The following is a 56,557-nucleotide window of genomic DNA, read 5'->3' as shown; positions in this document are numbered from 1 at the left end:
CATCCCCGATGACCGACAGGACCGAGACCCCGGCCGCGACGGCCGAGCAGAGCAACACCACGGCAGCGCCCGAGGAGACCCAGATGACCGACGACAAGACCGGCGCTGCCGACACGCAGACCCGCGCCGCCGAGACCAAGTCCAAGGCGATGAAGCCCGCGCCCGACCCGGCGCCGGAGGACCGCAACCGCAGCGTCGACACCGACGCGCTGGTCAGCGAGGCCCGCGCGCAGGAGCGCGAGCGCGTCTCTACGATCCACGGGCTGGCCGACAAGCTGCAGCTCGAGCGCGGCTTCGCCGACGACCTGATCAAGCGCGGCGTCTCCATCGACGAGGCGCGCCGGCTGATCCTCGACCAGGTCGCGGCGAAGGCGGACGAGACCCGGACCTTCCCCCATGTCTCGATCCCGCTCGGCGGGCGCGACGCCACGGTCACGCGGCGCGAGGCCATTTCCAGCGCGCTCCTGCATCGCTACAGCCCGACGCTCTTCCCGCTGGAAGACGCGGCCCGCGAATATCGCGGCATGACGCTGATGGAACTCGCCCGCGAAAGCCTCGAGACGGCGGGCGCCAGCACTCGCGGCCTCTCGCGCGACGAGGTGGCGACGCGGGCACTCCACTCGACCTCGGACTTCCCCGAGATCCTGGCTGCCGTCACCAACAAGACGCTGCGCCAGGCCTACGAGGCCTATCCGCGGACCTTCCCGCTCTTCTGCCGGCAGGTGCTGGCGACCGACTTCAAGGCGATGCATCGGGTCCAGCTGGGCGAGGCGCCGCAGCTCCTGAAGGTGGGCGAAAGCGGCGAGTTCAAGCGCGGCACCCTCGGCGAGAGCAAGGAGAGTTACCGCATCGAGACCTACGGCCGCGTCGTCGCCATCACCCGGCAGGTGCTGATCAACGACGATCTCGACGCCTTCACGCGCATCCCGGCGATGTACGGCAACTCGATCGCGCAGCTGGAGTCGGACGTGGTCTGGGACATCGTGACGTCGAACCCGGCGATGGCGGACGGCACGGCGCTGTTCCATTCGACCCACAAGAACCTCGCCGGCAGCGGCGCGGCGCTCGGGGTGGACAGCGTGGGCCTCGCGCGGGCGGCGATGCGCAAGCAGACCGGCCTCGACAAGAAGACGGTGCTGAACATCCGCCCCGCCTTCCTGATCGTGCCGGCGGCGCTGGAGCTGAAGGCCGAGCAGCTGGTCGCCCAGAACCTCGTGCCCGCCCAGAGCGGCAACGTGGTGCCGCAGTCGATCCGCACGCTCTCGCCCATCGCCGAGCCCCGGCTCGACGCGGCCAGCGAGACCGCCTGGTACCTGGCGGCGAGCCCGAACCAGATCGACACCATCGAGTACGCCTATCTCGAGAGCCAGCAGGGCGCCTACATCGAGACGCGCAACGGCTTCGACGTCGACGGCGTCGAGATCAAGTGCCGCCTCGACTTCGGTGCCAAGGCCATCGACTGGCGCGGCCTCTACAAGAACCCCGGCGCGTGAGCCGGGCCATCCCCTGAACCCTGATCCCTGACGCACGGGCGGCCCTCGCGCCGCCCGTCGTCGTTCCGCGAAAGGAATGCGCGATGAAGAACTACGTCCAGCCCGGCAACACCCTTTCTCTGACCGCGCCATACGCCGTGACCTCCGGCGACGGCCTTCTCGTCGGCGCCATCTTCGGCGTGGCGGCCGGCGATGCCGCGAGCGGCGCGACCATCGAGGCCGCGCTCACAGGCGTCTTCGACCTCACCAAGGTCGGCTCGCAGGCCTGGACCGTCGGCGCCAAGGTGTACTGGGACGACACCAACAAACGCTGCACCACGGTCGCCACCGACAACACCCTCATCGGCGTCGCCGTCGAGGCGGTGGCCGGCGGCGCCGGCGACACCATCGGCAGGGTGCGCCTGAACGGCAGCTTCTGATGACCGCCTTCGCCGCCGCCCTCGACGCGCTCTTCGCGGACGCGCACCTCGCGCGCGACGTCGTCTACACCGCCGAGGGCGGCGCGCCCGCGCTGGTCCGCGCGATCCTCAGGAGGCCGGACGACATCACCGGCTTCGGCGAGGCACGCATCTGGTCGGAAACCACTCGGCTGGATCTGCGCCTCGTCGAGGTCGCCAACCCGCATCCCGGCGACCGGATCGAGATCGACGGCGAGGCCTTCCTCATCCAGGGCGAGCCGGTTCGCGACCGCGAGCGGCTCGTCTGGACCGTGGATCTGAGGCCCGCGTGAAGCTGAAGCTCGACATCACGCCCGATCTCGTCGCCGCCATGGCGGCCGAGGTGAAGGCCGGGGAGAAGGCCGTCACCGCCGCCATGCGCGAGGCTGGGACCGGGCTCAAGACCGCATGGCGCGGGCAGATCACCGGCGCGGGCCTCGGGCGGCGGCTGGCGAACTCGATCCGGAGCCAGACCTATCCCAAGGCCGGCGAGAGCCCGAATGCCGCGGCGCTGGTCTGGTCCAAGGCCCCGGTCATCGTCGGCGCCCACGACACCGGCCCGTTGATCCGCTCGAAAGACGGGTTCTGGCTGGCGATCCCGACCGAGGCCGCTGGCCGAGGCCTCCGCGGCGGCAAGCTCACCCCCGGGGAATGGGAACGCCGCCGCGGGCTGCGCCTGCGCTTCGTCTACCGCCGGCGTGGGCCGAGCCTGCTGGTCGCCGACCGCGCCCGGATCAACACCCGCGGTCAGGCGGTGGCGTCGCGCGCGAAGACCGGCCGCAACCAGGTCACCGCACCGATCTTCCTGCTGGTCCCACAGGTCAAGCTGCCAAAGCGGCTGGAACTCGCGCGGGATGCAGACCGGGCGTTGGACAGTGTGCCGGGGCTGATTGTGGCGAACTGGGTGGAAGGGCATATCAACTGAAGAAGTGGCGCGCCACCGCGCTAGCTGAGGATCCTCAGTGTTTCTTTGACCGTCAGCAAAAGTCGCTTCTGGAATTCGGCGATGAAACTGGGCAAGCGCATGTTGATCTTATCTTCATTGCCGTAAAAGAGGTTTCTGTTGCCATATGATGTGAGGCGTCCGTTCTCACGGTCGGGCATGAGAATAAACCGCTCTTGCACGACTCCATTCGCCCTAACTTCATAGACCTTGGGTTGTTCGTCAAAAAATCCGTCGTGGATGATCAGGTTTCGGAGGGCCTCCGTTTCCGTGACCAGATCGCAGGGCTCAAATAGCGTCCCGGTTTTATTGTTGAGTGAAATGCGACGCCGGTCGCCGAAGAGCTTGTTTTTCGACGCCAAACGAGGGTAGCGACTGAAATCTGTTCTTATATGCTCGGCTTCAAAGACAAGTTTCGTGGCGTAGTCCAGAAGGCTGTGCAGACGAATGTAGATCACGTTAATGAGGGCGATCAACTTTGCGGTTACTGGTGAACCGATGTGCCGAATTCCATCCGGGCTGACGCCGGGGGGATAGAAGAGTTCTTCCAAGTTGAGCGTTTTGTAGAATTCGCCCTGAAGTTGGACGACCTCGATCAGTGCCTCCTGAATGCCAGAAACCAGCCTGCGGCAGTCATGCAAGTATAGGAGTTTGTGAGTCGTCGGGTCGCTGTTTGCGCCAACGAGTTTTTCGAAGAGTTCACGGGAGATTGGCGCTTCTGAGTTTAGTCCGGCAGTCACGACCCACTCTTGCACTTTCGGAAGTATCGCGTGGTATTGTCCAATCCCATCAAATATTTGTGCTGCAAGGGCATCGTGAATTCGAACACAAATATTCTCGATCTCATGGGAAAAATCACCAGTGCTGGCACGCCAGACTCCCTGGGGATCAAACGAAAAGTAGACCACACCGCTGCGCGGGACGTCCGAAAGGGGAACGCCGTGCAGAGTAAGGTAGGTCGGTTGCCGATCCGAAGCGCTCATTTCTGTCGACTGACTGAACATGCGTTCGAAGCTACACGCACCAAATTTTCTTTGCCAGACAGTACTGTTAGCCGCCACAGCAACGCTCATCCAATAATGGCTGGCCGCCAATGCCCACCTATCGCGAAACCATCCTCGCCGCGCTGCATGCGCGGCTTACGGCGCTGCCCGCCACCGCCCTGCGCGGCGAGGTACTGCCCGAGCGCGTGCCGGCCGATGGCCTGCTGATCCTCCGCGATGGCGAGCCGGGGGAGCCAGACGTCACGCTGTCGCCCCTGCGCTACCACTACCAGCATCGCGCCGAGATCGAGGCGGTCGTGCAGGGCGCGGCGCGTGACGTCGCATTCGACACGCTGACCACCAGCATCGGCATGGCGCTCGCCGCCGACCGCACGCTGGGCGGGCTCTGCGACTGGGTCGAGGCCGAAGCGCCGCGGTCTGTCGATCTGCCGGTCGAGGGCGCGGCCAGCTTTAAGGCGGCCGTGATCCCGGTGGTGCTGCACTATTCCACGGCTGACCCACTCAGCTGATCCCGACAATCCGAGGAGAAAACCATGGCACGAGCCCAAGGGGCGCGGGCGCTGATGGCGCTTGCGTTCGAGACGACCTATGGCACGCCGCCCGCGAGCGGCTTCACCCGCATGCCCTTCGCCAGCACCTCGCTGGGGGCGGAGCAGCCGCTGCTGAACTCGGAGCTTCTCGGCTACGGCCGCGATCCGCTGGCGCCGATCAAGGATGCCGTGACGGCCGATGGCGATGTCGTCGTGCCCCTCGACGCCGAGGCGTTCGGCTTCTGGCTGAAGGCGGCGTTCGGCGCACCCACGACCACGGGTGTGGAAGCGCCGTACACCCACGAGTTCCAGTCAGGGTCCTGGACGCTGCCCAGCATGTCGATCGAGACTGGCATGCCAGAGGTGCCCCGATACGCGATGTACTCGGGCTGCGTGCTCGACCAGATCACCTGGCAGATGCAGCGCTCCGGCTTGCTGACGGCAACGGCGCGGCTGGTGGCACAGGGCGAGACGGTCGGCACAACCACCAGCGCCGGAACGCCGACTGCGCTGGAGCTGAAGCGGTTCGGCCATTTCAACGGGGCGATCACGCGGAACGGGACCGCGCTCGGCAACGTCGTCTCGGCCGAGATCACCTATGCCAACAACCTCGACCGGATCGAGACGATCCGCTCGGACGGCCGGATCGACGGGGCGGACCCGTCCATCGCCGCGCTGACCGGCCGGATCGAGGTGCGCTTCGCCGACCAGACTCTGGTGACGCAGGCGATCAATGGCGAGGCCTGCGAGATGGAATTCGCCTACGTCCTGCCTTCGGGCGAGAGCTTCACCTTCACCGTGCACGCCGTCTACCTGCCGCGCCCGCGCATCGAGATTTCCGGGCCGCAGGGCGTGCAGGCCACCTTCGACTGGCAGGCCGCCCGCGACAGCGTCGTCGGCCGGATGTGCACCGCCACCCTCGTGAACGATGTGGAGACCTACTGATGCTCACGCTCGACCTGACCAACGCGCCGCGCTGGCATGACCTCTCGCCCGGCGTCCGGGTGCAGCTGCGCCCGCTGACCACCGCGCTGATGGTGGCGACCCGCAGCGACCCGGCCGTCGAGGCGGTGCCCGAGGACGCCTCCGACGAGGAGCGCGCCGTCGCCTTCGCCAAGGCGCTGGCGCGACGGGCCGTGCTCGCCTGGGAGGGCATCGGCGACGCCCACGGCAAGCCCATCGACCCGAGCCCCGAGGCCATCGACGCGCTGCTCGATGTCTGGCCGATCTTCGAAGCCTTCCAGCTGACCTACGTCTCGAAGGGTCTGCTGCTGGAACAGGAAAAAAACGCCTCCGCGCTCTCGCCGAATGGTCCTTCGGCGGGGGCGACCGATACTGCGACGCCTGCACGCAAGCGTGCGAAGACTGCCCGGCGCGGCTGAACCGCCCCTGGACGGATGAGGGCTGGCAGGTCTGGGATCTCGTCGGCCGGCTCGGCGGCCAGCTGCGCGTCCTGCCCGGCGCGGTGATCGGCTGGGACATGTCGGCAGCACTCGCGCTCGGTGACGCCCTCGGCGTGCCGCCGCTCGCCACGGCCGAACTGCTGCCCGTCATCGAAGCGGTGATGGTCACCAAGCTCAACGAACAGATGGAAGTCTCGCATGGCCGAGAAACGCGTTAGCGTCCGCCTCGCCGCGGTCGGCGGGCGACAGGTGCGCGCCGAGCTCGAAGGTGTCGGCGAGGCTGGGGCGCGCGGCTTCGGACGGCTGAGCCGGGAGATGGAGGCGGCTAATGCCCGGCTCGCCGGCTTCGCGCGCCGTCTGCGCGTGACGGCTGCAGCTGCGGTCGCTGCCGCCACAGCTGCCGGCGTTGCCATGGTCCGCTCCGGCCTGCAGACGGTGGATGCACAGGCGAAGCTGGCGCAGTCGCTCGGCACCACCGTCGCCTCGATCCAGACGCTGGAGCGCGCGGGCGAGCTGGCGGGCGTCTCGATGTCCGGGATCGAACAGGCCACCAAGGACCTGACGCGTCGTCTCAGCCAGGCGGCCGCCGGGGCCGGTCCCGCCATCGACGCGCTGGACCGGCTCGGGCTCTCGGCCAACGAACTGATCGCGCTGCCGCTGGACCAGCGCGTCGGCGCGATCAACGCCGCCATCGAGAACTTCGTGCCCACCGCCGAACGCGCGGCGGTCGCGGGTCAGCTCTTCGGCGAGGAAGGCTCCATCGCCATGAGCCGGATCGACACCGCGACGCTGCGCCAGGCGACGGAGGACGTGCTCGCCTTCGGCGTCGTCGTCTCCGAGCAGGACGCCGACCAGATCGAGCGGACGAACGACGCGATCTCCCGGCTCGGGCTGATCTGGCGCGGGCTGTCGAACCAGCTGGCGGTCGCCGCGGCACCTGCGCTGGAAGCCGTCGCGAACGCCATGGCGGCGGTCGCCAGTCGCACCGGGCCGCTCGGCATCGCGATCCGCGGTCTCTTCGACAACATCGGCCGCCTGACCACCTATGCCGCGACCTTCGCCGCCTTCCTCGCGGGACGCTGGGTCGCCGGCATGGCCGCTGCGGCGCTCTCGGTCCGGGGCCTCGCTACGGCGCTGGTCGTTCTGCGTGGGGCGCTGATCCGCACCGGTATCGGCGCGCTGATCGTCGGTGCGGGCGAGCTCCTCTACCAGTTCATGCGTCTCGTCGCCGGTGCGGGCGGCTTCGGCGAGGCGATGTCGCTGCTGAAAGACCTCGCCGTCGAGGTCTGGGAGCGGATCAGGATGGGCGCGGCTGCGGCGGGCGCGGCCGCGACGGCGATGTTTTTCGACCTGAAGGCGGACGCCGCATCGGGCATGCAGAGCGCCATCGAGAGCGTCGTCGGTTTCGGCAACACGGCGGCGAACACGTTCGAAGGCGCCTATGAGGCGATCAAGGCGATCTGGGGCCTGCTGCCCGCCGCCATCGGCGATCTGGCGTTCCAGGCGGCCAACAGCTTGGTCGACGGCGTCGAGGCGATGCTGAACGGCGTTGTCTCGCGCATCAACGGCTTCATCGCCGGCATCAACCAGGGGCTGGAAGCGCTCGGGTCCGAGCGCCGGATCTCGCTGGTGCCCGACCTCGACCTAGGCGAGATCGAGAACCGCTTCGAGGGCGCGGCCAGCGCTGCCACGACGGCGGCGCAGGCGGCGTTCGAGCGGGCCTTCGAGGACAACCCGCTCACCGCGCCCGATCTCGGCCTGACCGACGCGGCGAACCGCGCGCTCGAGTCGGCGAACCTCTATCGTGGGGCCGCACGCGATCTGGCCGAAGGGGCCCGCGCACCGCTGGAAAGCTGGCAGGCGCTGCGCGATGCAGTCCGAGGCACAGACGAGGACGGCGCCGACGCTTTGGCCGAGACGACCGCTGCGGCGGAGCGGCTGGAGACGGCGCTCGGCGATGCCGGACGCGCCGCGACGGATGCAGGCGCGGCGGCCGGAGCTGCCGCTGCTGCAGCGAAGCCCGCGACCGAGGCAGCCGTCACCGGCTGGCAGGCGGTCACGGCAGCGCTGTCGGACTATGCCAGCAAGGCCCGCGAGATCGGCGGAGACATCGGCCAGAGCCTCGTCGGCGCTTTCCAGTCGGCCGAGAACGCCGTGGGCCAGTTCGTGAAGACCGGCAAACTGAACTTCCGCGACCTCGTCACCTCGCTGTTGGCCGATCTCGCCCAGCTGGCGGCGCGGCGTTTCATCCTCGGGCCGATCGCCAACGCGCTCTCCGGCGTGTTCGGCGGCACGGGCGGGATCTTCGCCAACGTCCTGCACGCGGGCGGCATGGTTGGCTCCGCCGGGCCCTCGCGCATGGTCCCGGCCATGGCCTTCTTCGCCGCCGCGCCCCGGATGCATTCCGGCGGCATGGCCGGGCTTCGGCATGATGAGGTGCCCGCGATCCTGCAACGCGGCGAGCGAGTGCTGTCGCGGCGGGAGGCACAGAGTTACGGCGCGGGCGGCGGTGTCAACGTCACCATTATGGCGCGCGACGCGGAGAGCTTTCGGCAGTCCCGCACCCAGGTCGCGGCCGACATCGCCCGCGCCGTGTCGCTCGGGCGGAGGGGCATGTGATGGCGTTCCACGAGGTCCGGTTTCCCGACAACATCAGCCGGGGCGCGCGGGGCGGGCCGGAAAGGCGCACGCAGATCGTCGAACTCGCCTCGGGCGACGAGGAGCGCAACGCCAGCTGGGCCAATTCGCGGCGCCGCTACGACGTCGCCTATGGCATCCGCCGCGCGGACGATCTGGCTGCGGTCGTCGCCTTCTTCGAGGCGCGCAACGGCCGCTTGCATGGTTTCCGGTTCAAGGACTGGGGTGACCACAAGTCCTGCCCGCCATCGGGAACGCCATCGCCGACAGACCAAGCGATCGGCACTGGCGACGGCGCCACAACCGCCTTCCAACTGGTGAAGCGCTACGCCTCGGGCAGCCAGACCTGGACTCGCACGATCACAAAGCCGGTCGCCGACACGGTGCGCGTCGCGCTCGATGGAGCCGAACAGCCCAGCGGGTGGTCCGTCGACACGACCACCGGCGTGTTCACCTTCGACACTGCGCCCGCCGAGGGCGTCGCGATCACCGCGGGCTTCGAGTTCGACGTGCCGGTTCGCTTCGACACCGACGCGCTCGACGTGACGCTCGACCTCGAGCGGCTCGGCTCGATCACCTCCATCCCGCTTCTGGAGATCCGGCGATGAACGACACCGGCAGCTTCGTCGCAGCCGTGCTACGCGAGCTCGCGGCCTCGACCGCCGTGATCCTCGCCGCTTGGGGCGCGCTCGGCGGCGCGACCAACGCGCTGACCACGAAGATGCACCTGCGCGACGCGCTGCGGCACATCCTCCTCGGTGGTCTGATCGCCGCGGGCATGGGCAGCCTGTCGATGGCAGTCATAACGAGCTGGATGGGCCTGCCGACGGAGGCGATACCGGCGGGCGGCGCGGCAGGGTCCGCCGCCTATCTCGTCGGCGTCTTCGGGCCGGCCTTCATCGAGATGCTGCTCGCCCGCCTGCGCCGCGCCAAGCAGGGCGACGGCGATGAATGAGATCCTTCGCTTCGCGCGCGCCCTCCGCTGCGACCCGGCCGACCCTCGAGCGGCCTTTACCCACCGTCTGCGCATCGGCCTCGCCATCGCAGCACTGATCCTGATCCTCTCGCTTTTCCGGTAATCCCATGCACATGACCGACCGGGGTCTGCTGGCCCTCGTCCGGCACGAAGGACTCGTGCCCGGACCCTATCTCGATGTGAAACAGGTCTGGACCTTCGGCATCGGCCACACGGCCGCGGCCGGGCCACCCGATCCCGCCACCTTGCCGCGCGGTATGCCCGCCGAGTTCGACACCGGGATCCGCGAGGCGTTCCGGGTCTTCCGCGCCGACCTCGCGCGCTACGAGGCCGCCGTCCTCCGGGCCGTGAAGGTGCCATTGGCGCCGCATGAGTTCGATGCGCTGGTCAGCTTTCACTACAACACCGGCGGCATCGCAAAGGCCGCGCTGACCCGACATCTCAATGCCGGCAATCGCGTTGCAGCGGCCGACGCGTTTCTGAACTGGCGGAGACCGGCCTCGATCATTCCCCGCCGGGAGGCTGAGCGCGACCTGTTTCGCCATGGCCGCTATCCCGTCGGCACGATCCCGGTCTGGTCTGTGGACCGCGCGGGCCGCGTGGACTTCTCGCGTCCGATCCGCCGCCTGACCGAGGATGGGGCGCTGGCCTTGGCTCGCGGGCCGTGGCCGACGCCGACGCCGCCGGTGCTCGCCCCTTCACCCACCGCGCCGACCGGCTGGCTCGCCCGGCTGGCCGCCTTCTTCTCCACCCTGATCCGGAGGGCCTGACTCATGCGCTACGTCCGCCCCAACTCGCTCACCTGGTGGGCGGGACTTCTCGCCATGCTCACTGGCATCGCCTCTTTCGCGCTGCCCGCCACCGGGCCGCTGAGCGAGCTGTCTCGCCTCGTCGCGCAGCTCGCCGGCTCCGGTGATGCCTCGCCCGCAGGGCTGATGTTCCTCGGGCTCGGCCTGATCGGCCTGCGCGACCGGATCGAGCGCGGGTTCCGCGGCGATGCTTGAGTTCCTCGCCGGTCTGATCGTGGGCGGCTGCCTCGGCGTTTTAGTCGCTGCCCTCTGCGTCGCCGCTGCACGCGGGGAGCAGGACGATGGCTGATCTCCTGGTCTGGCTGGTCGCAGGGCTCGGCGCGGTCGGGGGTGTGGTCCTCGGCCGGCTCTGGGGCCGCGTCGACGGGAAGCGCGCTGGCAAACGGGAGGCGGAACGCGATGCAATGGAAGACAAGAGCGAGCGCGTCGAACGCGGGCGCGACGCCGTTCGCGATGGCCGCGTCACTGGCGATCCTGCTGACCGGCTGCGCCGCAACGATGGGCGGTGGTGATGCCGGTTGCGCCTCCTATGCCGAGGCGCGGCTCGCCCGGCCGCCTGCCGAAACCGTCACCGCCGTGCCGCCTGCATGGGCGGACTGGATTGCCGATCTCGACGACCGCATGACGGGAACTTGCCGATGAAATCCCTCTCGCCCGCCCTGCAGGCCCATCTCGACGAGGGCACGACCACGCTCGCCTGGTGCTGGCGGATAACGCGCGCCGATGGCGTCACCTTCGGCTTCACCGATCACGACCGGACGCTCGCCTTCGACGGCACCGACTTCGAGCCGGAGAGCGGTCTGACCGCGACCGAGGTGCGATCGGGTTCGGACCTTTCGGTCGATGCGCAGGACGCCGAGGGCGTGCTGACCTCTGACCGCATCACCGAGACCGACATTCTCGACGGCCGCTGGGACAATGCCGAGGTCGAAGTCTGGCGGGTGAACTGGGCCCATACGAGCCAGCGCGTGCTGATGCGCCGGGGCGCCATCGGTCAGATCCGGCGCGGACGTTTGGCCTTCGTCGCCGAGGTGCGTTCGCTCGCCCATGTGCTGGGCCAGACGGTCGGGCGGACCTTTCAGGCGACCTGCGATGCCGCGCTCGGTGACGCGCGCTGCAGCGTCGATCTCGAGGATCCCGCTTTCAAGGGTGCGGGCGCCGTGATCGACCTGCTGCGGGATCGGGCCTTCACCGCCTCGGGCCTCGGCGAGTTCGCCTCCGGCTGGTTCACCTTCGGCACCGTTGAATGGATTAGCGGCGTGAACGCCGGGCGGCGCACCGAAGTGCTGGGCCATGACGTGACGGAGGGCATCGCCGTGCTGACCCTGCTCGAGGCGCCGGTGCGGTCCATCGGCGAAGGCGACGCCTTCACCATCCGCGCCGGCTGCGACAAGCGCATCGAGACCTGTGGGGCGAAGTTCGCCAACACCGCCAACTTCCGCGGCTTCCCCCACATCCCAGGCCAGGACACCATCCTGCGCTACGCGACGAAGGACGGCGGCCACGAGGGAGGCGTGCTGTGACCAGCGTCGTTTCCAGCGGAAACGACGGGCGGCAGAGCATCGCATCGCGATGCACGAGAGCTGGCGCCGATCCGAATCGGGTCATCGCTGCGGCGCGATCCTGGCTCGGCACCCCCTACCACGACCAGGCGAGCCTCAAGGGCGTCGGCTGCGACTGCCTCGGGCTGGCCCGCGGCGTCTGGCGCGAGGTCGTCGGACCCGAACCATTCCCGATCCCGCCCTACAGTCGCGATTGGGGCGAGACCGGCCCACGTGAGGTGCTGGCAGAGGGCGCGCGACGCATGATGATCGAGGTGTCGCCCGCCGAGGCCGGTCCCGGCGCGCTGGTCCTCTTCCGCATGAGGCCGCGCGCCATCGCGAAACATGTCGGCATAATGATCGGGCCGGAAAGCTTCCTGCACGCCTACGAGCGGCTCGGCGTGATCGAGGAACCGCTCACCTCATCCTGGCGGCGGCGCATCGCCTCCGCTTTCCTGTTTCCGCAACGCTGAGACCCAGACATGGCAACGCTCGTCCTCGGTGCCGCTGGCGCCGCCATTGGCGGCAGCATCGGCGGCGCGATCCTCGGCGTGAGTGCCGCCACCATCGGTGGCTTCGTGGGCTCGACTATAGGCTCGGTCGTCGACAGCTGGATCGTGTCCTCGCTTGCGCCCACCCAGCGCATCGAGGGGCCGCGGCTCGATAGCCTTCGGATCACGTCCTCGACGGAAGGAGCCGTCATCCCCCGCGTCTACGGGCGGATGCGCATGGGCGGGAATGTGATCTGGGCGACCGATTTCCGCGAAGAGACCAAGACCACCACGCAGGGCGGCGGCAAGGGCGGCGGGGGCGGCGGCAAGGTCAAGACGACGGAGTATCTCTACTACGCGAGCTTCGCCATGGCGCTCTGCGAGGGACCGATCACCGGCATCGGGCGCATCTGGGCCGACGGCAAGTTGCTCGATACCGCCGGCATCACCTGGCGCTGGTATCCTGGCGACGAGAGCCAGACCGCCGATCCGTTCATTGCGGCGAAGATGGGCGCGGCGAACACCCCGGCCCATCGCGGCACGGCCTATGTGGTCTTCGAGGATCTGCCGCTCGGCAACTACGGCAACCGCCTGCCGCAGCTCTCCTTCGAGGTCTTCCGCCCTTTGGCCGACCCCGACACCGCCGAAGGGCTGACGCAGGCGGTCACGATGATCCCGGCCTCGGGCGAGTTCACCTACGCGACGCAGGGCATCCGCAAGGGCAGCGGCGGCGCGCAGATCCCCGAGAACCTGAACGCGCGGTCGGACACCGCCGACATGGTGGTGGCGCTCGACCGGCTGCAGGCGATGGCGCCGAAGGTGGAGAGCGTCAGCCTCGTCGTCGCCTGGTTCGGGAACGACCTGCGCGTCGGCGACTGCACGATCCGACCGGGCGTCGAGGTGTCGGAGAAGACGACGAGCCCGCAGACGTGGTCGGTGAACGGCGTTAGCCGGTCCGCGGCGCATCTCGTCAGTCGCGACGACCAGGACCGACCCGTCTATGGCGGCACGCCGGCAGACTTCGCGGTGGTGCAGGCGATCAAGGAGATGAAGGCCCGCGGGCTGCGCGTCACCTTCTATCCGTTCATCCTGATGGACGTACCGCCCGGCAACACGCTGCCGAACCCGTATTCCGACAACGCCGCCGAGACGGGGCAGCCGGCCTTTCCGTGGCGGGGCCGGATCTCCTGCTCGCCGGCCGCCGGCTACGCCGGGACCGTGGACAAGACCGGAGCGGCGGCGAGCCAGGTCGCGGCCTTCTTCGGCAGCGCCAGCCCATCGGACTATGCGGTCTCGGGCGAGACCGTCTCCTGGACCGGAGCGCCGGGCGACTGGGGTCTGCGCCGCATGGTGTTGCACTACGCACATCTCTGCGCGGCGGCCGGCGGGGTCGACGCCTTCCTGATCGGGACGGAGATGCGCGGGCTGACCACGATCCGCTCGGGGAGCAGCGCCTATCCGGCAGTGCAGGCCTTCCGCGGTCTGGCCGCCGACGTGCGCGCCATCCTCGGGGCGGGCACGGCGATCAGCTATGCGGCGGACTGGTCCGAGTATTTCGGCCACCAGCCGGGCGACGGCTCGGGTGACGTGTTCTTCCATCTCGACCCGCTCTGGGCCGATCCGGAGATCGATTTCGTCGCCATCGACAACTACATGCCGCTCTCCGACTGGCGCGACGGGTTCGAGCATGCCGACGCGCAGGAGGGCTGGCCCGCGATCTACTACCGCGCCTACCTGCAATCCAACATCGCGGGCGGCGAGGGCTTCGACTGGTTCTACGCCAGCCTGGCGGATCGGTCGGCGCAAATCCGAACGCCGATCACCGATGGTGCCGTCGGCAAGCCTTGGGTCTTCCGCTACAAGGACCTGCGCAGCTGGTGGTCGAACCTGCATTACGACCGACAGGGCGGGGTCGAGAGCGCGACGCCGACGGGGTGGGCGCCGCAGTCCAAGCCGATCTGGTTCACCGAGTTGGGCTGTCCGGCCATCGACCGGGGCACGAACCAACCGAACGTCTTCTTCGATCCGAAATCCTCCGAGAGCTTCGTGCCCTACTTCTCCCGCGGCTGGCGAGACGACGCGATCCAGCGCGCCCATCTCGAGGCCACGTATCTCTTCTGGGGCGAGGCCACGAACAACCCGATCTCGTCGGTCTATGGCGGCCGGATGGTGCATGTGCCCGAATGCGCCGCTTGGACCTGGGACGCGCGTCCGTATCCCTTCTTCCCGGCGTTGACCGACGTCTGGACGGACGGCGCGAACTGGCGGCTGGGGCATTGGCTGACCGGGCGGCTCGGGGCGGTGTCGCTTGCGGCGCTGGTCCGCCATCTCTGCCTGCGCGCCGGGCTCCCCGAAGATCGCATCGACGTGAACGGCCTCTGGGGGGCGGTCGAGGGCTATGCCATCGGCGCGCTGGAAAGCCCGCGCGCCTCGATCGCCACGCTGTCGCGGCATTTCGGCTTCGACGCCGTCGAGACCGAGGGCGTCATCCGCTTCGTCATGCGCGGCCGGGCCTCCGTCGCCACTCTCGCGTCCGACGATCTGGTCGCGGCCCGTGAGGGCGATGTGCTGGAGCTGACCCGCGGCCAGGAGACCGAACTCCCGCAGGCCCTGAAATGGCAGGTCGCCCGTGCCGACGAGGATTACGAGGCCGCGCAGGTCGAGGCTCGGCGCATCACCGTCGACACGACGCGAATCGCCTCGGAGAGCTTTCCGATGGCCGTGCCGCCCGAGGAGGCCGAGCGCCGCTGCCGCCGCGCGCTGATGGAAGCCTGGACCGGCCGCGAGAGCGCCGTCTTCCGCCTGCCGCCATCGCGGCTCGCGCTCGACCCAGCCGATGTCGTGTCTTTCGCCCATGACGGCCGGGCTGTCCCGCTGCGGCTTGTCTCCATCGCGGATGCGGATGCGCGCGGCATTGAGGCGGTCCGCCAGGACCGGGAAGCATACGACCTGGCGCCGGGAGCCTCGCGGCCCTCGGCACTGTCCCAAGCGGTCGTCTTCGGCCCGCCCGAGGCGGTGCTGCTCGAATTGCCGCAGCTGACCGAGGACCAGCCCGCGCACCGCCCCTTCGCCGTGGCGCATGCCGTGCCGTGGCCGGGCGAGATCGCGGTGTTCCGCAGCCCCTCGATGGACGGGTTCGAGCTGCTGACCAGCTTCGGCACGCGGGCCCGGATCGGCGCGCTGGTCGCAGACTTCTATTCCGGACCCACCTCGCGCTTCGACGTCGGCAATGTGCTGGTGGTCGATCTGCTCACCGGCACGCTGGAAAGCGTCACGGACCTGACCCTGTTCGGCGGGGCGAACGCGCTCGCGATCGAGACCGCGCCCGGCGTCTGGGAGATAGTGCAGGCGGGCGCGGCCGAGCTGCTCGCGCCCGGCCGGTATCGGCTCACCCGGCTTCTGCGCGGCCAGCGGGGGACAGAAGGCGCCATGGGCAACCCGGCGCCCGCTGGCGCAAGGGTCGTGGTAATCGACGACAGCCTCGCGTCGCTGCCGATCGCCGAGGCCGACCTCGGCATCCCGTGGAACTGGCGCGTCGGCCCGGCGAGCCGTCCGGTCAGCGACGAGACCTATGTGGCGCAAGCCTTCACGCCCGCAGGCGTCGGGCTTCGGCCGTTCTCCGTGGCCCAAGTGGAGCAGCCGTGGCGCACGCCGCGCACACCCGGCGATCTCTCCATCCGCTGGACACGCCGGTCCCGCGCGCTCGCCGCCGACAGCTGGGGCGCTGTCGAAGTGCCGATGGCGGAGGAACTGGAAGCCTACGAGGTCGAAATCCTCGACGGTGCAACGGTAAAGCGGCTGCTGAGCACCGCCACCGCCAGCGCCGTCTACACCGCCGCCCAGCAGACCGCCGACTGGGGCGCGCCGCTCGGGCCCGGCAACACGCTCGACGTCCGCATCTACCAGCTCTCCGCCCTCGTCGGGCGGGGCGCGCCCAAGACCGTCACGCTCACGCTCTGAAAGCCAACCCATGTCCGACGCCACGACCCATCTCCTGTTGCCCTACATCCTCGCGGCACAGGCCCAGAAGCATGTCACCCACAACGAGGCGCTGCGGATCCTCGACGGGCTCGTCCAGCTTTCCGTCCTCGACCGGAATCTGACAGCGCCGCCCGGCAGCCCTGCGGATGGCGACCGCTACATCGTCGGCTCGGGCGCGACGGGCGACTGGGCGGGGTGGGACCTGAATGTGGCGCTGTGGGCGGACGGCGCGTGGCTGCGTCTGCCACCGAGGACCGGCTGGCGGGCTTGGGTCGAGGATGAAGGACTGCTGCTGGTATACGATGGCGCGGGCTGGATCGGGACCACACCGGACGTGTTGCAGAACCTCGCGCTTCTTGGGATCGGCACGACGGCGGACGCCTCGAACCCGTTCTCGGCCAAGCTCAATGCAGCGCTCTGGACGGCGAAGACCGTGGCCGAGGGCGGCACTGGCGATCTGTTCTACATCATGAACAAGGAGGCCGCGGGCGACGATCTCGGGCTGACCCTGCAGACCGGCTTCGTCACCAAGGCGCTGGTCGGCCTCTTCGGCTCCGACCGCTTCCGGCTGGCGGTCTCGGCCGATGGCAGCACCTTCTTCGACGGGCTCAGCGTCGACAACGCCAACGGCATCGTCGACCAGCCCCGGCTGCCGCGCTTCAAGGCGTACACGAACTACGACAACTACGTGGGCGTCGGAACCTGGACGAAGATCGGCCTGAACAACACCGACTACAACGATCAGGGCGCCTTCGACGCCGCCAACAACCGGTTCGTGGCGCCGGTCGACGGCACCTACCTCTTCGGCGCGACGCTCATGTACAAGGTCAACGCCAGCACGACCGCGCGCATGCGGGGGCGGCTGGTGCTGAACGGAACCACGGAAATCCGGGGCTCCCTCGGCGAAATCTCTGCCACTCACGTCTCGCTCGCCACCGCGATCTGGCTGCAGACCATGGTCCCGCTAACCGCTGGCGATACCGTCGAGCTGCAGGGGTATTTCCGGGTCGCGGACGGCTACTTCGCCGCCGATCACACGTCCTTCTGGGGCTGCAAGATCGGCTAAATTCTCGCCACGCTGACGGTACCGTTCCCCGGGCAGTCGCACCTTCAGAATTGGCCTGACGCGTCGCCCGCCGCATCCTGGTTTGCCTCCCAATCCCCGTAATTGCGTCCGTCCGCGAGCTTCCAGAGGATCCGGCCATTGGCGCTCGCACCAATGACGGCCGCAGCCGCGGCAGAGGCAGACGTGAAGCTGTAGGCGCTTGTGAAGACAAGAAAATCGCCTTCCTCGCGGAGGACGCCCTTCTCCACAAGGGTGTTCCGGAGCGTGACCGTCCCTCTCGGTATCGTTCGCGTCGTCCGGACCCTTGCCCTCGAACCTGCCGTGACGACGAAATCCCCGGAGGGCCCGATCTCCATCTCTGCCGCGAAGCCGTCGCCCCGGAAGAAGAACCGAGGGCTTTCATGGAGTTCAGCCTTTGGCAGTTCTTGCTCCGCGATCTGCTCCGGCGCACGACCGCGGACTTCTCGGAAGAGATCCCAGCCAAGGGCTCCAACCAGTGTTTTCGTCTGATCCACGAACTCGTCCATGGCTGCGCGGTCAGGGAGCGGTAGCTTGCCCGCGTCGTCGGACGGCGTGCGCGTGTTGGGCAGGGTCCAACGGGGATTGCTGACGACCCCCCGGATCAGACAAGCTTCGACATAGCGCGCGTGGCTCTTCGTCAGGTTCTCGTCCTTGCTGATCAGCACGACCGTGTCGGTCCAGAAGCCTTTGGCATCGCGACCCGCCTCATTCGAGTTGTGATACGATAATCGCGCTCCGACACCTTCGGACTCGCCAATATATGCAAGCTGCCGGTCCTGCGCGTCTTCGTCGGCCCCGATCAGGATGTACACGCCTGGCCGTTCGATTTCGGGAAAAGCCTCCCGAACCCGACGAAGCTGGTTGCGCCGGAAGGCAATCGCCTGGATCGTCGACATCGAGATTTGCGCCACCCGGATACCATTCGGGTCGCCGTCGAGCAGGAAGATATTGATCGACCTCGGTTTCAGTACTGACGCTCCTAGAGTAGCACTCGATAATTTCGAGCATCAGCATCGGTCGATTTAATGATCTGATATTCCATGCCGCTGGCCACTGCTATTTGCTCTGCAAATTCCTTCTTGGCCTGAACCACCGCATTGTCGACCTGATGATCGCCTTTGACCTCTACCACGACGTACTTTTCACTGCCGTCCGGCTCCTCGCGGAGAAAAACAAAGTCGGGATAGTAGCTGCGAACCGTGTGTGAGTCAGGGTCGATATACTGAATGAAAAAGTCCGACTGACCGTGCGTAAGCATGCCAGTAAAATAGATCTTTTTCACTCGTTTCTCTCTTAGAAGATCCCAGAACAGCGTTCGCTCCGAATTGGAATCGAAGCAGTAGGTGTCGAGGTGGAAGCTCTTGTCGCGCTCATGATCCTTCACCACTGCGTCCGTGCTGCGGACAATCTTGTCCTTGGCAGCCGTGATCTCGTAATATCCGTTCGCCGGGAGCTTGATGAGTTCGACTTCGTGCTCTTCGGTTTTTTCCGACTCATCCAGCTCAAAGATCATCCGGAACAAGCGTGGAATAACCTCGTCGTAGAGCAGCTCGTTGAATTCGTTAGTGATTTCAACGAGCCTATTGACGCCTTCCGTTGTGGCATCCAGCAGCGACTCGATTTCCAATGGCGATTGGTTGAGATACCGAGCGACTTCTCCCACGAGGCTGAGGCGTGAGAACACCTGCTTCTCGCGGCGCTCGGTAAGGTCGAACGTCCTGCTGGATGACGCACGGGCGGCCTCACTTGGGGTGAGCCCTTCCTGCTGCGTCTCCACGAGCCGATATTTCTCGACAAGCTCGCTCCATTTGTCCCGAGCGGACAGCTCGGGGAAGAGCGTCTGTCCAGGCGTGACGGTTTTTTCGCACACATTGTATTCCTTGCGCACCCGCACCAGCTTGATCTTCACGGGGGGCTCGATGACCTTGACCTGGACGCGCTCCTTGTCGCTGGCGACGTTCTGCAGCTCGGCAGCGCTGATCCTGAAGTTCTGCTGCAGTTCGTCGTTCAGGATCTCCATGTTATCGTCGGAGAGAAACACATGCCCGGTGTGCTGGGCTTGGCCGATGGCGCGAAGGCAGCGCATGGTGGCCTGAAGCACGAAAACCTTGGATTTGGGCTCGCGGAAGAGGCCGACGCCAAATAGGGACCGGCAGTTCCAGCCCTCGCGCCCCTTGTTGACGAGCAGAATGAACTGCTTCTCCGAGTCTGGGGTGTCCAGACGGTTGAACTCTCGAATGTCGTCGTTCGAGGTCAACTTCTCGTCGCCGACGTTGACTAGGATGCGGGATGTCGGAACACCTCTTTTCGAAAGGGCCCGTTCAACCGCCGGGCGGAGCTCCTTCGTTAGTTCCTCGATCGTGGCTGCGAAGAATGCCAATTTGGGCAGCATGCCCTCAGGCTTCAGATCGCCAGTCTCATCGAGGAATTGCTCGACGGCTATGTCGACGAACTCGTCCGTCCGGGTGTTTCGGTATCCGTGAAGGACGACCTTCTTTAGGAAGCCCTTGTCGATGGCCTCCTTCAGCCCGTACGCGTAGACCACCTCGGGCAGCACTTCTTTGCCGACGTACGGTGTGCCGGTGTAGTTGTAGCAGGCGACGACGCGCGTCCCGGCGCGGTTCAGATTGGCGGCGAGCTGGTCGATGGTGGTGCGGAGGCTCGTGTCAGTCTCCTTGGCGCCGATCCCCATGTCCTTGGCGAGCGTCTTGCCAAAGGCGTGGTGCGCCTCATCAACGTAGATGCCCAGCTGCTCGAGACGGCACAGTTTTTCGAACCGCTGGTTAGTGGTCAGCTCGGCCTCTTCTTCGGGCTGATCCCAGGCATAGAGGTCGGCGGCCTCACCATAGACCCCGGGCGCTGTCACCGTGTCCGGGGTCGCGCCGAACAGCGCGTCCAACGGGGTCTTCTCCTTGTGGCGACGCTTCAGGATGATCTTCTGTGTGTTCGAGACCACGATGTTGAAGCGCGATCGGTCCAGCGTACTGAGCGAGGTGCCAGCCTCCTCGAGGTAGTGGAAGCGCAGGTGGGTGGTCAGGAAGTTCACGTATTCGGGGGGGACGACCAGCGCGAGGTCGAAGGACTCGATCTCCTTCAGCGACTGGAGCACGGTCTTGTCCGGGGCGAAGACCAGCGCGTTGTGGCAGTAGCGCTTGTCCTTCTCGAATTTGTTTCCCAACAGGAACTCGTAGAAGATGCACGTCGCCATGAGGATTGTCTTGCCGGTTCCCATGGTCAGGGCGAAGATGTAGTTGGGGTAGATGCGGGAGTTCTTCCGCATTGCCGCGAAGACAGCCTTGTACTGGTCCTGCGTCACCGCATCGAACATCGACCCCTGGCGCGCGTCGCCGCCGATGATTCCGCCTTCCTGGCGGCCGGCGAAGCGGCCGGTCTTCTCGAACCACGCCTTGAAGATCTCCTCGACCTTCGCGTTGTCCATGAATTCCTTCAGGAAGACATAGATCTCCAGTGCCTCGTACTGAGGCTGGCGCAGGAAGGCCTTGGGGTTCTTGTCCGGGTTGTTGAAGTCCAGAAACTTGCGGGTTAGCTCCTTGTAATGCGTGCGGATCGTGCCGCGGTTGCCGCGGTAGAATTCCCACAGGAACTGGAAGAAGGCGAAGTCCAGCGACGCGCTGATCGCCTTGGTGCGCCTAGCCATTGGTCACGCTCCCTTCCCAGGACTCGGAGAGGAGGTCGGTGATCTTCACGCGGATCGTCCCGGCGTCGGCCGGAACCTCGTATCGCCCGGCGACGAGGTCGGTCTTGCCGGGGATGTCGACCACGGCGGGCTGCAGCACAGCGCCGTCGTAGTTCCAGTCGATGAGGATGCTCTCGACCAGCTCGCGCCAGTCCTCGACCGTCTCCTTCTGCATCGACAGCTTCTGCAGCAGGTTCATGGGGTAGAAGCGCTCGACGAACAGCTCGCCATCCTTGATGACAACTTTTGCCTCGGAGTCGCGACGGAACTCGAGGTTGGCCTTGTCGCGCAGGATGTCGACCACCTCTACATCGATCTTGTAGGGTGCCGCGGCCAGCTTGAGCCGGGCGGCGAGGTCGGGCTCATGACCCATGCAGACGAGCGTGAGCTTCTCCACTGGCCGGTTCGGATGCTCGGCCTGGCGGCGCTCCCACGCCTTGTAGTCGAAGCCGGCGATCAGCTCGTTCAAGTCCGCGCGGGTGGCGATGCGGTTGACCGGCATGATCTTGACCATGCGGCCGTCCTTCTCTCCGTCGAAGACAGTACTGAGTTCAAGAGGCTGGACCTCTAAGGCTTCAATCAGAAGTTCTTTTGCCTGAACCGGATTGCGAAAAACATCGTATTGATTGACGTTGCAAACCTCGAAGCCGACAAATTTCGTAGCGCCTGATGGCTCAGCTTCGCTGCATATTTCCGAAGCAACTCGCGTAAGTCTTTTTGTAGTGATCTGAATTGCACCAAGATTTATGTCAGCACCAATGAATTTTCGGCCAAGCTTCATGGATACAGCTTGCGTCGTTCCGGCCCCCATAAAGCAGTCAAACACAATATCGCCAGGATTTGATGATGATTTTATAATTCGGGAAAGAAGCTCTTCAGGTTTTTGGGTGGGATAGTCCTCTGACTCTAGAGAGTTGCTCCCGAGCGCAACAAAGTCAGTCCAAATTGACTGAAGCTCAACGCCGGGCATATCGTCCGCGAATTGAATGGCATTCGGCCGTCCCATTCCGTCCTTGGCCCACCTGATGCGACCCTTGGCTTCCAGCTCGTCGAGAGCTTTAAGGGGACTTTTCTTTGCCTCGTCGGACAACATGTGCTCCAAGAAGCTCGGTACCGCCCAGTGCCGACCCTTTCCGATATTGCTTGGATTTAGCCCCTTCCAAGTTGCCCCTGACTCTCCACTCCGAAGCCCAGGCGCAGTAATTGGGCTTTCGCGAAATAGGCGACCATCCTCGTCTGGCTTGAAGTTGGACGCGAGGTACTCTTTGCTATAATCAGTGTACTGTTGATTCCAAACGTATTTAGGGCCCTTTGAGTAGAACAGGATCGTATCATGTATATGATTATATGCCCCACTCCCGGAACGAGCAGTGGTTCTTCTCCAGACTATTTCGTTCTGAAAACTGCTTGCGCCGAAAACCTCATCGAGAGCCAGCTTAAGGTAGTGAGACTTGCGATAGTCACAATGAACATAAATGGAGGCCTCAGGAGACATAAGCTCTCTAAGTAGTATGAATCTTTCAAACATGAATTGAAGATACTCATCATTTGTCCATATATCTCCATATTGCTTTTCTTCAAAAGCGACGTAGTCGGACGATGCAGATGAGCCCTTAACAGAGATCTTGCGTCGGTAGTCCGCTCCCGAGTCAAAGGGCGGATCAATATACACCAAATTTATCTTCCCACGAAAGTTCTTGAGCATATGGCTCATGACTTGGAGATTGTCTCCCCAAAAGATCTTGTTGCGCCATCCAGAGACCTCGGGGCCGTGAACTTCCTTAAGTTGCGCCGGAAAGAACTGCGTGGACGTGAACGGCCGCTTCCCGCGCCAGTTCAGCATCGGGTAGCCTTTGATCGGCGCGAACTGGAACTTCTCCACGCTCTCCAGGCTGGCGGCCTCGGCGCCAAGGTCCATCGCGGTCTGATCGGCTTTCACATCACTCATCGGTCATCTTCCCTGAAATTCCAGTTCTTCGCGTCGCAATAGGCGCGCATGTCACAGTTCTCGCACAGCCGGTCGGGCCGCGCGGCGATCCGGTAGTCCGCACTTTCGATGCGGTGGACGATCTCATCGAAGCGGGCGACCGTCTTGCCGATCGCCCGGTCGTCCTTGGCGAAGCTGACATACGGATTCCCGTCCTGTTCGCCGGTGTAATAGAGGTGCATCCGGCTGACCTTCTGTCCGGTCCGCTCCTCGATGAGGTGGGCGTAGACCTCGAGCTGGCTCTGGTACTGGCGCAGGCGCTCGCGGTCCTTCTCCATGTCGGGCTTCTTCTCGGACTTGAAGTCCACCACCTCGACAGTGCCGCCTTCGCCCCGGATCAAGTCGACATTGCCCTTGAGGATGTAGTCGTCCTTGACCAGCGAGATCTCGACTTCGGTTTCCTTGACCCTGTCCCAGTTGCCGTTCTCGCGCTCGTAGTAGCGCATCACGTGCCGGCGCGCGGCTTCGAGGGTGATGGGCGCGAGGTACACGCGCTCCTTCTTCGACAGCATCGCGTAGTTGGTGGAGAACCAAGCGTCGATGGCGTCCGGCGTGACCGTGTGTTCCTCGCCCCGCAGGACGGCCTTGTGGATGTCCTCAATGGTCTGGTGGACGAGGGTGCCGAACAGCATCGGGCTGACGCGGATGGCCGCGAACTCGAGCTCCTTGAAGAAGCGGTATTGCTCGGCGCAGTTCTCGAAGAGCGTGATGTGGGAGGTGAAGGAGTATTCCCGCTTTAGGTTGATCTCCTTCACCTTCTCGAAGGTGAGCCGGGTCAAGTCGACCGTCCGCCAGTCCGGAAGGCCATGGAAGACGTCCTCAAAATATTTCGACGGCGATTTGCCGAGCCCTTTGCCGTACCGTTCCTGCGCGGCCAGGACCAGCAGGTTCTGCGCTCGCGAGAAGGCGGTGTAGTAGAGGCGCCAGAAGTCGAAGTGCTTGATGCGATCCAGAGGCTCGAACCGCGCCTTCGACAGGTATCCGCCGTCCTCGAGGATCTCGTCCAGATCGGTGTGCTGCTTGCGTGGCACGGCCTCCAGCGAGCCGCACACGACCACCGGGAACTCAAGCCCTTTGGACTGGTGGATGGTCAGGAACGAGACGCAGCCCTTCGGCGCGTACTCCGCCTCGTCCTCGTACTCCCCAATGCCGCCGTCCTTGAGGAAGCGGAAGAACTGGTTGAACAGGTTCCGCAGGTCGCGCTCGAGATACTCGGGGTTCAAGACCGTGACGTAGTGAAGGTACTCGAACTTGGTGATCAGCTTCGAGAATGTGGCCAGGTTGCGTGCGGCGCGGCCCTTGTCCACGCCTTGCATCGCCTCCTCGTCGAGGAAGCGGGAGAACAGGGGGAACTGAAGGAGCTGATAGAACAGCCCAGAGAAGGCGTAGTCGGCGGTTTGGGTCAGGACGGCATGGCGCTTGGCGAGCGGGCGGGCCCACTCAAGCATACGGCTGTTCTCCGGCTTCCGAAGCTCGTCCGTGAACGCCTTGAAGCACTGCTGGTCGTAATAATCCCAGATCGCCAATTGGGCGCCTTCGGCCCACTGCCGCACCTTGGGGAACTGCGGAAACAGGAAGATCAGCGCTCCGATGATCAAGCGGATTTCCTCCCGCTCGAAAAACATGTTGGAGCGCGGCGAATAGACAGGAACCCCGTTGCCTTCGAGAAACCGTGCCAGCTCGAGCACGCGGTCGTTCTTGACCGAACGGAAGAGGAAGGCGACCTGGTTCCAGTCGGTCAGGCGGCCGGAGTCGCGTAGCGCTGTCAGGAACGTGAGAACCTCGGCGTGCCAGTTCTCGTTCTCGCCTTTCTCGTCCGATGCGCTCAGACGGACCGCGGTCGGCACGTCGGGGAAGCTGTCCTCACGCGGAAGAATTTGCTTCGGGAAGCGGAATGCCGTTCCTTGCTCCTCCCAATCCAGCCGTTTCATCCACTCGTTGTAGAAGTCGATGATCCCTGGATGTGAACGATAGTTCACCGTCAGCCGCACCTGCTTACAGCTGTCTGGCGGGAAGAGCTGTGGGAACTCGAGGATGTTGCGAATCGTGGCCCCTCGAAAGCGGTAGAGGCCTTGGTCATCATCCCCGACGACGCAGAGGTTACTCCTGTCGCCGGCGAGAAGCAGCAGGATCTGTTCCTGGATCGTATTGGTGTCCTGATACTCATCGACCATCAGATACGTGATCTTGTCGCGTAGCTGAGCAAGCACGTCCGGGTGCCGGCGCAGTAGCTGCAGAGCCTCGTACTGGATCCCGGAGAAGTCCAAGCAGTTATTCTCTTCGAGAAGCTCTTGATACTTTTGAAAACAACGAGCGAGGGCACGCACCTCCGGATCTGGCGCCGTTTTAAGAACATGCGGTTCCAAGGCCTCTTCGCTGACCTTGTTCAACCACTTCATCAGTTGTTCCGACTGCGCCCACCGGCCGGTCTGGTCATCTCCTATTACTAGCTGTGCATCGGCAAGCTCGCGAAAATCCTTGATCTTCTGATAGAGGAAGTACTGCTGATCGAACTGGTCAAAAAGGGTGAAACTGCGCCTCAGGCGGGTGAAATCACGAAATTCTTCCAGTAGCCGTAGGCAGATCGAGTGAAATGTGCCGAGGTACATTTCATTCAGGTTGAAGCGGATATCGAGTTCAGCGAGGCGATTTGAAACTCGTGTGGTCAGTTCCCGGGCCGCCTTGTCAGTGAATGTGACGACCAGGAGGCTCTCTGGCGCAACCTGCTTCTCGGTGATCAGGTGAACAATTCGCTCGACAAGAGTGTAAGTCTTGCCGGAGCCAGGGCCGGCGATAATGAGAACAGGTCCTTCCGCCGCATTGATCGCAGTCAATTGCTGAGGATTGGCGCTGGAGCGAAGGTCTTTCATTGAATCGTTGACCTCGCGCTATTTCGTCGTTCTCCGATTATGTCACTCGCATTCAGAAGAACGATCTGCTGATCCTGCGGCCTCCTAGCTTCCGGGTCCGTATCGAGCCCAAGCCGCCTCAGCGCGTAGTAGAGGAGCGCGCGCCGCACCTTGATCTTGGCCTTGCCACCCCGCATCCCGTAGTCACGCGCGATGACCTTCGCCTGCGTCTCTGAAAGTTCGGGGTGAGGGCCCAATTCAAGAGTGACCTCGGAATGCCAGTCGCGATCATCGTCTGCCGACGTTTCGCTCTCGCATGACCCGCGGATGTCGAGGATCCGCGAGAGCAGGAAATCCTTGAAGCAGTCATCGATCAGGCAGAACGCCCGGGTGTGCCAGCGGAACCCGTCGAACGCGATGGCGTGAGGCGCGATCCAGCGCCAGCGCGGCTCGGGGCTAGACAGGGACTGGTACTTCACCTCGATCGCCTCAGAGCGGCGGATGGCGCCGACGACCGAGCGAAGTGTCACCGGCTCAACGCCGCGAACCGGCGTCGGGGCGGATGCGTAGGGTGGCAGGTCAGGGATCCAGCAATCTTCGCGCTCCAGCACATCGTCGGCAACGAGGCGGATCTGGGCGAGGTAGTGCGCGGCGTCCGGCGGGCGGAACTTGCAGTCGAAGTCTGGGCCGCGGACGTAGGTCCGCGCGCTCTTGTCGTAGACCATGTTGTCCGGTGCCAGCGCGATGTAGCGGTTCAGGTCCGAGGATGCCTGGTTCACCGAGACGCCGAACTGCTGCATCACGTCGATACGATTGACGTGTCCCTCCCAGAACAGACGGAACTCGATGAACTCGAGGCGCTGCTCAATCCCCCAGCGAAGTTCGGCCTTGTCCCGGTCCACGTTGCGCTCCCGCCCAGCCCTGCGCGCACGCGAACTGTGCGCGCCCAATTTCTGGGCTTACTCGGAGGGTAGCCGCGCGGAACTACGTGATCAATCGAAAAGGGACGTGGCGGGGCGCGATTATCCCAAGGATTGCCTGAGGTTTTGCGCCACCGCATCGGCCGCCATCCGCACCGGCTCGGCGGCGAGGTGGGCGTAGCGCGCCGTGGTCTGGACCTGCGTATGCCCGAGCAGCTTGCCGATCATGGGCAGACCCTGACCCGAGGCGACGGCAGTCGACGCGAAGGTGTGGCGCAGGTCGTGGATGCGGACGTCCTTGACGCCGGCGCGGGCACGAACGCGCTGCCAGAAGGGCTGGAGATCGCTCAGGCGCTTGCCCGGCAGGGTGCCGGCGATGACCCACGGGTTCTCGTCGATGCGCTGAGCGTCGCGGAGCAGGTCGACAGCAGGCTGGCCGAGATGGACGACCTTGGCGCCAGATTTGGAGTCCGGCAGGCGCAGGACGCGCTCGGCCAGATCGATGTGGGTCCACTGCAACGTCATGATCTCGTTCAGGCGGCAGCCGGTCAGGATCAGCAGGCGGGCCGCGAGAATGGCCGAGGGCAGTTCGATCCCTTCCGCCTCCATCTCGCGCAGCACCTCACCTATCCGGCGCAGTTCCGCCGCGCTGAGGAACCGCTCGCGCTTCTCCTCGGGGTACTTCCGGATGTGCTTTCGCGGGTTGGTGCCGTCCGGACGCAGGCCCCACATCTCGGTGAGGCTGAACATCTTCGAGATCACTTCGAGGCAGCGGTTCGCCTGATAGGGGATGTGGCGGAGGTCGTGGTGGAACTTCGCCACATCGGCACGCGTGATCCCTGTGACGGTCAGTTGCCCGAGCGCGGGCAGGATGAAGCGTTCGAGGTTGCGGCGGTACTCCTTCGCCGTGCTCGCTTTCACGCGGATCGCGATGTGCTCCTTGTCGAACCGCTCCGCCAGCTCCTTCACCGTGATCGCCCTGCGCCCCGCGTCCCGCTCGGCGGCGGGGTCCGCACCATTGCGCGCGGCGGCGACAATGGAGATGGCGCGGTTGCGGGCCTGCTCGCAGGTCAGGACCGTGCTGGGCCCGAGGCTGATCCGCCGGGACCGGCGTCCGGCGCGATACTGGACCACGTAGCCCTTGCGCCCGCTCGGCAGCACGCGCAGCCCGAAGCCGGGGATCTCGCTGTCCCAGACGAAGTATTCGGCGGAGCGGGCTTCTGCGGCGTCGACGAGGCGTTTGGTGATCTTGGGCATGGCGCTCTTCGGTGGTTCTTTCGCCGTTCCACAGTGCTGAAGCGCGGGCGACAGTCAACGAACACATTGAAATCGCGAAGAAAAAGGAAATGGCTCGCGGTTCCGCGCAAGGCGCTTCGGCGCGCTGATGCGGGAAATCGACGAGCCGCGCGAATCAGAACGCAGGTTCCGGACCCCGCTGGCCGCTGATAGGCTCAGGGAAAAGAAACTGGCGATCCGATGGCTTCAAAGACCACCCTCAATGCGAAGAACCTCGAAGCGCTGGGCGCCGAGCGCCTGGCGCAACTGCTGATCGAGGTCAGCACCGGCAACGCGGCCGCCAAGCGCAAGCTGCGGCTCGCGCTGGCGGGTGCCCAGAGCCCGAGGGAGGCCGCGCGGGAGATCACCAAGCGGCTGACAAGCATCGCCCGCGCCCGCAGCTTCATCACCTGGAAGAACCGCAAGGCACTTGTCACGGATCTCGAAACCCAGCGGCGCGCCATCGTCGAGCAGATCGCGCCCGCCGATCCGGATGAGGCGCTGGCGCTGATGTGGCGGTTCATGGCGCTCGCCACGCCGGTGTTCGAGCGCTGCGACGACTCCAGCGGCACCGTCATCGGCATCTTCCACCTGGCCTGCGCCGATCTCGGTCAGCTCGCCGCGAAGGTCCGGCCCGACCCGCAGGCGCTCGCCGGCACTGTTCTCGATGCGCTTCAGGACAACGGCTATGGCCAGTATGACGGCCTGATCGGCATCATGGCCCCGGCGCTCGGCGACGAGGGGCTGGCGGCACTGAAATCGATGGCCGAGGACCTCGGTCGCTCGCCCGTGCCGGCGCCGCCGAAGGATCAATGGAAGGCGGTGGGCTGGGGCCCGGGTGGCACGACCTACGAGCACGAGATGCGGGCGCGCGAGCGCACGAGCACGGTCGCCGTGGCGCTCAAGGACATCGCCGATGCACAGGGCGACGTCGACGGCTTCATCGGCCAGTACGATCCGAAGACCCGCAAGGTGCCACAGATCGCAGCCGAGATTGCGCAGCGCCTACTCGCGGCCGGCAGGGCGGGCGAGGCGCTGGGGTTCCTCGAGCGCGCGGAGCTCGGCGACGGCTTGCGGGTTCCGCTGGCCTGGCAGGATATCCGCCTGCAGACGCTGGAGGCGCTGGGTCGCGGCGAGGAGGCGCAGGCGTTCCGGTGGGACTGCTTCGAACGCACGCTCTCCGACAGCTACCTGCGGGCCTATCTCAAGCGGCTGCCCGACTTCGACGACATCGAGGCCGAAGAGCGGGCGATGGCGCACGCCACGGCCTATCCGAGCCTTCTTCACGCCCTGCAGTTCTTCCTCGACTGGCCGGCGCTGGATCGCGCTGCCGACGTCATGATTGCCCGGCACGACGAGATCGACGGTGACCATTACGAGTATCTCGCCCCCGCGGCGGAGGCCCTGTCAGAGCGTCATCCACTGGCCGCGACTCTGGTGCTCCGCGCGATGATCGACTTCACGCTCACTCGATCGCGGGCGAAGCGGTATCGCTATGCCGCCGAGCACCTTGTCCCCTGCGCCCGGCTCGCGCGGGACATCCCGGACTTCGGCGCGTTCGAGACGCACGATGCCTATGTCGCCCGGCTGAAGGAGGAGCACGGCAGGAAGTTCGGCTTCTGGTCGCTCACCGCCGCCTGATGGTCGTGCTACCGGAAAATCAGGTCGCGGCCCCTTGGAAGCATTGTGGAAGCACGAGGCCGAAAAACCCTGCGCAATCCCGACAGTTGGTGCGAAGCGGGGCCTTGCCTGCGGGATCGCCAAGTGGCGGAAATTGCGCAAGAACTCGCGGTTCCGAGTGATTGTTCATGGTTCGTTCGGCACGACTCATAACCTGAAGGCCGCAGGTTCAAATCCTGCCCCCGCAACCAGATATACTGGCAAGAACCCCGCCCCTCCGGCGGGGTTTTGTCGTTTCAACGGAAAGCGGAAGAATTCCAGCGCGATCGCCGCATACCTCGACCTCCTCCAGGAGACCGTTCTGCGCCTCCGGGTTGGCCGTAAGCACCACCTTCTCGATCAGGCCAGTTGAAATCAGGCTTGCTTGAGCCGTTGCTCTTCACGATGGAAACCGCCATTATAACTGCAAAGAGCGCTCATTTGGGAACGATCGGGGTGAACCATCTCTAAATGAGAGGACCGAGAGATGTTCCCAATTCCGCGACGATTGATCTGGCTCGCACTGGCGATCATTTGTCTCGCTCTCGCGGTCTTTCCCATGAGGCCGATCAGTGCCCCGGCCGAGCGGGTGGCCCGCGACGCCGCGGTGGCGAGCCTCGGCGTCTATGTCGCCCTGAGGTCGGTCAACTCGGCGCTGTCGTTCGCACAGGAGATCGAGGTCGGCGGCAGCTTCGGGATATCGGCCAGCGCCCAGCCACTGAAGTTTCTCGAGCCGATCGACGACACGGTCGAGCGGGTGGCCGATGCGATCTTCTGGGTCGCGCTCTTCGCCGGCGTGCTGGCGATCGGGGTGGGGCCGCTCTCCGGCCTCGGCTTCCTTCTACTGGCCGTCGGGCTGGCCATTCACGCGGCCCGCGGGCCCATTGAGCGACACTGCGACGTCATTGCACAGCCGATCTGCCGCGCGGGTACCGCCTCGAACCTGACCGGCGCTCTGCTCGCCGTGCTGTTACCGCTCTCTCTCGCGCTCGGCGGCCTGTTTGGAGAACATGTCACCCGCTCCGCACGGGCCGCGGCCATGGCGCAGCTCGCCGTCGTATCGGACAAGGCCCAATCGCTTCTCGGTGTCCCCGACGAGGCCCTGGAAACCGGTGAGGCAGTCGCCCCGGAACCCGACAGCTCTTTCGGCTGGATTCAGGATTCGCTCCGCTCCGGCGGGTCGGACACTTCGGATGCATTGGCGCAGTTCAGAGCATATTTCGGAGCGGCTGGCTTCTTCGTCTCGCATGCGGACGAATTGCTGGAATCCTCGCTCAAGCTGATCGCGATCTTTCTGCTACGCACGCTCGTTCTGCCGCTCGCCCTGGTCGTGGCGATGGTGGCATTGCTGCGACAGGTCGCTCGGCCCCAAGCGATTCAATCGGACGGCAGAGCTGTGGCTGAAAATGGGTGATGGGGCCTGAGAAGGCGGCGTATTGTGGCGGGTGTCGAAGCCTGCCAGAACTTCCGAAAGGAACGATACGCCTATGGCCGAAGATACCACGATTACCCCGCTCCGCCAGCCCGGAACCATCCTCCACCCGCTGACCGAGATTGCTCGCGAGGATGCCCGCCAGATGCTCGCGGCTGCCCTCAAGGCGGAGGCGGCCAGCTTCGTCGCCCAGTTTGCCGAGGAACGGCTGCCTGACGGCCGCCAGCGTGTCGTCCGGCATGGCACCGGCGGCCCCGAGCGCGACATCCAGACCAGGATCGGTGCGATCCCGGTGCAGCGCCAGAAGGTGCGCGACAGGGCAGCCGGGGTGCCCGACGAGAAGAAGATCCGGTTCACTTCGAACATCCTGCCGCGATGGGCGCGCCGATCACGCAGCCACGATGCGCTGCTACCCGTGCTCTACCTGCGCGGCGTTTCCACCGGAGATTTCCAGGAAGCGCTCGGCGCGTTGCTCGGGGCGGATGCGCCGAACCTGTCGCCGGGTGCGGTTACCCGTCTCACGGCCGGGTGGCAGGAGGAGTACGACCGCTGGCAGCGCCGCGATCTGTCCGCCCGGCGCTATGTCGTTCGCCCGCTCTCTCGGACGGATCGCATTCGCGGGCTCACCTGAGGCGGATGGCGTCTACCTGCAGGCCAGGATGGAGCCCGTGGCCGAATGCATGTTGGTCCTGATCGAGGCGACACCGGAGGGGAAGAAGGAGCTGGTGGGCTTCCAGGTCGGGGTCCGGGAAAGCGCGCAGAGTTGGCGCGAGCTTCTGGTCGATCTCAAGGCCCGGGGACTGGCGGTGCCGCCGGCACTGGCCGTGGGCGACGGCGCCCTGGTGTTCTGGAAAGCGATGGACGACGTCTTTCCCGGCACCCGCCACCAGCGCTGCTGGCTTCACAAGATATCGAACGTGCTCAACCACTTCCCGAAATCCGGGCAGCTCGCCATGGCCGCGGATCTGCGCAACATCTCGCATGCGCCACCCCGGGCGGAGGCCCTGGCGGCCATCGAGACCTTCCGAAAGAAATACGCTGCCAAATATGCGGAGGGCGTGTCCTGCCTGACCAAGGACATCGATGCGCTGCGGGCCTTCTACGATTTCCCGGCCGAACACTGGGACCACCTGTGAACGTCGAACCCGATCGAGAGCGTGTTCGCCATCGTCAGGCATCGTAATGTCCGGACCAGGGGCGCGCGCTCGCAGAAGACCGCGAAGCTGATGGTCTTCACCCTGATCAGGGCAGCGTCGAGGAAATGGCGCAAGCTCAACGGGCGGAACCAGTTGCCCCGCGTCATCGAAGGTGTCACATTGACCGACGGCGTCGCCCAGGCTGATGCGAACAAAAGCCGCGCCGCCGGATCAAGCCGTGTCACCTAAATTCAGCCATAGCTCTTCTGATCATATAGTATATCACTTGTATTGGCTTGCCCTTCAATTCACGTTGGCCGGGAAACGCTCTAATCCGTGACTCAACCGTCGGTGTGATCAGGCCCCCGCAACCAGTGTTAGCGAAGGCCTGTGCAGCGCACAGGCTTTTGCGATTCCAAGCTCCGAAAATCCAAGCAGTCCAACCAGATCGCCCTCGATCTCCACCGTGTGTGTGCCGGCCTGCGCGTCCCATCGCACCACGATCTGCTTGACGATCTCCGACAGTTGTTCGCTCGCCCGGTGGATCACATCCGGGTTCGACAGCGTGCCGACAAGATCGTCGATCTTGACCCGGTAGAGATCCGGGAGGTCCTCCGGAAGCTCGGGCAGATCCGAGGTGATGGCGTCGCGCTGTTCGTGCAGCGCCTTGCGGGGGTTGTTCACGCCCAAGGTCTAGCCCCATCACAGAGACTGTGCGGGCCGATCCGAGAGGGGCGGCTCGCATGATGTCCGAGAAGCGCCAGTGCCCGTGGAGTTGGAGCGGGACAGGCGTCCGGGTTGCGTTTCGACCGAGCATTCACATCACGGCAAGGAAGGTCACGGAGTCGGTCCTGGCTGGGAAAGCCCGCTACGCGATGCAGGGAAACCGAACTCCGCCGACATGTGCGTCGCGCTCTATTGGCCTGCCCCCATCGGGTGGCCTGGCGAGGGGCTGGCGCCCTGGCGCGGGGAGGCCGCGGGCGCGAGTGCGGATCCAGGAGAGGGGACAGTGCGCTTCTGCTTCGGAGGGTGTCACGCCGAGGTTGCCGTGAATCGGCGCGGCCACTACGACTTGCAGGGAGAACGCCCCTGGACGGATGCTTCTGCGGCGCCAGCCGCGCCCAGCTTCCGTGCGGGAAAACAGGCGCCGAAGGTGCCGGCGGCGCATCAATCTGGGAGGAAACAAGGCCATGAACCTTCTCATTCGCTGGAGCCGCGGCGTCGACCGGATCACGGCCTGGCTCGGCCGGGGCATTGCCTGGCTGATCCTCGTCGCGGTTCTGGTCAGCGCCGGAAATGCGGTCGTGCGCAAGGCGTTCGACATTTCCTCGAACGCCTGGCTCGAGCTGCAATGGTATCTCTTTGGCGCGGTCTTCATGCTTGCGGCTGCATGGGCGCTGCAGAAGAACGAGCATGTGCGCATCGACGTGGTATCCTCGCGGCTCAGCCAGCGGACCCGGCTCTGGATCGATCTCGTCTGCCATCTGATCTTCCTCATGCCCTTCGTTCTCCTGATGACATGGCTCTCCTGGCCGTTCTTCTGGCGCTCCTGGATCACGGGCGAGCAATCGATGAACGCGGGCGGGCTCGTGCTCTGGCCTGCCAAGCTCCTGATCCTGCTGGGGTTCGTCGTGCTCGTGTTCCAGGGTCTCTCCGAGATCATCAAGACCGTCGCCTACCTGCGCGGCGATCTCGATCCGCCGGTCGAGACCGAGGAGGATCACCTGCCGCCGGAGCTGCGTGAACACGCTCACCTGGTCCATGACATCGAGGAAGCGCATCACAAGGCCGGGGATCGCAGCCATGCTTGAGCTCATCGCCCACAACCTTGCGCCGATCATGTTCATCACGGTGATGGGCATGCTGCTGATCGGCTATCCGGTGGCGCTCACCCTCGCCGCCGGCGGCCTCTTCTTCTTCGTTGTCGGTGTCGCCCTCTCTGAAATCGCCCCCTCGCAGATCAACCTCTTCTGGCCCCTGCTGGGCGCGCAACCCGAACGCGTGTTCGGGATCATGTCGAACGACACGCTGCTTGCGATTCCATTCTTCACATTCATGGGGCTGATCCTCGAGCGATCCGGCATGGCCGAGGATCTGCTCGAGACGATCGGCCAGCTCTTCGGCCCGATCCGCGGCGGGCTCGCCTATGCCGTCATCGTCGTCGGCGCGCTGCTTGCGGCCACCACCGGCGTGGTCGCGGCCTCGGTGATCGCCATGGGCCTCATCTCGCTGCCGATCATGCAGCGCTTCGCCTATTCGCAGCCGGTGGCAACCGGCACCATCGTTGCCTCCGGGACGCTCGCGCAGATCGTGCCGCCCTCGCTGGTTCTCATCGTCATGGCCGACCAGCTCGGCGTCTCGGTGGGAGACATGTACATGGGCGCGATCTGGCCCTCGCTCATGCTCGTCGGCTTCTACTGCGCCTACATCTTCATCCTTTCGATCATCCGGCCGGCAGCCGTTCCCGCCCTGCCCATCTCCGAACGCACGCTCGGGAGCGGGGTCATGTCGCTGGTTGCCGCCTTGGCCGTTGCCGTCGCGATCCATTTCCTGGCCGCGCATTTCGTCTTTGACGGGCTCACACCGGCCAACCGTCTGGTCGCCTCCGCGGCGACGGCGGTGATCCTCATCTTCGTCTTCGCGCTCGTCAACCGCGCCATGAACCTCGGGATCATCTCGCATCTCGCCGAGCAGGTGATCATCGTGCTGATCCCGCCGCTGGCGCTCATCTTCCTCGTTCTCGGCACGATATTCCTCGGCATCGCCACGCCCACCGAGGGCGGCGCGATGGGGGCGGTGGGCGCGCTGCTCCTCGCGCTCGCCAAGCGGCGTCTCGACTTCGCCACGCTCCGCTCCTCGGTCGAGGCCACCACGACGCTGTCGGCCTTCGTGATGTTCATCCTGATCGGCGCGCGGGTGTTCGGGCTCACCTTCTACGGCGTGAACGGCAACATCTGGATCGAGGAGCTGCTGCTGGATCTGCCCGGCGGCGAATACGGCTTCCTGATTGTCGTGACCGTGGTCGTCTTCATCCTCGGCTGCTTCCTCGACTTCTTCGAGATCGCCTTCATTCTTGTCCCGCTGCTCGCACCCGTGGCCGCCAAGCTCGGCATCGATCTGGTCTGGTTCGGAGTGATCCTCGGCGTCAACCTGCAGGCGAGCTTCCTCACGCCGCCCTTCGGCTTCTCGCTGTTCTATCTCCGCTCCGTCGCCCCCGCCCGGGACTGGAAGGACGAGCGTTCGGGCCGGGTGATGCCGGCGATCCGCACCACCGAGATCTACAAGGGCGCGGTCCCCTTCATCTTCATCAACATCGCGATGATCCTGCTGGTGATCGCCTTCCCCTATCTGGTGACCCATTACAAGAAGGTGCCGGTGGCGGCGCCGTCCTCGACCATCGAGGTTCCGGCCCCGTCCGGTGGCGGCGGGCTCGGTCTTCCGCCCATGGGAAGCGGCGGCAGCTCGGACAGCGGGGGCGGGCTCGGCCTTCCGCCGCTCGGAGGTTCGGGTGGCGCGTCCGGCAACGACGGCGGCCTCGGCCTGCCGCCGCTTGGCGGGCCGCAGCAGGGCACGGGTGCGCCGTCGGACAGCGGGGGCGGGCTTGGCCTTCCGCCGCTCGGCGGCGCGGGCGGCCCGCCCCCGGGTCTCGGCGGCGGAAACAGCGCACCGGCGGCACCCGGAGGGACGGGAAGCGGGGCGGCAGGCGGCGGGGCGGGCTCGGCTCCCGCCCCAGAGGGCTCGGCTCCGGCCCCGCAGCCCGGCGCCCCGGACCTCTCGCAACCCCCGAGCTTCAACTGAGGGGCGGGGGCATGGATCTCAAAGGCTCCTGCCACTGTGGCGCGGTCCGGTTTGCCGTGACCTCGCCGCATCCCTATCCCTTCAACCTCTGCTACTGCTCGATCTGTCGCAAGACGGCGGGCGGCGGCGGTTTTGCGATCAACCTCTCGGCGGAAGCGGCCACGCTCACCGTCGAGGGGGACGAGCATGTGCGGAGCTACAGCGCGCGGCTTGAGGATGGCGAGCCAAGCCCGGCGGAGCGCAAGTTCTGCGGCCTCTGCGGTTCGGCGCTCTGGCTCTGGGACCCGCGCTGGCCGGAGCTTCTGCATCCGCATGCCTCGGCGATCGACACCGAACTGCCGGTGCCGCCGGAGCGGACACATCTCATGCTGGGCTCGAAGGCCGGCTGGGTGGAGCCCTGCGTCCACGAGGGCGACAGGCTCTTCGAGGGCTACCCGGAGGAGAGCATCGCCGACTGGCACCAAAGGCTGGGGCTGGAGGGCTGACGGCAGGGGCGCGGCCTGAGGCTGGCCGCGCCGACATCCAGCCGAGCTCTTCGCCGCTGACCCTCATGGACTATCCGTCTCTGGCGTCGGCATTGGTCGGGGGGATCTGGGCGCCTCGCCTTTCCCGGCGTTGTGGGCGGTGCTGTGCCGGACCACCGCTCCGCTGGCAGACCGGGGCGGGCGATCGGCGAGAGCAATCCTCAGGAGAGGCCCGCACGCGCCGCGGGCCTCTGATGCGCGGCGGGCTGGCTGCCGTCAGCCGCCCATGTTGAGCGCGCCTTCGCGCTGCTTGACCATCATGAAGGTGTCGAAGCTGTATTCCGCCACCTGCTGCCAGAGATAGGTCTCGGCGCGGAAGGCCATCATCGAGTCGTAGATCTTCTTGAAGGCCGCGTTTTCGCCGTTGATCTCGGCGTAAAGCTCGTTGGCCGCCTTGAAGCAGGCCTCCATCACGTCCTGCGGATAGGGGCGGAGCTGGGCGCCGTTGTCGACGAGCTGGCGGATCGCGGTCGGGTTCTTGAAGTCGTATTCGGCCATCATCTCGGTGGTGGCGGCCTTGCCGGCGGTCAGCAGCAGGCTCTGGTAGGCCGGGGGCAGTTCGGCCCACTTGTCGGTGTTGACGAACATGTTGAGGATGAGGTTCCCCTCCCACCAGCCGGGATAGTAGTAGAACGGCGCAACCTTGTAGAAGCCGAGCTTCTCGTCGTCATAGGGCCCGATCCATTCGGCCGCGTCGATGGTGCCGCGCTCGAGCGAGGGGTAGATGTCGCCGCCCGCGATCTGCTGCGGCACGGCGCCGAGCTTCTCGATCACCCGGCCCGCGAGGCCGCCGATGCGCATCTTGAGGCCGTTCATGTCGGCGACCGAGTTGATCTCCTTGCGGAACCAGCCGCCCATCTGCGCGCCGGTGTTGCCGGCCGGGATGTAGTGCAGCCCCTCGGAATTGTAGAACTCGTTGCAGAGGTCCATGCCGCCGCCATAGAGCAGCCAGGCCTGCATGCCACGGGTGTTGAGCCCGAACGGCACAGTGGCACCCAGCGCGTAGGCCGGGTTCTTGCCGACATAGTAATACGCCGCGGTGTGGCACATCTCGACGGTGCCGCTCGTGACTGCGTCCGCTGCCTGAAGGCCGGGGACGATCTCGCCCGCGGCATAGACCTGGATGGTGAAGTTGCCATCCGTGGCTTCGCTCACGAACTTCGCCACATCCTCGGCGCCGCCATAGATCGTGTCGAGCGATTTGGGGAAGGACGAGGTGCAGCGCCACTGCACCTTGGGCATCGTTTGTGCGATGGCCGGGGCTGCGAGCATCGATCCGGCGGCTGCGGCCGAGCCCAGTGCGGTGCCCTTGATGAACTTGCGTCGATCCATTGTGTTCCTCCCTGGATGCGAACTTTTGGCTCCGCAAGCGGCCGGAGCCCTGGAACACAGGTTTAGTTCCTTCGCCGAAAGAAACAATCGCTTCGTCGGCAAGGCGGCCGGAAAGATGCCCCCGCCCGGCGCTTCCGGGCGTTCAGCGCAGGAAGAATGCCACCGTCATCGCGAGGCCGACCGTGACAATGGCGATGCGCAGCGCACGCATGTTGCGGATCCGGCGCGAATAATGCCCGCCAAGATAGCCGCCGAGCGCCGTGGCGATCCCCAGCACCAGCGCCTTGTCCCATTCGATCAGCCCGGCGAGCGCGAGGGTCAGCGCCGAGACCGTGGAGAGGATCGCCGAGAGGGCATTCTTCAGGCCGTTCATGCCGTGGAGGTTCGCGAAGCCCATGAGGCTGAAAGCCGCGAGCAGCATGATCCCGAGGCCGCCGTTGAAATACCCGCCGTAGACTGACACCACCAGCAGCACCAGCGCGGAGGCGAGGAAGCCGAGCCCGTCCGCGCCCCCCAGACGCTGCACGAGCCAGGGCCCGAGGGCGAAGAGCACTGTGGCGATGAGCAGGAGCCATGGCACCACGCCCGAGAACACCTCGTCGGGCGTCACCATCAGCAGGAGCGCGCCAATGAACCCGCCCAGCACCGAGAGGCCCAGCATCCCCCGGAGCCCGAGGCTGCCCTCGGCGCTCACGTCGCGGCGAAAGGCCCAGGCGCTGCTCACATAGCCCGGCAGCGCGGTCAGCGTCGCGGTCGCATTCGCCATCACCGGCGGCACGCCCAGCCAGACCAGCGCCGGAAACGACAGGAATGTGCCACCGCCCGCGACGGCATTGAGTGCGCCCGCGGCAAGCCCGGCGAGCGAGAGGACCAGAAATTGCAGCATCGGGACCACCCGCGGAATCTGTTGACGACCCGGCGAGCTGTAAACCGGCTTCCGGCCGATTGGAACCCGCAGAGGAAGCCTGCGCCAACCGCCTTTTACCGTTGCCGGTTTCGGGAAGGGGCCGGGTGGTGCGCCCGCATTCCAACGTGGAGCGACTTGACCAAAGTCAATTCAATCCGAGGGCGGCCCCATAGACTGAGCCCCAGACACCGGGCGCGAGACGGTTTTCTGATGGGTTCAGAAGCGCGCCTGGCGTGTGACCGGAGCGGGCGGGCAGCGCGTCACGCTCCGGGTGGTGCCAGGCAGAAGGCCAAGCGACGCGATGGTATGTCACTCTCGAAGAGATTTCCTGCGCGGAAATCTCGCTCCGGACGAGACAGATCAGATGAGGCCGCCCGGGGCCCGGGGCGACTTCGCGAGCCTGTGCGACCGGTGCCGCAAGTGCACCGAGGCCTGCCCCGAAGGCATCATCGTGCAAGGCCGAGGGCAGCGCCCGTCACTGGATTTCTCGAAAGGTGCCTGCACGTTCTGCGGGGATTGCGCGCGCGCCTGCCCGTCGGGCGCGCTTCTGGTCGAGCTTGTCGCCGAGTGGCCGTGGCGGGCGGAGATACGGCCCTCCTGCCTTTCGCTTCAGGGCATTGCCTGCCGGGCCTGTGAGGATGCCTGCGAGACGCGCGCCATCCGGTTCCGGCTGATGACGGCGGGCCGGGCCGTGCCGGAGCTCGATCCGGAGCGATGCACGGGCTGCGGCGCGTGTGCCTTCACCTGCCCGGCAGGCGCCGTAGCGTTTCGCCGCGATCTTCCCGCGGCCGTGGGAGCACGCGAATGAACATCTGTGGTTGCCTTGTCCATGTCGCGGCGCGCGCGCGGGAAGCGGCCCGCGCCGCCATGGCCGCGATGGAGGGCGTCGAGGTCCATGCCGAGAGCGCGGACGGCCGTTTCGTCGTCGTGGTCGAGGATACCCGGACGGCGCGCGCCTCGGATCTGCTCATGGCGCTGCACCAGCTTCCGGGCGTGATCTCGCTCACGCTCAACTACCACCACTTCGAAGATCAGACCCCGGGGCCCGCGCCTGTACTGAATACTCAGGAGACCTGACGCATGACCATCTCCGAATCCCGCCGGACGTTCCTGAAAGCCACCGCAGCGGCGAGCACGGCCGCGGCCGCAGGCATTCCGCTCGCCACCGGGCCCGCCGCGGCCCAGGCCGCCTCGGCCGATATTCGCTGGGACAAGGCGCCTTGCCGGTTCTGCGGCACCGGCTGTTCGGTGCTCGTGGGGACGAAGGACGGGCGCGTGGTTGCGACCCAGGGCGATCCGGACGCGCCGGTGAACCGGGGCCTCAACTGCATCAAGGGCTATTTCCTCTCGAAGATCATGTATGGCCAGGACCGGCTGACAACGCCGCTCCTGCGCAAGACCAACGGCGTTTTCGACAAGAACGGCGCGTTCGAACCGGTAAGCTGGGACGAGGCCTTCGATGTCATGGCGCAGAAGTGGAAGGAGGCGCTGGCGAACAAGGGGCCAACCTCGGTGGGCATGTTCGGCTCGGGCCAGTGGACGGTCTGGGAGGGCTATGCCGCCTCCAAGCTGATGAAGGCCGGCTTCCGCTCGAACAACATCGACCCGAACGCGCGCCACTGCATGGCCTCGGCGGTGGTGGGATTCATGCGCGCCTTCGGGATCGACGAGCCGATGGGCTGCTATGACGATCTCGAGCAGGCGGACACCTTCGTGCTCTGGGGCTCGAACATGGCGGAGATGCATCCGATCCTGTGGTCCCGCCTGACGGACACCCGGCTCACCAGGCCCGGCTGCCAGGTGCATGTGCTCTCGACCTTCGAGCACCGCTCGTTCGAGCTTGCGGACAATGCGATGGTCTTCACGCCGCAGACGGATCTCGCGATCCTCAACTACATCGCCAACTACATCATCCAGAACGACCGGGTGAACTGGGAATTCGTGAATGCCCATGTGAACTTCACCCGGACCGAGACCGATATCGGCTACGGCCTGCGCCCCGAGAATCCGCTGCAGGAAGCGGCGGCGCATCCCGATGACGGCACGCTGACGCCGATCGATTTCGACGAATATGCGGCTTCGGTGTCCAGCTATACCGTGGACATGGTCTCTGAGCTGTCCGGCGTTCCGGCAGCCCAGCTCGAGCGGCTGGCGGAGCAGTACGCCGACCCGGACCGCAAGGTCATGTCGCTCTGGACCATGGGCTTCAACCAGCACACCCGCGGTTCCTGGGTGAACGGGCTTTGCTACAACGTGCATCTGCTCACCGGGAAGATCTCCGAGCCCGGAAACTCGCCGTTCTCGCTCACGGGCCAGCCCTCGGCCTGCGGCACGGCGCGCGAGGTCGGCACCTTTGCCCATCGCCTGCCTGCCGACATGGTGGTGACGAACCCCGAACACCGCGCCCGGTGCGAGGCGGCCTGGGGCCTGCCCGAGGGCACCATCCCCGAGAAGCCCGGCTTCCATGCCGTGCTGCAGAACCGCATGCTGAAGGACGGGGTGCTGAACGCCTACTGGGTCCAGTGCAACAACAACATGCAGGCCGCGGCCAACATGAACGAGGAGGGCATCCCCGGCTATCGCAACCCCGAGAACTTCATCGCCGTCTCCGATCCCTATCCGACGGTTACGGCGATGGCCGCGGACCTGATCCTGCCCACGGCGATGTGGGTGGAGAAGGAGGGCGCCTACGGCAATGCGGAGCGCCGCACCCAGTTCTGGCGCCAGCAGGTCTCGGCGCCCGGCGAGGCGAAATCCGATCTCTGGCAGCTCATGGAATTCTCCAAGCGCTTCACCGTGGACGAGGTCTGGGGAGAGGAGCTGGTCGCGAAGAAGCCCGAGCTTGCCGGCAAGACGCTCTACGAGGTGCTCTACGAGAACGGCACGGTGAACATGTTCCCGCTCGCGGAGACGGCGGAGGGCTTCGACAATGCCGAGGCCGAGCATTTCGGCTTCTATGTGCAGAAGGGGCTTTTCGAGGAATACGCCGCCTTCGGGCGCGGCCACGGCCACGACCTCGCCGAGTTCGACGCCTATCATCATGCGCGCGGCCTGCGCTGGCCGGTGGTGGACGGGCAGGAGACGCTCTATCGCTTCCGGGAGGGCTACGACCCCTATGTCGCGGACGGCGCGGACGTGCAGTTCTACGGCAACGCCGACGGCAGGGCGAAGGTCATTTCCGCGCCCTACGAGCCTCCGGCGGAGAGCCCGGACGAGGAATACGATCTCTGGCTTGCGACCGGCCGCGTGCTGGAACACTGGCATTCGGGCTCGATGACCCGGCGCGTGCCGGAGCTGCACCGCGCCTTTCCGGCGGCCGTGGTGTTCATGCATCCCGACGATGCGCGGGACCGTGGCCTCCGGCGCGGCCAGGAGATCATGATCTCGACCCGGCGCGGCGAGATGCTGAGCCGTGTCGAGACGCGGGGCCGCAACAAGCCGCCGCGCGGCCTCGTCTTCGTGCCCTGGTTCGACGAGGGCCAACTCATCAACAAGCTCACGCTCGATGCGACCTGCCCGCTGTCGAAGGAGACAGACTTCAAGAAATGCGCCTGCAAGGTCGAGCGCGCGTGACCCTCCCCTGACCGAGAACCCCGAGAATGCCCGCCCCCGGAAGGCCAGCCAACCCAAACCGCCGCCGGTTCCTTGCGGAGACCGCACGGATGGCGGGGGGATGCGCGATGGCAGGCTCGTTGCTGGCCTATCTCGCGCATCAGGCAAGGGCGCTGCCGGCAGACGCGCTGCGTCCGCCGGGGGCCTTGCCGGAGGATGCGTTTCTCGCCGCCTGCATCCGCTGCGGCCTTTGCGTGCGGGATTGCCCCTACGACACGCTGAAGCTCGCAGAACTCGGCGAGGGCGGCCCGGCGGCCGGCACGCCTTATTTCACCGCCCGCGACACGCCCTGCGAGATGTGTGACGACATTCCCTGCGTCGCGGCCTGCCCGACGGGGGCGCTTGATCCCGCGCTGCAGGTGATCGACGACGCGCGCATGGGAACCGCCGTGCTGGTGGATCAGGAGAACTGCCTGAACTTTCTCGGGCTGCGCTGCGATGTCTGCTACCGGGTCTGCCCGGTCATCGACAAGGCGATCACGCTCGAGCTGTCTCATAACGAGCGTTCCGGCCATCATGCGATCTTCGCCCCCACCGTCCATGCCGGGCAATGCACCGGCTGCGGCATCTGCGAGAAGAGCTGCGTGCTGCCGGAGGCCGCGATCAAGGTGCTGCCGCTGCGGCTGGCCCGCGGGGCGGCTGCCGAGCATTACCGCAAGGGCTGGGAGGAGCGGGAAGCCCATGGCGCGCCGCTGGTCGAGGACCTGATCGATCTGCCGGACCGTCTGCCGGGGCCGGGCACCGACAATCTCGCGACACCGGGCGGCTTCGATCCGGCCTTCAAGCTGCCGGGAGCCAGCCAATGAGCGACAAGACACGGCTCCCGACCGGTCAGGAGGCCATTCGCGAGAAGGGCTGGGTGGGCGCACACCGCTACCTCATCCTGCGCCGCCTGTCGCAGGCCTTCTTTCTCATGCTCTTCCTCCTCGGGCCCTGGTTCGGGGTCTGGTGGGTTGCGGGGACGCTGGCGGGGTCGCGGACCCTTGGCGTTCTGCCGCTCACCGATCCCTTCGTCCTGCTGCAGGGGATGTTCGCCGGGCACTGGCCGGAAGCCACCGCGCTCCTGGGCGCGCTGATCGTTCTCGTGGCCTATGCGCTGATCGGCGGGCGGGTCTATTGCTCCTGGGTCTGCCCGATCAATCCGGTGACGGATGCCGCCCACTGGCTGCATGAACGGCTCGGGCTGCAGAAGGGCTGGCAGCCGAAGCGGACGACACGGTTCTGGATCCTTGGCGCCGCGCTCGTCGTCTCGGCGCTGAGCGGCACGATCGCCTGGGAGATCGTCAATCCGATCACCATGCTGCATCGCGGACTGGTCTTCGGCATCGGCTTCGCCTGGGCGCTGGTCGCGATGATCTTCCTTTTCGATCTCGTCGTCGCGCGCCGGGGCTGGTGCGGCCATGTCTGCCCGGTGGGCGCGTTCTACGGCCTTCTGGGGGCAAAGAGCCTGCTTCGTGTCAGCGCCGCGGATCGCACGGTCTGCGACAACTGCATGGACTGCTACGCCGTCTGCCCGGAATCCCACGTGATCTCGCCCGCCCTCAAGGGAAAGCCCGGCGAGACGCCGCTGATCCTGTCGCCGGATTGCACCAACTGCGGGCGGTGCATCGACGTCTGCTCGGTCAACGTCTTCAATTTCACCCACCGCTTCGACCACCACCTCAAGACGGGGGAGGGCGCGGCGAATGATCCGAACACCAGTCATGCCGCCTGAACATCACCAGGGAGATCAGAGATGAAAATGCCGGTACTCGCGGGTATCTCCGCCCTCGCCGCACCCATGCTGGTCGCCGGACTGGTCCTTGCCCAGGCCTCCGGCCCGGTTTCCTCCCTCAGGGGTGTCGATGTGGAGGACACCGTGGATGTGGGCGAAGTCTATCAGCAGCTCGAAGGCCGGCAGGTCCGCAACTATCGCCAGCAGCCGCCGGTGATCCCGCATTCGATGACCCAGTACCAGATCGACCTGCGCACCAACCAGTGCCTGAGCTGCCATGACTGGACCAACGCGGGCGAACGCGGCGCGCCGACGCTTTCGATGTCGCACTATCTCGATCGCGACGGCACGCAGCTCGATACCGTCGCCGGGACCCGCTGGTTCTGCACCCAGTGCCATGTTCCGCAGGCCAATGCGCCCGAACTGGTCGGGAACACCTTCGAGCCTTCCAGCTCGCTGCACTGAAGCCGCCGGAACAGGGAGACACCATCATGCGCGATCCGAAGGATGGGAAACCACCCCGCCGCCGCGGCCTCCTTGGCCTCTGGGACCTGATCTGGAGCCCCGTTTCGGCCTTCAGCCTCGGCTTCCTTCTGCTCGCGGGGTTCCTCGCCGGGATCCTGTTCTGGGGCGGTTTCCACTGGTCTCTGGAGCTCACCAACACCGAGGAGTTCTGCGTCTCCTGCCATACGATGGAGACCAACCTCGGCGAATACCGGCAGACCGTGCATTACAACAACCATTCCGGGGTGCGGGCGATCTGTTCGGATTGCCATGTGCCGCATGAGTGGCAGTACAAGGTCAAGGCGAAGATCATGGCGGTGAAGGATGTCTATCACGAGATCCTCGGCACGATCTCGACGCCGGAGGACTACGAGGCGCGGCGGCTGCACATGGCGGCGTCGGTCTGGCGCAAGATGAAGGCCACGGACAGCCGGGAGTGCCGGAACTGCCATGCCTTCGAATACATGGATTTCACCATCCAGGAGACCCGCGCCGCGGCGAACCACCAGCGGGCGATCGACGAGGGCATGACCTGCATCGACTGCCACCAGGGCATCGCGCATGATCTGGCGCCGGGCTATCTCGAGGAATACCGCCACGTCGTGGAGGAGCTCGAGGGCGGGCAGACGGCACAGGGGAACCTCGCGCCCGGCCCCGATCTTGCGGCGATACGGACCTACCTCGAGAGGACGGTGGAGTAGCCTGACGGGGCGCCGGTCAGGCCAGGCGCCCTGCTCACATTTCAGGAGAACGCGACCATGTTGGGAATGCTGGATCTGCTTGGAACGATCGGGGGAAACATCCTGAGCCTGCCGGGGATCGTCGGGCTTGCGCTCGGGATGGCGACGCGCAACTGGCTGTTCGCGGCGATCATGGGGGGGCTTGTCGGGGTTCTCGAGACCTATCTCTTCGGCGGCACACATCCCGGCCATGTCACGGTGATCGAGGTTGCGGTCGCGGTCCTTGTCGGCATGGCGGCCGGGGTGGTGGGCTGTGCGATCCGGCACAAGGGGGCGACGGTCTGACCGGCGCTTCCGGGAGAGGCTTTGCCGTGAAAACGGGGCTTTTCACCGTGAAACGGAAATCAAGTAATTGAATTTGCTGAAAAAAGATACTAACATATCATGAATGGCTAGTGGGGCCGGTTGATCCGCGCGCGGGGCGGCACTGGCCAACGTTGGCCGCGCCGGGATGCCGGGGGCGTCGTGAAGAGTTTTTGCGCGCTTCGGGCGCGGGGTGTTTCCTGCGCCGGGGCGGCGGCGCGGATGCGGAGCGTGCCAGTCCCGAGACCTGCTCTTTCGGGAATGACACTTATTCCTCTCATCGAACGGTTCGGATCGCCCTAGAGTGCCGGCAGAGGCAGCAGAAAGGGAAAGGATACGCCATGGAGATCGTGCGTGCCGACAGCCGCTCGACCCGTCCGGGCCCGACCGACTGGTTTACCGGCGAGGTCGAGCTCGAGGGGCTCTTCAACAGCTTTGATGCGGAGCGCGTGCAGGGGGCGAACGTCCGCTTCGGGCCCGGCGCGCGCACCGCGTGGCATACGCATCCGCGCGGCCAGACGCTGATCGTGACCTCCGGCACCGGGCGCGTGCAGCGCTGGGGCGGGCCGATCGAGGAGATCCGCGCCGGGGACGTGGTGTGGTTCGCGCCGGGCGAGAAGCACTGGCACGGCGCCGGGCCCGACGCGGCGATGACCCACATCGCCATTCAGGAGGTTCAGGACGGCAAGGTCGTCGACTGGATGGAGCAGGTGTCGGACGCGCAATACGGCGCCTGATCCCGAACGGACCCGCGCGCGTAGACGGCTTGGAGGGAGAGGCTTGTGATCGTCTTCGCGCGCGACATGCCGGGGGCAGGAGGGTGGCGCGTTCAGGATGGCGCCAGCGGCGCAGCGCTTGGGGAAAAGGTGCATGGACCGGCAGGGGAGAATGCCGGTCCATGCGGGGTCTGCTGCCCGTTGCGGGGAGCAAACGCGCGGAGCGAAACTGTCGTCCGGGGCGAAACGGTTCGAACCTGAACCGTCCCGGCGCCTAGATTTCGAGTTCGACCCGTCCGCGCGGGTTCGAGCAGCAGGCGAGGATGTAACCTTCCTCGATCTCTTCGTCGGTGATGCCACCGTTGTGCACCATGTGCACTTCGCCCGAGATCTTCTTGGTCTTGCAGGTGCCGCAGACGCCGAAGGTGCAGCCCGACGGGATGGCGATGCCGGCGTTGCGGGCAACGGCCAGCACGGTGTCGGTTTCGGTGCAGGTCTGGGTGATGCCGGAGATGTCGAAGACCACTTCGGCCGCGACGTCTTCCTGCGGCAGGTGGTCGTCGGGCAGCTCGACCTCGACGAGCTCCGGCCCCGGCGTGCCGGGAGCGTGGAAGCTCTCCTGATGGTAGTGGTCCATGTCGAAGCCAAGGCCCGCGAGCGCCTCGCGCACCGCCTGCATGAAGCCCTCGGGGCCGCAGCAGAACACTTCGCGCTCGAGGTAGTCCGGCGCCATCAGGCCGAGCATGAGCTGGTTGAAATGGCCCTGATAGCCGGTCCAGGGCTGGTAGGGATCGGGCTGCTGCACGACCCACTTGAGATCAAGCCCGGCGATGCGCATCGCCATGTGCTCGAGGCGGCGCTTGAAGATGATCTCCGAGGGGCGGCGGGCGCAGTTCACGAAGACGATGTCGCAATGCCGGCCGAGGTCATAGATCTCGGTCGTCATCGACATCATCGGGGTGATGCCCGAACCGGCGGAGATGAAGAGATACTTCCGCGCCGGGTATTCGGTCGAGGTGAACCGCCCGCCGGGGCCGGTCGCCTTCAGCGTCATGCCCGGGCGGAGGTTGTCGATGATCCAGCGCACCCCGATCGAGGTGGCTTGCGCCTTCATCGTGATCGTCAGCGATTTCGGGCGCGACGGCGACGAGGAGATCGTGAAGGTCCGGTAGAGCGGACCCCCCGGCACGGGCAGTTCGAGGGTAAGGAACTGCCCGGCCTCGAAGGCGAAGGAACGTCCCGAGGGGGCCTGGAAGCAGACCGTGACCACATTCGGGGCCTCCGGCAGGATCGAGACGCACTCAAGCGGCTCGTTGTCGGTCCAGGTCTCGTTTGCAGTCTCTTGGGGCTTCGCCATCGGGAATTACTCTGCTGCCAGGGAGGTGGGGGTCTGTGCTGCGCGCATGCGCCCAAGATACCATTCGACGAACTGGATCACACCATCTTCGTGCATCGCGGAGTAGGGGCCGGGTTCGTAAGCGGGCGAGTTGATGCCCTGCTGGTTGTGCTCGACCACGCGCCGGTCTTCGTCGTTGGTGTGTTCCCAGACGGTGGTGAGGTTCTTGAGGTCGTAGTCCACGCCCTCGACCGCGTCCTTGTTCACCAGCCAGGTGGTCTGCACCTCGGTTTCCTGCGGGCCGATCGGGGTCACGCGGAAGGTGATCGAGTGGTCGGTCAGGAAGTGGTTCCAGGTCGTCGGGTAGTGGAAGAGCAGCAGGGTGCCGGCGTCGAGGAACGGCACCTGGCCGAGGCGCTTCTGCACCGCGATCTTGCCGTTCAGCGTGTAGCTTTCGGCGCCGTCGAGCAGCGGCATGCGGGCCACGCGGAACTGGCCGCCCTCACCGAGCTGGAAGCGCGAGGGGGCGCCGGCAGCCTCGAGGCGGTTGAAGTGCTTCTCGACCTTCTCGGGGAAGGTGCCGTCCGCGCTCACGCCGGTGATCGTCGGATCCTCGGGGTAGGTGCGGCAGAGGTCGGGGTGGTTGCCGGCGCAGTGATAGCACTCGCGGTTGTTTTCCCAGACCAGCTTCCAGTTGCCCTTCTCGATGATGGTGGACTGGAAGGCCACCTTGGCGTTCGAGAGGTCGTGCACGCCGAGATAGGGGCTCACGGTCGCGGCGAAGGCGTCGAAATCGGGCGCATCGTTCGCGAGGCAGATGTAGACGAGCCCGGCGACGGTGCGGCAATGCACCGGCTTCAGGCCATGCTTCGAGGGATCGAAGTCGGGGCCCATGTCGCGCGCCCAGATCAGGCGGCCGTCGAGGTCGTAGGTCCACTGGTGGTAGGGGCAGGTGAGCTTCGCGACGCGGCCGGTGGTGGCGGCGCAGATCACCGACCCGCGGTGGCGGCAGGTGTTGTGGAAGGCCCGGATCTCGCCCTTGCCGTCGCGCAGGACGACCACGTCATAGACGCCGATCCGGAGGCGCTGGTAGCTGCCAGTCTTGTCGAGCATGCAGACCGGGAAGGCATAGAGCCACTCGCGGTAGAAGATGGCTTCGAGATCGGCCTCGAAGATTTCGGGCACGTTGTAGAACTGCTGCTGGAGCGCATGGCCGGGGCGGTGCTGGTTGAGCAGGTCGGAGAGCGCGGCGGTCTGGCTTGCCATATACTGAACTCCTGGCGCGAGAACGGGATCTGCCACGCACAGAGCCATCGTGCGCGGCCGTTGGCAATTGGCAAAAATCTCATGTGACATTATCATGCCTAAACTCTTGTGCCAAATGTTCCATTCGCGACATCTGCTGTCTGAAAGCGACCAACATGCCGAATCCGTATGATTTGCCATCGCTTGGCGACCTTGCCTGTTTCGAGGCAGCTGCCCGAAATTTGAGCTTCAAGCAGGCTTCCTTCGAGCTGAACGTCACTCCTGCGGCGGTCAGTCATCGAATCAAGGCGCTGGAGACCGAGCTCGGTCAGCCGCTTTTCAACCGGCAGTACCGCGGGGTGGAGCTCACCGAAGCCGGCGCGCTTCTGTTCGTGTCGCTGCAGCGGGGCTTCGAGATGATTTCGGAGAGCGTGGCGCGGATCCGCAGCCGCCATGACCGCAACGGCGTGTCGATTGCGGCCACCTCGGCGATGAGCGGGCTCTGGCTGACGCCGCGGCTGGCGGCGTTCTGGAAGGCCCATCCCGGTGTCGCGATCTCGCAGATGATCGAGGATCAAGGCCGCGCGCAGGGCGTCGATCTCAGCATTCATTACGGTGATCCGGATCGGGAGGATGACGAGACGCGCGTGCTTTTCCGCGATCGCATTCTCGCGCTCAGCACCGAGCAGTTTGCTGAAGCCTATGGCATTTCCGAGGTTGCCGATCTGCTCTCCGTGCCGCTCATCCACACGCAATCGGGCAGCAACGACTGGACGGACTGGCCGGAATGGTTCGCGAAACAGGGGTTGCCCGCGCCGCGGGGGCGGGGCTTCTTTCTCAACAACTATCTCATTTCCCTGAAGGTTGCCGAGGATCATGTCGGCGCGGTGCTCGGCTGGGAGGGACTCCTGGGAAGCTTTCTCGGCAGCCGCCGCCTGGTGCAGCTGGTGCCCGAGGCGATGGACTCGCCCCATCCCTTCTATCTCCGCATCCACGGCCGGGCCTCGGCCAATGCGCGTCTGTTTGCCGACTGGCTGGTCGCGCAGGAGACGCCGGAGTGATCGCTGCCCGGAGCGAGGCAGGGAGGGCCGTATTGCCCGTCTGAGGTCAGGACGGTCGCCCGACATTCGAGAGGGCCGAAGCGGACCCCAAAAACAGAAACTCCGGCGGAAATCCGCCGGAGTCGCTTGAGCAGAGCTATACCGATGCCGGCTTAGCTGCGCGGCTTGAGGTTCTCGGGATCGTAGAGCGGCGCGTAGCCGACGCCCGCCACTTCGACGGGATAGGTCTCGTCGAAATAGGTGACGTTGAGCTTGCGGCCGACCTGGCAATAATCCCAGGGCAGGTAGGCGAGCATGATGTTCTTGCCCACCGTCGGACCGAACGCCTGCGACGTGGTGTAGGAGCGGCGGCCGAGCGCATCGACGAGCACTTCGCCGGTCTCCGGGTCCATCACCGGCATGGTGTTGACCGGGAAGCGGGCCACACCCTTGCTGTCGGTGTTTTCCGTCATCACCAGGGTGCAGAGCATCGCGGGCTGGTGCTCGCGGGCCCGGTATTCGAGGTGCTTCTCCTTGCCGTGGAAGTCCGCTTCCTTGACCTTCGGGCGCGCCAGGTCACCCTCGTAGAGGTTGTACTGGGTGTGCAGGTCGGCGTTCTGCAGGCGCAGGGATTTCTCCATCCGCCGCGAGTTCGCGTAGGTTTCCACCCCGACGGCGATGACACCGGTGGAGCGCAGCGCGTCCCAGACGGCGAGGCCGTCGTCGTAGGCCATGTGCAGCTCCCAGCCCTGTTCGCCGACATAGGAGATGCGGAAGGCCGAGACCTTCTTGCCTGCGATCTCGATCGGCTTGATCGCGGCAAAGGGGAAGTTCTCCTTGTCGAGCATGTCCGGGTCCGCGACGACCTTCTTGAGGTTCTCGCGGGCGTTCGGGCCCCAGATGCCGATGGTGGTGAAATCCTCGGTCACGTCGGTGATGGTGACATCGAGGCCTTTGTCCTGGGCGGTGCGCTTCATGTACATCAGGTCGCGCGGGCCGGCGTCGGCGCCGTTCACCAGGCGGCAGCGGTCGGCCATGCGGAAGACGGTGAAGTCCGCGCGCACATTGCCTTCGTCATCGAGCATGTGGGTGTAGATGCCCTTGCCGATGTTGGCGTCGCCGCCGATCTTGGCCGCGCAGAGGTATTCCATCAGCGCGACGTGATCCGGGCCGGAGATGTCGGTCATGTGGAAATGCGAGAGGTTGATGATGCCGCAATCGGCGCTCATCTCGAGCTGCTCGGCATTCGAGACGCGCCAGAAATGGCGGTTGTCCCACTCGTTTTCGCGCACCGGCACCTGATCGGCGTATTTCTCGAGGAGATGCTCGTTGGCCGCGTAGCCATGGGCCCGCTCCCAGCCGCCGAGTTCCATGAAATAGCCGCCGAGCTCGACTTCACGCTCGTAGAAGGGCGAGCGGCGGATGCCGCGGGCGTTGCCGAAGGGTTCGCGCGGGTGGACCGGCGGGTTGTAGATCTTGGCGGCGGTTTCCAAGCAGCGGCCCCAGATGAAATCTTCGGTGAGCTGGAACTCGTTGAAGCGGGAATAGTCGATCGAGTGGTGGTCGATATGGGTGCGGCCGTCGGTCATCCAGTCGGCGATGAGCTTGCCCATGCCGGGGCCGTCCTTGACCCAGATCGCCACGGCATACCACAGGCCGCGGAGCTTGCGGCTTTCGCCCATCGAGGGGCCGCCGTCGGTGGTGGTCTGCAGCAGGCCGTTGAACGAGTGGCTTTCGTTGAAGCCGAGCTCGGCGAGGATCGGGGTCAGCTCCATCGCGCGTTCGAGCGGCTCGATCACGTCCTCGAGCACGAGGTCGCGCATGGAGGGCGACAGGCGCGACTGTTCCTTCTCGAGAATGTCGCGCGGATGCACCATGCGCACGTCCTTCTCGTAGTAGTAGCCCCATTCCATCTGGCCGCCCTCGGTGGTGGAGGGATCGCCCGTGTCGCGCATGTAGGCCGAGTTGCCCTGGTCGCGGAGCAGCGGGCGGCCGATCTCGAGGCCGGTGCCGGCGAATTCGTCATACGGGCCGAAGAAGGTCAGCGGATGATCGACGGGCATGACCGGCAGATCCTCGCCCGCCATCGCGGCGATGAGGCGGCCCCAGAGGCCGGCGCAGACGACGACATGGTCGGCCATGATCGTGCCGCGGGTGGTCTTCACGCCCGTGACCCGGCCGTTCTCGGTGATGAGCTCGAGGGCGGAGGTGTTGGCGAAGGCGCGGAGCTTGCCGGACTTCTCGGCGGCGTCGACGAGCTTGCCCGCAACGGTCTGCGAGCGGGGGATGACGAGGCCCGCATCCGGGTCCCACATGGCGCCCTGGATCTGGTCTTCCTCGATCAGCGGGAATTTTTCCTTGGCTTCGGCCGGCGTGATCATCTTCACGCGGGTGCCGAAGGCGCGGCCGGAATCGCAGCGGCGCTTGAGCTCTTCCATGCGGCCGTCATCGCCGACACGTGCCACTTCGATGCCGCCGATGCGCGAGTAGTGGCCCATCTTCTCGTAGAAATCGACCGAATACATGGTCGTCCACGTGGTCAGCAGGTCGTGGCTGGTGCAGTAGCAGAAGTCCGAGGCGTGGCCGGTCGAGCCGATGTCGGTGGGGATGCCGGACTTGTCGATGCCGACGATATTGTCCCAGCCGCGCTCGATCAGGTGATGCGCGACCGAGGCGCCGACGATACCGCCGAGACCGACGATGACGACATTTGCGCGTTCGGGAAACGAGGACATTCTTGATTCCACTTGTTCGAGGAGTTTGTGGGAAGATTAGACGGATTGGCGGGCGGGCTCTACAGCCCAGAAGACATGCGCCGCGCGAGAAACAACGGTTTCACGCGCGGCGCAGAAGGTATGGTCACCAGAGCTGGGGTGCGACCCGCCCGGAGCGACGAAAGGCGGCGAGCAGCGTGTTGTGCATGAGGCTCATGATGGTCATCGGGCCGACGCCGCCGGGCACCGGGGTGATCGCCCGCGCCCGTTCGGAAGCATGGGCGAACTCGACATCCCCGACGAGGCGTTTCTCGCCGTCGCGGATCACCCGGCTGGTGCCGACGTCGATCACCGTGGCGCCGGGCTTGATCCAGTCGCCGCGGATCATCTCGGCGGAGCCGACAGCGGCGACGACGATATCGGCCTGGCGGACCTTGTAATCGAGATCGCGGGTGCGCGAGTGCGCCACCGTCACCGAGCAGTTCTCGGCCAGCAGCAGCTGGGCCATCGGCTTGCCGACCAGAATCGAGCGGCCGACGACGATGGCATCGAGCCCGGAGAGATCGCCGAGCGTCGATTTCAGCAGCATGAGGCAGCCGAGCGGCGTGCAGGAGACGAGGCCCGGCAGGCCGGTTGCGAGATAGCCCGCGTTGACCGGGTGCAGCCCGTCGACATCCTTGGCCGGGTCGATGGCCTCGACGACGGCAAGGCTGTCGAGATGGCGGGGCAGCGGGAGCTGCACGAGGATGCCGTCCACCGTATCGTCGGCATTGAGCGCCGCGATGAGCGCGAGCAGCTCTTCCTGCGAGGCGGTTTCGGGCAGGACGTGCTCGAAGCTTTCCATGCCGAGCTTGCGGGCCATGCGGCCCTTGCTGCGGACATAGATTTCGCTGGCCGGATCGGTCCCGACCAGCACCACCGCGAGACCGGGGGTGCGCCCGGTCTCTTCGGTGAAGGCCGTGACGGTTTCCGCGATGCGGTCGCCGAGGCCTGCGGCAAAGGCCTTTCCGTCGATGATCTTTGCGGTCATTTCCGCTCTCTCCCTGATGGGCCGCGACGGGACGTCAGAGCTGACGCGCCATTTCCGGCAGGACTTCGAAAAGATCGCCGACGATGCCGTAGTCTGCCACCTGGAAAATCGGGGCTTCGGCATCGGTGTTGATGGCGACGATGATCTTGCTGTCCTTCATGCCCGCAAGGTGCTGGATCGCGCCCGAGATGCCGCAGGCGATGTAGAGATCCGGCGCCACGACCTTGCCGGTCTGGCCGACCTGCAGATCGTTCGGGGCATAGCCCGCATCGACGGCAGCGCGGGAAGCGCCCACGGCGGCACCGAGCTTGTCGGCAACCGGATTGAGCACATCACGGAAGGTCTGGTCAGAACCGAGCGCGCGGCCGCCGGAGACGATGATCTTCGCCGCGCTGAGATCGGGGCGATCGCTCTGCGACAGGATGTTCTCGACGAAGCGCGAGAGATCGCCGCTGGCGGCTTCCTCGACGCTCCGGACCGGCGCTTCGGCTGCGGCGGCGCCTGCGGCGGCGAAGCTCGCGGTACGGATGGTGAGGACGCGCTTTGCCTCGGTGCTCTGCACCACCTCGATGGCGTTGCCGGCATAGATCGGACGCTTGAACGTGTCGGCCGCGACGACCTCGGTCACCTCGGAGATCTGCATCACGTCGAGCAGGGCGGCGACGCGGGGCAGGACGTTCTTGCCGGTGCTGGTCGCGGGGCTGAGGATGGTGTCGTACCCCTCGGCGAGGGCGACGATCAGCGCGGCGGTGGGCTCGGCAAGGCGGTGCTCCAGCGCGTCGGCCTCGGCGACGATCACCGAGCGGACGCCGGCGAGTTTCGCGGCCTGGGCGGCGGCGTCGCTGGCGTTCTTGCCGGCGATCAGGATGTCGATCTCGCCGCCGATCTGCGCCGCGGCCGTGAGGGCCTTCGCGGTCTGGTCGGAGAGCGTGGTGTTGTCGTGGTCCGCAAGGAGAAGAATGGCCATGGTCTTTGATTCCGCTTCTATCAGATGACGCCAGCTTCGTTCTTGAGCTTGTCGAGCAGTTCGGCGACGTTGCCGACCTTCACGCCAGCCTGACGGGTGGCGGGCTCCTCGACGCGCAGCACGGTGAGGCGGCGCGCAATGGAGGCGCCGAAGTCTTCCGGGCTCTTCGTCTCGAGCGGCTTCTTCTTTGCCTTCATGATGTTCGGGAGCGAGGCGTAGCGGGGCTCGTTGAGGCGCAGGTCGGCGGTGACGATCGCGGGCAGGTTGATCTCGATCACCTGAAGGCCGCCATCGACTTCGCGGGTGACCTTTGCATTGCCATCGCCGAGCGCGATGCCGGAGGCGAAGGTGCCCTGCGACCAGCCCAGGAGGGCGGCGAGCATCTGACCGGTCTGGTTGCAATCGTCGTCGATGGCCTGCTTGCCGAGGATCACGAGGCCGGGCTCTTCGGCCTCGACAACACCCTTCAGGATCTTTGCGACGGCGAGCGGCTCGACGGCGGTCTCGGCGGTGATGAGGATCGCGCGATCGGCCCCCATGGCGAGCGCGGTGCGCAGCACGTCCTGTGCTTGGGCCGGGCCGACGGAGACGGCGACGACTTCGCTGGCCGCACCGGATTCCTTGAGACGCACTGCCTCCTCGACGGCGATTTCGTCGAAGGGGTTGATGGACATCTTGACGTTGGCCAGATCGACGCCGCTGCCGTCGGCCTTGACCCGGATCTTCACATTGTGGTCGATGACCCGCTTCACAGGCACCAGTACCTTCATGTTTCTTCCTCGCTGCACGGCACTCCGGTGGTGCCCTGTTGGTTCCAAGAGTATGACCGCGACGCCTTATGGCCGGTCGGTTTTCGTCTGCTCTGGCCGGTCTTTCGCCCGCAGAGCCATCGGCCCAAGGGGAAAGCGGCACGGAGCCGGGATTCGATGAGGGGCACGATTGCGCCATTTGGCGCCTCGGGAACAGAATGATTGCGTCAAAACGGGATTAGGGCTACGACAGTGGTTCAGGATCCTTGCTGAGCCCGGAGCTAAGTCGGATGCCTTCCCGTCAGAAGCCGCAGAGAGAGACGTCCCGCAGCACGGTCACGCGCGCCCTGCGCCCGCGCACGGGCGGCGCGCGGCTTTCCGTCGGCTTCATCCTCGCCAAGCGCTTCACGCTCTGCGCCTTTGCAAATTTCGTGGATGTGCTGCGGCTCGCGGCCGATGAGGGCGACCGCAGCCGCCCGATCCTCTGCAACTGGACCGTGCTGTCGGACACCATGGACGCGGTGACCTCGAGCTGCGGCATTTCGGTGCAGCCGAAGGAGCGGCTCGGCGACCCTGCGCGTTTCGATTACATCGTCGTCGTCGGCGGGCTGATGGACGAGATGCCGGGGCTCGGCACCGTCTACGAGCGGTTCCTGCATCAGGCCGCCGCGGCCGGCGTGCCGCTGGTGGGGGTCTGCACCGGGGCATTCATGCTGCATCAGGCCGGGTTGCTCGATGGCTACCGCTGCTGCGTGAGCTGGTTTCATCACGCGGACTTTCTCGAGCAGTTCGAGGGAATGACGCCGGTCACCGATCAGATCTTCGTGGTGGACGGCGACCGGCTGACCTGTTCGGGCGGCGCGAGTTCGGCGCATCTCGCGGCCTATCTCGTCGAGCGGCACGTGGGGCGCGCGCAGGCCAGCAAGAGCCTTCACATCATGATCATCGACGACGCGTTGCAGCCGGACAAGCCGCAGCCCGGCGTGACGCTCGATTTCAGGACGCGGGATCCGATCGTGCTCAGGACGCTGCTGCTGAT

At 65.6% G+C, this 56,557-nt stretch carries 51 protein-coding genes and 1 pseudogene (2 of these 52 only partly in view); 36 read left to right on the top strand and 16 right to left on the bottom strand.

The annotated features are described in order from the left end of the window. The 4 genes from ACF66B_RS05335 to ACF66B_RS05320 all read left to right on the top strand — a co-directional run. On the top strand, positions 1 to 1,493 hold the 3' portion of the coding sequence (locus ACF66B_RS05335; protein WP_392664265.1) for a prohead protease/major capsid protein fusion protein. Its footprint begins 571 nt before the window's first position; 1,493 of the gene's 2,064 nt are visible here — the last part of the coding sequence; its start codon lies beyond the left edge, outside the window; it ends in the stop codon at positions 1,491 to 1,493. 83 nt (positions 1,494 to 1,576) lie between these two features. Then, a complete protein-coding gene (locus ACF66B_RS05330; protein ID WP_111431312.1) occupies positions 1,577 to 1,912 on the top strand; it encodes a DUF2190 family protein in 336 nt (111 codons plus the stop codon). Beyond that, on the top strand, positions 1,912 to 2,223 hold the full coding sequence (locus tag ACF66B_RS05325; RefSeq protein ID WP_111431313.1) for a hypothetical protein: 312 nt from the start codon (positions 1,912 to 1,914) through the stop codon (positions 2,221 to 2,223). Before ACF66B_RS05330 ends, ACF66B_RS05325 begins: the two co-directional genes overlap by 1 nt. After that, positions 2,220 to 2,855 carry a DUF6441 family protein gene (locus ACF66B_RS05320; protein WP_111431314.1) on the top strand — a complete coding sequence of 212 codons (636 nt, stop codon included), beginning with the start codon at positions 2,220 to 2,222 and terminating at the stop codon, positions 2,853 to 2,855. The genes ACF66B_RS05325 and ACF66B_RS05320 overlap by 4 nt, the downstream gene beginning before the upstream one ends. Positions 2,856 to 2,875: 20 nt before the next feature. Here ACF66B_RS05320 and ACF66B_RS05315 read toward each other — a convergent pair whose 3' ends face one another. Beyond that, a complete protein-coding gene (locus ACF66B_RS05315; RefSeq protein WP_392664262.1) occupies positions 2,876 to 3,967 on the bottom strand; it encodes a hypothetical protein in 1,092 nt (363 codons plus the stop codon). On the opposite strand from ACF66B_RS05315, the gene ACF66B_RS05310 reads away from it, so the two are divergent. The 15 genes from ACF66B_RS05310 to ACF66B_RS05240 all read left to right on the top strand — a co-directional run bounded on the left by ACF66B_RS05310 (position 3,967) and on the right by ACF66B_RS05240 (position 17,311). Beyond that, positions 3,967 to 4,386: an acyl-CoA transferase gene (locus ACF66B_RS05310; RefSeq protein WP_111431315.1), complete on the top strand. Its 420-nt coding sequence runs from the start codon at positions 3,967 to 3,969 to the stop codon at positions 4,384 to 4,386. The two genes, ACF66B_RS05315 and ACF66B_RS05310, sit on opposite strands and share 1 nt — an antisense overlap. A gap of 24 nt (positions 4,387 to 4,410) precedes the next feature. Further along, positions 4,411 to 5,352 carry a phage tail tube protein gene (locus tag ACF66B_RS05305; protein WP_111431316.1) on the top strand — a complete coding sequence of 314 codons (942 nt, stop codon included), beginning with the start codon at positions 4,411 to 4,413 and terminating at the stop codon, positions 5,350 to 5,352. Continuing rightward, positions 5,352 to 5,789 (top strand): hypothetical protein, encoded by a 438-nt coding sequence (locus ACF66B_RS05300; protein WP_111431317.1) that lies wholly within the window; start codon positions 5,352 to 5,354, stop codon positions 5,787 to 5,789. The genes ACF66B_RS05305 and ACF66B_RS05300 overlap by 1 nt, the downstream gene beginning before the upstream one ends. A 98-nt stretch (positions 5,790 to 5,887) precedes the next feature. After that, positions 5,888 to 6,028, top strand: a complete 141-nt coding sequence (locus tag ACF66B_RS05295; RefSeq protein WP_392664259.1) for a hypothetical protein — start codon at positions 5,888 to 5,890, stop codon at positions 6,026 to 6,028. Continuing rightward, entirely contained in the window at positions 6,009 to 8,429 is a 2,421-nt protein-coding gene (locus ACF66B_RS05290) for a phage tail tape measure C-terminal domain-containing protein (RefSeq protein WP_111431319.1), read from the top strand. The genes ACF66B_RS05295 and ACF66B_RS05290 overlap by 20 nt, the downstream gene beginning before the upstream one ends. Next, on the top strand, positions 8,429 to 9,055 hold the full coding sequence (locus ACF66B_RS05285) for a DUF2460 domain-containing protein (RefSeq protein WP_111431320.1): 627 nt from the start codon (positions 8,429 to 8,431) through the stop codon (positions 9,053 to 9,055). Before ACF66B_RS05290 ends, ACF66B_RS05285 begins: the two co-directional genes overlap by 1 nt. After that, the gene (locus ACF66B_RS05280; RefSeq protein ID WP_111431321.1) at positions 9,052 to 9,402 is read left to right on the top strand and encodes a hypothetical protein; all 351 of its coding nucleotides are present in this window, start codon (positions 9,052 to 9,054) and stop codon (positions 9,400 to 9,402) included. The genes ACF66B_RS05285 and ACF66B_RS05280 overlap by 4 nt, the downstream gene beginning before the upstream one ends. Next, on the top strand, positions 9,395 to 9,526 hold the full coding sequence (locus tag ACF66B_RS05275) for a hypothetical protein (protein ID WP_392664255.1): 132 nt from the start codon (positions 9,395 to 9,397) through the stop codon (positions 9,524 to 9,526). The genes ACF66B_RS05280 and ACF66B_RS05275 overlap by 8 nt, the downstream gene beginning before the upstream one ends. A 10-nt stretch (positions 9,527 to 9,536) precedes the next feature. Beyond that, on the top strand, positions 9,537 to 10,193 hold the full coding sequence (locus tag ACF66B_RS05270) for a lysozyme (RefSeq protein ID WP_392664253.1): 657 nt from the start codon (positions 9,537 to 9,539) through the stop codon (positions 10,191 to 10,193). Between the two features lie 3 nt (positions 10,194 to 10,196). After that, the gene (locus ACF66B_RS05265) at positions 10,197 to 10,427 is read left to right on the top strand and encodes a hypothetical protein (RefSeq protein WP_111431323.1); all 231 of its coding nucleotides are present in this window, start codon (positions 10,197 to 10,199) and stop codon (positions 10,425 to 10,427) included. Positions 10,428 to 10,631: 204 nt separating this feature from the next. Beyond that, positions 10,632 to 10,874, top strand: a complete 243-nt coding sequence (locus tag ACF66B_RS05260; RefSeq protein ID WP_162683390.1) for a hypothetical protein — start codon at positions 10,632 to 10,634, stop codon at positions 10,872 to 10,874. After that, the gene (locus ACF66B_RS05255) at positions 10,871 to 11,755 is read left to right on the top strand and encodes a DUF2163 domain-containing protein (protein ID WP_111431325.1); all 885 of its coding nucleotides are present in this window, start codon (positions 10,871 to 10,873) and stop codon (positions 11,753 to 11,755) included. Before ACF66B_RS05260 ends, ACF66B_RS05255 begins: the two co-directional genes overlap by 4 nt. A 38-nt stretch (positions 11,756 to 11,793) precedes the next feature. Then, positions 11,794 to 12,246: an NlpC/P60 family protein gene (locus ACF66B_RS05250; protein ID WP_111431328.1), complete on the top strand. Its 453-nt coding sequence runs from the start codon at positions 11,794 to 11,796 to the stop codon at positions 12,244 to 12,246. 9 nt (positions 12,247 to 12,255) lie between these two features. Beyond that, positions 12,256 to 16,224 (top strand): glycoside hydrolase/phage tail family protein, encoded by a 3,969-nt coding sequence (locus ACF66B_RS05245; RefSeq protein ID WP_111431326.1) that lies wholly within the window; start codon positions 12,256 to 12,258, stop codon positions 16,222 to 16,224. Positions 16,225 to 16,234: 10 nt separating this feature from the next. Further along, the gene (locus ACF66B_RS05240; protein WP_111431329.1) at positions 16,235 to 17,311 is read left to right on the top strand and encodes a DUF2793 domain-containing protein; all 1,077 of its coding nucleotides are present in this window, start codon (positions 16,235 to 16,237) and stop codon (positions 17,309 to 17,311) included. A gap of 44 nt (positions 17,312 to 17,355) precedes the next feature. Here the strand turns inward: ACF66B_RS05240 and ACF66B_RS05235 are convergent, their stop codons facing one another. The 6 genes from ACF66B_RS05235 to ACF66B_RS05210 form a co-directional block, all read right to left on the bottom strand. Next, complete coding sequence (locus ACF66B_RS05235) at positions 17,356 to 18,228, bottom strand: GIY-YIG nuclease family protein (protein ID WP_392664248.1); 873 nt, start codon at positions 18,226 to 18,228, stop codon at positions 17,356 to 17,358. A gap of 83 nt (positions 18,229 to 18,311) precedes the next feature. Next, the gene (locus ACF66B_RS05230) at positions 18,312 to 20,990 is read right to left on the bottom strand and encodes a TnsA endonuclease N-terminal domain-containing protein (RefSeq protein ID WP_111431331.1); all 2,679 of its coding nucleotides are present in this window, start codon (positions 20,988 to 20,990) and stop codon (positions 18,312 to 18,314) included. After that, positions 20,983 to 22,977: a site-specific DNA-methyltransferase gene (locus tag ACF66B_RS05225; RefSeq protein WP_111431332.1), complete on the bottom strand. Its 1,995-nt coding sequence runs from the start codon at positions 22,975 to 22,977 to the stop codon at positions 20,983 to 20,985. Before ACF66B_RS05225 ends, ACF66B_RS05230 begins: the two co-directional genes overlap by 8 nt. Beyond that, on the bottom strand, positions 22,974 to 25,886 hold the full coding sequence (locus tag ACF66B_RS05220) for an ATP-dependent DNA helicase (protein WP_111431333.1): 2,913 nt from the start codon (positions 25,884 to 25,886) through the stop codon (positions 22,974 to 22,976). The genes ACF66B_RS05225 and ACF66B_RS05220 overlap by 4 nt, the downstream gene beginning before the upstream one ends. Next, positions 25,883 to 26,767: a WYL domain-containing protein gene (locus ACF66B_RS05215; RefSeq protein WP_111431334.1), complete on the bottom strand. Its 885-nt coding sequence runs from the start codon at positions 26,765 to 26,767 to the stop codon at positions 25,883 to 25,885. The genes ACF66B_RS05220 and ACF66B_RS05215 overlap by 4 nt, the downstream gene beginning before the upstream one ends. A 120-nt stretch (positions 26,768 to 26,887) precedes the next feature. Beyond that, positions 26,888 to 28,042, bottom strand: a complete 1,155-nt coding sequence (locus ACF66B_RS05210; protein ID WP_111431335.1) for a site-specific integrase — start codon at positions 28,040 to 28,042, stop codon at positions 26,888 to 26,890. Between the two features lie 219 nt (positions 28,043 to 28,261). Between ACF66B_RS05210 and ACF66B_RS05205 the strand changes: the two genes are divergently transcribed. The 3 genes and pseudogenes from ACF66B_RS05205 (at position 28,262) to ACF66B_RS05195 (ending at position 32,536) form a co-directional block, all read left to right on the top strand. Further along, complete coding sequence (locus tag ACF66B_RS05205; RefSeq protein ID WP_111431336.1) at positions 28,262 to 29,701, top strand: DUF6880 family protein; 1,440 nt, start codon at positions 28,262 to 28,264, stop codon at positions 29,699 to 29,701. A 505-nt stretch (positions 29,702 to 30,206) separates the two neighbouring features. Next, entirely contained in the window at positions 30,207 to 31,133 is a 927-nt protein-coding gene (locus tag ACF66B_RS05200) for a hypothetical protein (RefSeq protein ID WP_392664241.1), read from the top strand. A 73-nt stretch (positions 31,134 to 31,206) separates the two neighbouring features. Further along, a pseudogene (locus ACF66B_RS05195) lies at positions 31,207 to 32,536 on the top strand (IS256 family transposase). 108 nt (positions 32,537 to 32,644) lie between these two features. On the opposite strand, the gene ACF66B_RS05190 reads toward ACF66B_RS05195, so the two are convergent. Then, positions 32,645 to 32,977: a hypothetical protein gene (locus ACF66B_RS05190; protein ID WP_111431338.1), complete on the bottom strand. Its 333-nt coding sequence runs from the start codon at positions 32,975 to 32,977 to the stop codon at positions 32,645 to 32,647. A gap of 500 nt (positions 32,978 to 33,477) precedes the next feature. Here ACF66B_RS05190 and ACF66B_RS05185 point away from each other — a divergent pair, with 500 nt between their 5' ends. The 3 genes from ACF66B_RS05185 to ACF66B_RS05175 are packed head-to-tail and all read left to right on the top strand — an operon-like array spanning position 33,478 to position 36,570. Next, a complete protein-coding gene (locus ACF66B_RS05185) occupies positions 33,478 to 34,098 on the top strand; it encodes a TRAP transporter small permease subunit (RefSeq protein ID WP_111431339.1) in 621 nt (206 codons plus the stop codon). Then, positions 34,091 to 36,085, top strand: a complete 1,995-nt coding sequence (locus tag ACF66B_RS05180; RefSeq protein ID WP_111431340.1) for a TRAP transporter large permease subunit — start codon at positions 34,091 to 34,093, stop codon at positions 36,083 to 36,085. The genes ACF66B_RS05185 and ACF66B_RS05180 overlap by 8 nt, the downstream gene beginning before the upstream one ends. A gap of 11 nt (positions 36,086 to 36,096) precedes the next feature. Next, positions 36,097 to 36,570, top strand: a complete 474-nt coding sequence (locus tag ACF66B_RS05175; protein WP_111431341.1) for a GFA family protein — start codon at positions 36,097 to 36,099, stop codon at positions 36,568 to 36,570. 255 nt (positions 36,571 to 36,825) lie between these two features. On the opposite strand, the gene ACF66B_RS05170 is transcribed toward ACF66B_RS05175, so the two are convergent. Next, positions 36,826 to 37,941 (bottom strand): TRAP transporter substrate-binding protein, encoded by a 1,116-nt coding sequence (locus tag ACF66B_RS05170; RefSeq protein WP_111431342.1) that lies wholly within the window; start codon positions 37,939 to 37,941, stop codon positions 36,826 to 36,828. 142 nt (positions 37,942 to 38,083) lie between these two features. Continuing rightward, entirely contained in the window at positions 38,084 to 38,827 is a 744-nt protein-coding gene (locus ACF66B_RS05165) for a sulfite exporter TauE/SafE family protein (RefSeq protein WP_111431343.1), read from the bottom strand. A 322-nt stretch (positions 38,828 to 39,149) separates the two neighbouring features. Here ACF66B_RS05165 and napF point away from each other — a divergent pair, with 322 nt between their 5' ends. The 9 genes from napF to ACF66B_RS05120 all read left to right on the top strand — a co-directional run bounded on the left by napF (position 39,150) and on the right by ACF66B_RS05120 (position 46,458). Next, entirely contained in the window at positions 39,150 to 39,656 is a 507-nt protein-coding gene (napF, locus tag ACF66B_RS05160) for a ferredoxin-type protein NapF (protein WP_111431344.1), read from the top strand. Next, the gene (locus tag ACF66B_RS05155; protein ID WP_111431345.1) at positions 39,653 to 39,925 is read left to right on the top strand and encodes a chaperone NapD; all 273 of its coding nucleotides are present in this window, start codon (positions 39,653 to 39,655) and stop codon (positions 39,923 to 39,925) included. Before napF ends, ACF66B_RS05155 begins: the two co-directional genes overlap by 4 nt. 3 nt (positions 39,926 to 39,928) lie before the next feature. Further along, positions 39,929 to 42,421, top strand: coding sequence for a nitrate reductase catalytic subunit NapA (gene napA, locus ACF66B_RS05150; protein ID WP_162683393.1), 2,493 nt, complete (start codon positions 39,929 to 39,931; stop codon positions 42,419 to 42,421). 26 nt (positions 42,422 to 42,447) lie between these two features. Continuing rightward, positions 42,448 to 43,266 carry a ferredoxin-type protein NapG gene (napG, locus tag ACF66B_RS05145; RefSeq protein WP_111431346.1) on the top strand — a complete coding sequence of 273 codons (819 nt, stop codon included), beginning with the start codon at positions 42,448 to 42,450 and terminating at the stop codon, positions 43,264 to 43,266. Further along, positions 43,263 to 44,174, top strand: coding sequence for a quinol dehydrogenase ferredoxin subunit NapH (gene napH / locus ACF66B_RS05140; protein WP_111431347.1), 912 nt, complete (start codon positions 43,263 to 43,265; stop codon positions 44,172 to 44,174). The genes napG and napH overlap by 4 nt, the downstream gene beginning before the upstream one ends. A gap of 21 nt (positions 44,175 to 44,195) precedes the next feature. Further along, a complete protein-coding gene (locus tag ACF66B_RS05135) occupies positions 44,196 to 44,639 on the top strand; it encodes a nitrate reductase cytochrome c-type subunit (RefSeq protein WP_111431348.1) in 444 nt (147 codons plus the stop codon). 26 nt (positions 44,640 to 44,665) lie between these two features. After that, positions 44,666 to 45,379 (top strand): NapC/NirT family cytochrome c, encoded by a 714-nt coding sequence (locus ACF66B_RS05130; RefSeq protein WP_111431349.1) that lies wholly within the window; start codon positions 44,666 to 44,668, stop codon positions 45,377 to 45,379. Positions 45,380 to 45,436: 57 nt separating this feature from the next. Beyond that, a complete protein-coding gene (locus tag ACF66B_RS05125; RefSeq protein ID WP_392664232.1) occupies positions 45,437 to 45,703 on the top strand; it encodes a hypothetical protein in 267 nt (88 codons plus the stop codon). A gap of 359 nt (positions 45,704 to 46,062) precedes the next feature. Next, positions 46,063 to 46,458, top strand: a complete 396-nt coding sequence (locus ACF66B_RS05120; protein WP_111431351.1) for a cupin domain-containing protein — start codon at positions 46,063 to 46,065, stop codon at positions 46,456 to 46,458. Positions 46,459 to 46,711: 253 nt separating this feature from the next. Here the strand turns inward: ACF66B_RS05120 and ACF66B_RS05115 are convergent, their stop codons facing one another. Then, entirely contained in the window at positions 46,712 to 47,794 is a 1,083-nt protein-coding gene (locus tag ACF66B_RS05115) for a hybrid-cluster NAD(P)-dependent oxidoreductase (RefSeq protein ID WP_111431352.1), read from the bottom strand. 6 nt (positions 47,795 to 47,800) lie between these two features. After that, positions 47,801 to 49,039 (bottom strand): aromatic ring-hydroxylating dioxygenase subunit alpha, encoded by a 1,239-nt coding sequence (locus tag ACF66B_RS05110; RefSeq protein WP_111431353.1) that lies wholly within the window; start codon positions 49,037 to 49,039, stop codon positions 47,801 to 47,803. Positions 49,040 to 49,194: 155 nt separating this feature from the next. On the opposite strand from ACF66B_RS05110, the gene ACF66B_RS05105 reads away from it, so the two are divergent. After that, positions 49,195 to 50,079 carry a LysR family transcriptional regulator gene (locus ACF66B_RS05105; protein WP_111431354.1) on the top strand — a complete coding sequence of 295 codons (885 nt, stop codon included), beginning with the start codon at positions 49,195 to 49,197 and terminating at the stop codon, positions 50,077 to 50,079. Between the two features lie 152 nt (positions 50,080 to 50,231). Here the strand turns inward: ACF66B_RS05105 and ACF66B_RS05100 are convergent, their stop codons facing one another. From ACF66B_RS05100 to ACF66B_RS05085, 4 genes are all read right to left on the bottom strand, one after another. Next, entirely contained in the window at positions 50,232 to 52,793 is a 2,562-nt protein-coding gene (locus tag ACF66B_RS05100; RefSeq protein WP_111431355.1) for an FAD-dependent oxidoreductase, read from the bottom strand. 124 nt (positions 52,794 to 52,917) lie between these two features. Continuing rightward, the gene (gene folD / locus ACF66B_RS05095) at positions 52,918 to 53,802 is read right to left on the bottom strand and encodes a bifunctional methylenetetrahydrofolate dehydrogenase/methenyltetrahydrofolate cyclohydrolase FolD (RefSeq protein ID WP_111431356.1); all 885 of its coding nucleotides are present in this window, start codon (positions 53,800 to 53,802) and stop codon (positions 52,918 to 52,920) included. Between the two features lie 34 nt (positions 53,803 to 53,836). After that, positions 53,837 to 54,769: an electron transfer flavoprotein subunit alpha/FixB family protein gene (locus ACF66B_RS05090; protein ID WP_111431357.1), complete on the bottom strand. Its 933-nt coding sequence runs from the start codon at positions 54,767 to 54,769 to the stop codon at positions 53,837 to 53,839. A 20-nt stretch (positions 54,770 to 54,789) separates the two neighbouring features. Continuing rightward, on the bottom strand, positions 54,790 to 55,539 hold the full coding sequence (locus ACF66B_RS05085) for an electron transfer flavoprotein subunit beta/FixA family protein (RefSeq protein ID WP_111431358.1): 750 nt from the start codon (positions 55,537 to 55,539) through the stop codon (positions 54,790 to 54,792). Positions 55,540 to 55,808: 269 nt separating this feature from the next. On the opposite strand from ACF66B_RS05085, the gene ACF66B_RS05080 reads away from it, so the two are divergent. Beyond that, on the top strand, positions 55,809 to 56,557 hold the 5' portion of the coding sequence (locus tag ACF66B_RS05080) for a GlxA family transcriptional regulator (RefSeq protein ID WP_111431359.1). The gene runs 295 nt beyond the window's last position; the window shows 749 of its 1,044 coding nt (coding positions 1-749); its start codon is at positions 55,809 to 55,811; its stop codon lies off the right edge, out of view.

Origin of the sequence: Amaricoccus sp. B4 (assembly GCF_043226085.1) — a bacterium.
Classification (GTDB): domain Bacteria; phylum Pseudomonadota; class Alphaproteobacteria; order Rhodobacterales; family Rhodobacteraceae; genus Amaricoccus.
This window is presented reverse-complemented; position numbering and strand designations above follow the sequence as displayed.

Coding starts and splice junctions, on each gene's coding strand:
- ACF66B_RS05260 (WP_162683390.1), top strand. CDS start 10,632: ATGCAATGGAAGACAAGAGCGAGCGCGTCGAACGCGGGCGCGACGCCG.
- ACF66B_RS05135 (WP_111431348.1), top strand. CDS start 44,196: ATGAAAATGCCGGTACTCGCGGGTATCTCCGCCCTCGCCGCACCCATG.
- ACF66B_RS05225 (WP_111431332.1), bottom strand. CDS start 22,977: ATGAGTGATGTGAAAGCCGATCAGACCGCGATGGACCTTGGCGCCGAG.
- ACF66B_RS05230 (WP_111431331.1), bottom strand. CDS start 20,990: ATGGCTAGGCGCACCAAGGCGATCAGCGCGTCGCTGGACTTCGCCTTC.
- ACF66B_RS05185 (WP_111431339.1), top strand. CDS start 33,478: ATGAACCTTCTCATTCGCTGGAGCCGCGGCGTCGACCGGATCACGGCC.
- ACF66B_RS05085 (WP_111431358.1), bottom strand. CDS start 55,539: ATGAAGGTACTGGTGCCTGTGAAGCGGGTCATCGACCACAATGTGAAG.
- ACF66B_RS05325 (WP_111431313.1), top strand. CDS start 1,912: ATGACCGCCTTCGCCGCCGCCCTCGACGCGCTCTTCGCGGACGCGCAC.
- ACF66B_RS05205 (WP_111431336.1), top strand. CDS start 28,262: ATGGCTTCAAAGACCACCCTCAATGCGAAGAACCTCGAAGCGCTGGGC.
- folD (WP_111431356.1), bottom strand. CDS start 53,802: ATGACCGCAAAGATCATCGACGGAAAGGCCTTTGCCGCAGGCCTCGGC.
- ACF66B_RS05175 (WP_111431341.1), top strand. CDS start 36,097: ATGGATCTCAAAGGCTCCTGCCACTGTGGCGCGGTCCGGTTTGCCGTG.
- ACF66B_RS05255 (WP_111431325.1), top strand. CDS start 10,871: ATGAAATCCCTCTCGCCCGCCCTGCAGGCCCATCTCGACGAGGGCACG.
- ACF66B_RS05100 (WP_111431355.1), bottom strand. CDS start 52,793: ATGTCCTCGTTTCCCGAACGCGCAAATGTCGTCATCGTCGGTCTCGGC.
- ACF66B_RS05295 (WP_392664259.1), top strand. CDS start 5,888: ATGTCGGCAGCACTCGCGCTCGGTGACGCCCTCGGCGTGCCGCCGCTC.
- ACF66B_RS05285 (WP_111431320.1), top strand. CDS start 8,429: ATGGCGTTCCACGAGGTCCGGTTTCCCGACAACATCAGCCGGGGCGCG.
- ACF66B_RS05290 (WP_111431319.1), top strand. CDS start 6,009: ATGGCCGAGAAACGCGTTAGCGTCCGCCTCGCCGCGGTCGGCGGGCGA.
- ACF66B_RS05125 (WP_392664232.1), top strand. CDS start 45,437: ATGTTGGGAATGCTGGATCTGCTTGGAACGATCGGGGGAAACATCCTG.
- ACF66B_RS05300 (WP_111431317.1), top strand. CDS start 5,352: ATGCTCACGCTCGACCTGACCAACGCGCCGCGCTGGCATGACCTCTCG.
- ACF66B_RS05120 (WP_111431351.1), top strand. CDS start 46,063: ATGGAGATCGTGCGTGCCGACAGCCGCTCGACCCGTCCGGGCCCGACC.
- ACF66B_RS05210 (WP_111431335.1), bottom strand. CDS start 28,042: ATGCCCAAGATCACCAAACGCCTCGTCGACGCCGCAGAAGCCCGCTCC.
- ACF66B_RS05105 (WP_111431354.1), top strand. CDS start 49,195: ATGCCGAATCCGTATGATTTGCCATCGCTTGGCGACCTTGCCTGTTTC.
- ACF66B_RS05305 (WP_111431316.1), top strand. CDS start 4,411: ATGGCACGAGCCCAAGGGGCGCGGGCGCTGATGGCGCTTGCGTTCGAG.
- ACF66B_RS05310 (WP_111431315.1), top strand. CDS start 3,967: ATGCCCACCTATCGCGAAACCATCCTCGCCGCGCTGCATGCGCGGCTT.
- ACF66B_RS05330 (WP_111431312.1), top strand. CDS start 1,577: ATGAAGAACTACGTCCAGCCCGGCAACACCCTTTCTCTGACCGCGCCA.
- ACF66B_RS05240 (WP_111431329.1), top strand. CDS start 16,235: ATGTCCGACGCCACGACCCATCTCCTGTTGCCCTACATCCTCGCGGCA.
- napG (WP_111431346.1), top strand. CDS start 42,448: ATGCCCGCCCCCGGAAGGCCAGCCAACCCAAACCGCCGCCGGTTCCTT.
- napF (WP_111431344.1), top strand. CDS start 39,150: ATGGTATGTCACTCTCGAAGAGATTTCCTGCGCGGAAATCTCGCTCCG.
- ACF66B_RS05155 (WP_111431345.1), top strand. CDS start 39,653: ATGAACATCTGTGGTTGCCTTGTCCATGTCGCGGCGCGCGCGCGGGAA.
- ACF66B_RS05170 (WP_111431342.1), bottom strand. CDS start 37,941: ATGGATCGACGCAAGTTCATCAAGGGCACCGCACTGGGCTCGGCCGCA.
- ACF66B_RS05280 (WP_111431321.1), top strand. CDS start 9,052: ATGAACGACACCGGCAGCTTCGTCGCAGCCGTGCTACGCGAGCTCGCG.
- ACF66B_RS05270 (WP_392664253.1), top strand. CDS start 9,537: ATGACCGACCGGGGTCTGCTGGCCCTCGTCCGGCACGAAGGACTCGTG.
- ACF66B_RS05220 (WP_111431333.1), bottom strand. CDS start 25,886: ATGAAAGACCTTCGCTCCAGCGCCAATCCTCAGCAATTGACTGCGATC.
- ACF66B_RS05275 (WP_392664255.1), top strand. CDS start 9,395: ATGAATGAGATCCTTCGCTTCGCGCGCGCCCTCCGCTGCGACCCGGCC.
- ACF66B_RS05110 (WP_111431353.1), bottom strand. CDS start 49,039: ATGGCAAGCCAGACCGCCGCGCTCTCCGACCTGCTCAACCAGCACCGC.
- ACF66B_RS05165 (WP_111431343.1), bottom strand. CDS start 38,827: ATGCTGCAATTTCTGGTCCTCTCGCTCGCCGGGCTTGCCGCGGGCGCA.
- ACF66B_RS05245 (WP_111431326.1), top strand. CDS start 12,256: ATGGCAACGCTCGTCCTCGGTGCCGCTGGCGCCGCCATTGGCGGCAGC.
- ACF66B_RS05115 (WP_111431352.1), bottom strand. CDS start 47,794: ATGGCGAAGCCCCAAGAGACTGCAAACGAGACCTGGACCGACAACGAG.
- napA (WP_162683393.1), top strand. CDS start 39,929: ATGACCATCTCCGAATCCCGCCGGACGTTCCTGAAAGCCACCGCAGCG.
- napH (WP_111431347.1), top strand. CDS start 43,263: ATGAGCGACAAGACACGGCTCCCGACCGGTCAGGAGGCCATTCGCGAG.
- ACF66B_RS05090 (WP_111431357.1), bottom strand. CDS start 54,769: ATGGCCATTCTTCTCCTTGCGGACCACGACAACACCACGCTCTCCGAC.
- ACF66B_RS05200 (WP_392664241.1), top strand. CDS start 30,207: ATGTTCCCAATTCCGCGACGATTGATCTGGCTCGCACTGGCGATCATT.
- ACF66B_RS05130 (WP_111431349.1), top strand. CDS start 44,666: ATGCGCGATCCGAAGGATGGGAAACCACCCCGCCGCCGCGGCCTCCTT.
- ACF66B_RS05235 (WP_392664248.1), bottom strand. CDS start 18,228: ATGTCGACGATCCAGGCGATTGCCTTCCGGCGCAACCAGCTTCGTCGG.
- ACF66B_RS05180 (WP_111431340.1), top strand. CDS start 34,091: ATGCTTGAGCTCATCGCCCACAACCTTGCGCCGATCATGTTCATCACG.
- ACF66B_RS05265 (WP_111431323.1), top strand. CDS start 10,197: ATGCGCTACGTCCGCCCCAACTCGCTCACCTGGTGGGCGGGACTTCTC.